This is a genomic window from Pseudarthrobacter sp. PS3-L1, from assembly GCF_030063285.1.
In the GTDB taxonomy this organism is placed as follows: domain Bacteria; phylum Actinomycetota; class Actinomycetes; order Actinomycetales; family Micrococcaceae; genus Arthrobacter.
The window spans coordinates 1-51,850 of the sequence record NZ_JASISU010000008.1 but is presented as its reverse complement, the minus strand read 5'-3'; the positions used below and the strand labels follow the sequence as shown (position 1 = coordinate 51,850).

Below are 51,850 nucleotides of genomic sequence, written 5' to 3'. Positions count from 1 at the left end.
ACCCACAGCGCCGATGGTACTGCACCCGGGAGGGTGTGGGAGAGTAGGACACCGCCGGACAACACTTCAGAAAAAAGGTCGAGGGGCCCCACCACTGGTGGGGCCCCTCACCCGTTAACACCACAACACCACAACCAACCACACAACCCCGCCAACCCCGGCACCCGCTAGCAAGAACGCAGCCAGGGCCCCGTGCAGCTTCTGCTGAGGGCGCAATGCTTGCCGAAAATACGCTGTAGAGCGTGATTTTTGTCAAAAAATGCCTGAAACACGCGGAATTTGCAGGCTGTGGACGCCCAAGCTGATAGGTTTTCGAACAGTGGCTTGCACACAGACCGTTGCAGGCTCCCGCATCATGACAGTCCAGGAGGACATCAATGGCTAAGAACCGTAGTGAACTTGTTGCAGAGGTAGCTGGCAAGGCCGGCACCAGCCAGGCAGCCGTCAACTCAGTCCTCGACGCACTGTTCGAGGTATTCGAAACTTCTGTCGCCGCTGGCGAGAAGATCACCATCCCGGGCTGGCTTGCAGTCGAGCGCACCGACCGTGCGGCACGTACCGGCCGTAACCCGCAGACGGGCGAAACAATCCAGATCGCGGCAGGCCACAGCGTCAAGCTGACTGCAGGCTCCAAGCTGAAAGCTGCAGTGGCCAAGAAGAAGTAACTTCTTCCCCACGCTTTGACAGGAGCGGCAACCTTCGGGTTGCCGCTCCTGTCGTTTAACATGGATTCGTCCGGTAGGCATGCGTAGCGGACAATGGAAGGGTGCCAACCGCAGCGAAAACCCGTGCCACATCTCCAGAGCCCCTGCCGGCCAAGGGCCCTCCGATCACGCCTGTGCTCGGTATTGCGGGACGTTGGCAGGTAGCAGCAGCGGTTGTTGCCTTCCTGGCCCTTGTAGTGGCCCTTCTGTACTCTGGCGCGGCTGCGTCACGATCCGTCTCCGATCCCGGTGCCCTTGTGCGCTGGGGCCTTCCTGTCAGCAAGGTGGTCCACAATATTGCTGTGTCGACAGTGATCGGTGGACTGATCTTTGCTGTTGCAATTCTTCCGCGAAAGATCGGTGGACGCGGTAAGGACAGCGGGGACGAGCATCCGCTGTTTGCACGCGCCGTCATGGTCACGGCCATCGCTGGAGCGTTCTGGACGCTTAGCGCTGTTGCCGTCCTGGTGCTGACCTATGCAGATGTTGCAGGCCAGGGAATTTCAAGTGATACCGAGTTCACGCAGGCGCTTGTGTACTTTGTGACAGGAATTGAAACCGGCCAGGCCTGGCTGGCTGTTGTCATCATTGCCGCACTGGTGACAACTGTACTTTTTGGCGTGCGTTCGCTGATGGGGTTGGCTCTGACCTTGATCCTGGCCATGGGTGGCCTCATTCCCCCGGCTTTGATTGGGCACTCCTCGAGTTCTTCAGACCATGAGGGTGCCATCAACTCGTTGGCTCTGCACCTCTTGGGTGTGAGCGTGTGGGTGGGTGGCATCGTGATGCTGGCGCTGCTGTCCGGGATCCTGGCAGGGCGGCACGGAAAAGTGGCTGACAGCAAGGCCGGCCGTCCGGGCGATGCCACGGAACGTACGCTTCGTCGGTTCTCCATGCTGGCCGGGTTCGCGTTTTTTACGGTTCTTGCCTCCGGCGTCATCAACGCAAGCATCCGGGTGACGTCGTGGGCAGATCTGTTGGGGTCTCCCTATGGTCAGTTGATCGTCATCAAGACAGCGGCAACCCTGGTTCTTGGTGCTATTGGATTCATGCATCGCCAATGGGTGATCCCCCAGCTCAGCCGTAAAGGATCCCTTCTGTCCGCCAGGCGCGTCCTGTGGCAGTTGATTCTGGTGGAACTCATCGTCATGGGAGCTACCTCCGGTATTGCCGTCGCGTTGGGCAGATCTGCGCCACCACAGGTAACCACCTACGCTCCGGATGTAACACCAGCCTTTATCCTGAGCGGCTACGATCTTCCGCCAGAACTGACTCCGGAACGCTGGCTTACGGAGTGGCGCCTCGACTGGCTCGGTATTGCCGTGGCGCTGGTTGGACTGGTGGCCTACATCCTTGGTGTGGTCAAGCTCCGCCGCCGTGGGGATAAATGGCAGTGGTTCCGCACCGTGAACTGGGTTGTCGGACTCATTGTTCTGACCTTCATCACGTCCGGACCGCCAGCAGTGTACGGCCGGATCCTCTTCTCTGCGCACATGGTGGACCATATGGCGCTGACAATGGTCGCGCCGATCTTCCTGGTGTTGGGAGCGCCCATGACGCTGGCCCTGCGCGCACTGACTCCCAGGGGTGACGGTTCGCGAGGCCTGCGCGAGTGGATCCTGATTTTCATTCAGTCAAAGTTCTCCCAACTGGTGACCCACCCGCTGTTCGCGGCGGCCAACTTCGCCGGCTCGATCATCATCTTCTACTACTCAGACATCTTCGGTTTTGCCATGCGGGAGCATGTGGGGCATGTCCTGATGAATGTCCACTTCACCCTCACGGGATATATTTTCATCCTCACCATGATCGGAACGGATCCACTGCCCCGGCGTGCACCGTACCCCATGCGACTTCTGCTCCTGCTGGCCACCATGGGGTTCCATGCCTTCTTTGGTGTGGCCATCATGGGCGGGACGGGCCTTCTTGCCGCTGACTACTTCGGCAACCTGGGCAGGGATTGGGGGCAGTCTGCCCTCATGGACCAGCAGGTTGGTGGGGCCGTGGCCTGGGGTGTGGGTGAAGTTCCGACCCTTCTGGTGGCCATTGGCGTGGCAATCATGTGGTCGCGCTCTGATGAGAAGGAGAAGCGGCGCGTTGATCGGGCAGCTGACAGGAATAACGACGCCGACCTGACCGCTTACAACAATATGTTTGCCAAGCTGGCGGAGCGCGACGCCCGCCAGCCCGGCCGTGAATAGAACCTTGGAAGGACGCTGATGAGCGAAACTGTACGCACCCAACACCGGGTACGCGCTTCTGAACTGACGGGCCGCAACTGGCTCAACACCGGTGGGAAGTCGCTGGACCTTGAGGCACTGCGCGGAAAAATTGTACTCCTCGATTTCTGGACATTCTGCTGCATCAACTGCCTGCACGTCCTTGACGAGCTGCGTCCCCTTGAGGAACAGTACTCGGATGTCCTGGTGACCGTTGGCGTGCATTCGCCCAAGTTCGAACACGAGGCTGATCCCGTAGCCCTGGCGGCTGCCGTGGAGCGTTACGACATCCAGCACCCTGTGTTGGATGATCCGGAACTGGAAACCTGGAAGGCCTATACGGCCCGGGCGTGGCCGACGCTTGTGGTGGTTGATCCTGAGGGATACATCGTTGCGCACCTCTCTGGTGAAGGTCACGCTGATGGTCTGGCTGTCCTGATCCCTGAGCTGATCGCCGAGCACGAGGCCAAGGGGACACTGCATCGCGGAGATGGCCCCTACGTGGCACCTCCAGCAACTTCGGGCACGCTCCGTTTCCCGGGCAAGGCCCTCTACCTGCCAGCCGGGCGCGGAAGCGCCGGAGCAACAGCAGGAACGGACGACGCCGGGTCCTGGCTGGTCACAGACACCGGGCATCACCGGGTCGTGGAGCTGGGGACAGATTTCGAATCGGTGCTGGCCACTTTCGGTACCGGGACCAAGGGATTCAGCGACGGGAGTGCGGTGGGGGACACCGCCGTCGCGCAGTTCAACGAACCGCAGGGCCTGGTGCTGCTCCCTGGTGAGGTGGCCGCTACCGTGGGGTACGACGTCGTGATTGCCGACTCCGTCAACCACCGCCTTCGTGGGTTGTCACTAAGCACCGGTACAGTAACCACGTTGGCTGGCAACGGCGTGCAGCGGTTGCTCGAAACCGGCCCTGCCCGCGTGGATGACGACGGAGCAGGCCTTGTTGGCGCCCTGGGCGCGGACCCGTTGGCCGTCTCCTTGAGCTCGCCGTGGGACGTTGTCTGGTCCAGCACGCTCGACGCCGTAGTTGTGGCTATGGCCGGGGTCCACCAGATTTTCAGCTTCAGCCCCACCACCGGTGCTGTCCAGATCATTGCCGGCAACGGACTGGAAGGACTCCTGGACGGGCCTGCCCACGAATCGTGGTTCGCCCAGTCCTCAGGGCTTGCTGAAGGCACGGACGGCAGCATCTGGGTTGCTGACTCTGAGACGTCGTCCCTTCGCAAGCTTGTTTTTGACGCTGAGGGTGTCATCTCAGTGGAGACGGCCGTAGGCCAGGGACTATTCGACTTCGGCTTCCGGGACGGTCCGGCAGCGGAAGCGCGCCTGCAGCACCCTTTGGGTGTCACTGTATTGCCGGACGGCTCCGTTGCGATTGCCGACACCTACAACGGTGCTGTCCGCCGCTATGACCCTGCAACGCAGAGCGTCTCCACGTTGGCGCGTGGATTGGCTGAGCCCTCTGACGTCATCGTGGACCACACGCACGTGGCGGGTGCGGAGCCGTTGCTGGTGGTGGTGGAAGCCAACCGTCACCAACTGACGTACGTCCCGATCCCCAAGGAAGCCCAGCAGGTGGATGAAGGAGCGTCCCAGACGCAACGGCCCAAGAGTCCCATGGCTGCTGGTCCGCTGGAGCTTACGGTGCGCTTCAGCGCACCTACGGGGCAGAAGCTGGACAACCGCTGGGGTGACCCAACGCAGCTGAAGATCTCCTCCACTCCGCCCGAGCTGCTGGTTTCCGGCGGCGGCACATCGGTGGGCCTGCAGCGAACCCTCGAGCTCTCCGGCGATGTCCCGGAAGGAATCCTGCACATTACCGCGCGTGCTGCGGCCTGCGATGGGCCAGAGACCGAGGACGGCGAGATCCCCGATCACGCGGCCTGCCATCTGTACCAACAGGATTGGGGCATCCCGGTGTCGATTCAGGCAGACGGAGAATCCGAGCTGGTCCTGGATCTTCGCGGGATGGACTGACCTCTCAGAAGTTAACGATGGGGGTGACGGTGATGGTATTTCCCGCAACATCGAGGCGCGTGGTGAAGCTGAAAGGCACTGCTTCGTCGAGCGGGAACTCGACGCCCGTGAAGAGGTCGACTTGCCGGCCCGTCACCGTTGCCTTTCCATCCAGGGGTGCCACCACCCATCGTCCGTCGAAGGGGTCAACACTGATCTCCGGGTAGGTGGTGACGGCCCACTTGATGCTTCCCGGGATAACGCTGTTGTTGTTGACCTGATAGAAGGGGCAATTGGGCTGCAGCCGCTGGTCCTCGGTGGCCTTGGCTGCGCAGTCGTCGAGGAAGCCATTGACCTTGCCGCTGACTTCTTTGCGTAGGGCCTCCGTGGCTGTCGTAAGGAGGTTCAGGGCCGCCGCTGGTGCCGCCCTGTCAGTGACTGCGGCTTTGCTGGGGGTGGCAGAGAAGTATTTCCCCTTGAGCGCAGCCTCGTACTCGCCAGGGTAAAAAACTGCGAAGGTGTTTTTTCCCTGGGGCATGTTGACTGGGACGCCGTTGACTGTGGCTTCCACCGCGTTGACGACGCTCACGTCCACTGTGGGAAGCGCGGCTGGAACAAAGGCCCACGTATTAAAGAAGAGCCACTCTGTCCCCGTCTTCTCCAGGAGGAACTCAGTTCTGAGCTGGGTGCCGTTAATGGTGTAGTCGACCGGGACCATCACCTGGTTTTCGGGGCGGTCCTCGGCGTCGCCCACAGTGACGTCTGACACCCTGTTGGCGGCGGTCTGCAGCGCGGTTCCGTCCAGCATGGAGGCGTCGGACTCCGGCACTGACGCGCGGAGGATGCCCAGCGCCTTGCCGCCCTCACCGTTCTGCAGTGCCGCGAGGTATTCGCGCACAGGCTGCTGTGGACTGGCCATAGATCCGTTGACCACGTTCACCGCCACGACGGCTGCTGCCACGGCAAGCATCAGCCCGAGGAGCCATCCGGCCGCGATTTTGACCAATACCTGACTTTTCTGCACGTCCCTTACGTTACCTGCAAGCATGCTTATTACCGCTGTTGAGTCGTTCTGATGGTCAGCGTCGGCGTCGGGACGAGGTGCCGAAGACTCCGCGGAGGAGTTCGCGTCCCAACTGTGTTCCCATGGAGCGGACCATGGATTTCAGGCCACCACCCAGGGCTCCACCGAGGGCGTCGGCGATGTCCCCTGCTACGCCGCCGCCCTGCTGAGGACGCGCCTGGGTTGGGGGCTGCGCTGGTGTGCGCTTGGCTGGAGGCTGGGGACTGCCCGCAGGGTTTCCAGATTCCACTTGCTGCTCCGGCAGGGGAGCGGGCAGGGGGCGGCTGCTGGGACGGCCCAGAATCTCTTCCTCGATCCGACGGGCTTCGGCGTCGATGGTGTTACCGGGCGTTTGTGCCTGGCCGGTGGGAACCGTCGGCGCTCCCGGCGCGGGAGCGCCAGTGGTTGGCGCGCCCTTGCCGGTAAGTTTCTCGTAGGCGGAAATGTTGTCCACTGCCGTGCCGTACTTTGCCAGGAGTTCCGAGGCTGCAATGGTTTTTTCCATGGTTGTCTGTTCGCTGGGCCCCATGACTGACTGCGGTGCGCGGAGCCGGGTCAAGGCAACAGGCGTTGGAGCGCCCTTTTCATTCATGACAGTGATGACGGCCTCGCCAATGCCTGCGGAGGTGAGTGTTTCCTCAAGGTCGTAGTCGCTGACCGGAAACGTGGACACTGTTGCTTTGAGCGCTTTGGCATCTTCAGGGGTAAAGGCGCGTAGCGCGTGTTGAATCCTGTTGGCCAGCTGGCCCAGCACGTCGGCTGGAACATCTTTGGGGGTCTGCGTGACGAAGAAGATGCCGACGCCCTTGGACCGGATGAGCCGGACTGTGGTGGTGATGGCGGACAGGAATGCCTTGGATGCTCCGTTGAACAGCAGGTGCGCCTCGTCCAGGAAAAATACCAGCTTGGGTTTCTCAAGGTCACCGGCTTCCGGGAGGTCCTCAAAGAGGTCTGCCAGGAGCCACATCAAAAAGGTGGAAAACAGCATCGGTTTGGTCTGCAGGGTGGGTAGCTCCAGGCACGAAATGACGCCCCGGCCGTCCGGTGCGGTACGGAGCAGTTCCGCTGTGTCGAACTCGGGTTCACCAAAGAACTTCTCCAATCCCTGGGCTTCCAGGTTGACCAGTTCGCGCAGGATTACGCCCGCGGTGGCCTTGGAGAGCCCGCCGAGTTCCGCAAGCGCTTCTTTTCCCTCAGCGGAGGTGAGAAAGGAGATAACTGCCCGAAGGTCCTTGAGGTCGATCAGTTCAAGGTTGTTTTTGTCGGCAAAGTGGAACACCAGCTGCAGGCTGGACTCTTGGGTGTCGTTGAGTTCCATCACACGGGAGAGCAGGATGGGCCCAAAGGACGTCACGGTGGCACGCACGGGGATGCCGTTGCCGTCGCCACCGAGGGCCAGGAATTCTACGGGGAAGGCCGACGACGACCAGTTCTGGCCCAGTGCCTCGGTGCGGGCTGTCAGTTTCTCGCTGCCGGCAGCTGCCGTAGCCAACCCGGAAAGGTCGCCTTTAATATCAGCAAGGAAGACCGGAACGCCGGCTGTTGACAGTTGTTCGGCCATCATGTGCAGTGTCACTGTCTTGCCGGTACCAGTGGCCCCGGCAACCAATCCATGCCTGTTCATCATGGCCAGCGGAAGCCGGACCTGGGCTTCCTTATGGATTTGTCCGTCGATGATGGCGGCACCCAGCTCAATCGTGGCACCCTCGAGGGTGTACCCGTCTTTGATGGTGGCGAGCTTCTCTGCAGGGGTTTTCTTGACCATGCACGCCAGCTTAGTGCTGAACGCCACGATTTTTGGAGAGCCCTGGGTGTTTAGGGATTGGACGCCTGCCGCTGCCCTGCCCTGCCGGGGATCTTGTGGGCAGGGACGGCTTCAGAGTAGAGGAAGCCCTGGAGGTAGTCGCAGCCCATGTCGTAGAGATATTGAGCCTGCAGCTCCGTTTCTACCCCCTCTGCTGTCACAGTGAGACCGAGATTGTGGGCCATGACGATCATGGATTCCAGGACGGGTGACCTGTCTGAGGCCTGTTGGATGACGCTGATGAACGATTTGTCCAGCTTTACCGTGTCAACCGGCAGGGTCTGCAGCCTGGCGAAGGAAGAGTAGCCGATCCCAAAATCGTCAAGGGAAATCCGGACGCCCTCGGACCGGAGGGATTGTAGTTGATGGATGACCTCCGCACTTTCGTCAAGGAAGAGGCTTTCCGTGACCTCCAGGACAAGCTGCCGCGGGGAAACGCCGTTGAGTTTCACGGCCGACAGGACGCGTTCCGCAAACAAGCGTTCCCGGATCTGGATGCCGGAAACGTTGACAGCGATACTTCGGGCCGGATCATCCTGCAGCCAGGGTGCCATCTCCCGGCACGCCCGATCCAGGATATGGGCCCCGAGGTCAATGATGAACCCACTGGCTTCAGCTTCTGCAATGAAGATATCGGGCGGGCAGTATGCGTCCCCTTTTTTCCACCGGGCAAGCGCCTCGTACTGGCGGACAGGTCCATCGCGGTGGTGGACTGACTGGAAGTAGGGTGAGATTTCCCGGTTGCGGACCGCTGAGCGGAGCGTCTCCTGGAGTTCTGTCCGGGCCACGAGTTTTTCCATCATGGCGGCCTGGAACCTGATGAATTGGTTCTTGCCCGCCATTTTTGCCGCATACATGGCGATGTCGGCGCGGCGCAACAGGTCTGAGGCCGCGTTCTGGGGGTACGAGTCACACTGGGCATCCGCTAGTCCCATGCTGAGGCTCGGCAGGATCACTGTGCCGTCGATGTCAACCGGCTGATGGACTGTCTGCAGAAGGTTCTGCGCAACGGACGTTGAATCGATGCCGGGGGGGAGGAGAATCACAAACTCATCTCCGCCCAAGCGGGCGATGGTCCCCGTTTCAGGAATGCAGCCGCTCAGTTTGTGCGCAATGTCGATCAGGAGGCGATCACCGGCCTGGTGACCGTGGATATCATTGACCTCTTTGAAATCGTCAAGGTCCAAGAGCATGACAGTTGTTCCGGCCCCTTCGCCGTCTGAGTGGGCAGCCGTCAATACCTCGTTAAAAAGAGCCCTGTTACCCAGCCCCGTCAACGGGTCCGTGTAGGCGAGTTGTTTGAGGTCCTCGGCCCTCCTGCGCAGTTTCCGGAGCGCAGATTTGGCTTTCTTTTCGGCCCTGCGCTGTGAGGTGATGTCACGGAAACTCCAGACGCGTCCTACCACGCGATCCGCCACGAGCTGGGGCCTCGAGAATCTTTCGAAGACGCGGCCGTCGTGGAATTTGAGCACATCCAAGCTCTCTGCCAGGGGCTGGGAATAGAGCTCTGTGACTTTTTCCAGGAAGGCGTCGGGACTGATGAGCTGTTCCAGTACCAGGGCCATGACTGCCTGGTCGTCGTGTGCTGCCAGGACGGTCGACGGGATCCCCCACAGGGTGGCGAAGCGTGAGTTGACCCCCGTTATCACGCCGTTGGAAGAGACGACCAGAAGTCCATCAGCTGTCGACTCCAGCGTTGCATTCAGGAGGGAGACCAACTCCTGAAGCTGCGGGCTCCCGGCCTGTGCTGGTGCAGGCGAGGTGTCGTCCGTGAGGAGGCGGACGGTAACCACTCGTTCCGGTGTTTCATCTGGGTCTGAGAGGTGGACTTCCGCGGCGAAGCTATGGCCGCTCAGTTGCTGGCAGCGCGAAAGGAAGGGCGAGGACCCGGCGACGGCGTGGGGATCCCACCCTGCGATGAGCATGCGGATCGATCTGTTGACCAATCCACCGGGTTCGTAGCCGAAAAGCACATCCGCAGCACTGTTGGAAGCCAGGATCCGGTCCGACTCGGTGTGCAACAGCAGGAGCGCGAACGCGCTTTCCTTGGCCATCCGCTCAGCCGCCCCGCGGACCGTAGGGTCGCTCTCAGTGAAGGTGTGCAACGTTTCCCCTAGATCTGGCGCTGCGTCGTTCTTGTCCGGCAGCAATCCCCATAAGATACAGTGCTGCGGCCGTCCCGGGCTCGCGGGAGCGGATCCAGCCAGCTGGTGTGGCGCCGAATCCGCGGGAGCGCTCCAGTGAACGTGGACCGCTCCCGCGGAATGGGCGTGTGGGGCTGCTAGGCCAGAGCCTTGATGACTTCCTTGGCCACGTCCTCGCTTGACTGCGGGTTCTGGCCGGTGATGAGGTTACCGTCGCGGACGACGTTGGAGGTCCAGGCTGCACCATTTTCGATGACTGCGCCCTTCTCCTCAAGCGCGTCCTGGACCATCCACGGGGTGTTCTCGCCGGTTCCGCCGTTGAGCTCTTCCTCATTGGTGAAGACGGTGAGCTTGCGTCCAGCGAACGTGTTGGAACCGTCAGCTTCAACTGCGCTCAGCAGCCCGGCAGGTCCGTGGCAGAACGGGGCAATAACCTTGGACTCTGCATTGGCAGCAACCAGAAGTCGGCCCAGGTCTGCGTCCTGGAAAAGGTCAGCCATGGGGCCGTGGCCGCCGGGCATGACAATGGCGTCGTAGGAAGAGCCGTCGACGTCGGCCAGGACCAGTGGGCTAGTCAGCTTGTCACCGAGGGCTGCAATGTAGTCGCGGAAGCCATCTGCCCGCTCCTGTCCGCCTGCAGCTTCGGGAGCAAGGCTGACCTGGTCCACAGTGGGTGCGGCGCCGCCGGGGGTGGCGATATGGACTGTGTGGCCAGCGTCCAGGAGCGTCTTGTGTGACACCACCAGTTCTTCGGCCCAGTAGCCGGTGGGGTGCTCACTACCGTCCTTCATGGTGAGGGAATCGGCGGCTGATACGACCATGAGAATGTTTGACATGGGGTTTCTCCTGTTCTACCGGGATCATCCGGCGGTGTGGTGGGTGAAATTTTTGGAACGAACGCTATTTGGCGGCGGCTTCGAGTTCTTGGTAGGTGGCGTCGTCGAGAACGAGGTCGGCAGCTGCCAGGTTTTCCTCAAGGTGCTTGATGGACCCGGTACCCGGAATGGGCATCATCACGGGAGAGCTGCGCAGGAGCCAGGCCAGTGCCACCTGGGACGTTGTGGCGCCAAGCCGCTTGGCTGCAGCGTCGAGTGGACCGCCTGGCTGGGCGAGCTCACCGGCAGAAATCGGGGCCCACGGGATGAACGCAATACCGTTTTCCGTGGCGTAGTCAAGGACATCTGCTGAGCTGCGGTCCGTGAGGTTGTACCTGTTCTGGACGGTGGCAACAGTGAAGTGCTTACTGGCTGCAATAAGTTCATCCACGCTCACCTGTGAGAGTCCAAGGGCTTTGACCTTGCCTTCGTCCTGGAGTTCGCGGAGCACGCCGAACTGTTCCTCGGCGTCCACCTTGGGGTCAATGCGGTGCAGCTGCAGCAGGTCCAGGCTGTCCACCTTGAGCTTGCGCAGGCTTAGTTCGGTCTGCTGGCGCAGGTACTCAGGGCGCCCCACGGGGATCCAGGTGTCCGGGCCGGTCCTGGTCAGTCCTGCCTTTGTCGCAATCTTCAGGCCGTCCTTGTAGGGGTGCAGGGCCTCGGCAATGATTTCCTCACTGATATTTGGACCGTAGGAGTCGGCCGTATCAATGAAGTCCACACCTAGCTCTACGGCGCGGCGGACCACAGCGATGGCAGCGGCCCTGTCAGCTGGTTCACCCCAGATTCCGTCGCCCACAATGCGCATCGCACCAAAGCCGAGTCGCTGGACAGTGCCCAGGTCCTTGACGTTCAAGGTGGGGGAGAGGTCGTGGGGGCTCTGGGAATCTTTGCTCATGTAGGCGGCAACATCCTCAGTGTGCTGAGTATTCCGCAGGTGGTCTATCTTTTCCTGCTGGCCTGCTGGCCTGCTGGCCTGCTGGCCTGCTGCTGGGGATGTCTGCAGTGGCAGGCTCCAGCTGCTGCAGACGTCCCAACCGCAGACGTGACGTGCAGAACGTCAGTGGCAGAAATATCCTGTGGCCCGGAACCGTTACGTGTAGTGGATGCCATGCAGCCCTGCGGGTGGTGCGTGGCATGTACCAATTCCTCCGATGAAATCCGATGAAAGGCCCTCCGCCGTGACTGTTCCCCTGTCCATCCTTGACCTAGCAACCATTGGCAAGGACCAGACCGCCGCAGAAAGCTTTGCTGGCAGCGTTGCCATGGCGCAGCAGGCGGAAAAGACCGGCTACCGTCGCGTCTGGTACGCGGAGCACCACAACATGTTCTCCATTGCATCCTCGGCCACCAGCGTCCTGATCGCTCACGTTGCCGCGCACACGGAGACCATCCGTCTGGGATCGGGCGGCGTCATGCTGCCCAACCATTCCCCGCTGACCATTGCCGAGCAGTTCGGCACCCTGGAAACCCTTCACCCTGGCCGAATCGATCTTGGTCTGGGCCGGGCACCCGGAAGCGACCAGAACACCATGCGGGCCCTGCGGCGCGATCCGATGTCCGCTGAGAACTTCCCCCAGGACGTGCTGGAGCTGCAGGGCTACCTCACCGGCCCAACCCGCGTCCAGGGTGTTGAAGCGACTCCTGGCAAGGGCACCAACGTGCCGCTGTACATCCTGGGTTCTTCCTTGTTTGGCGCCAAGCTGGCCGCGCAGCTGGGTCTGCCCTACGCGTTTGCCTCACACTTTTCGCCCGCAGCACTCCAGGACGCCGTCGCCATCTACCGTCGCGAATTCCGTCCGTCGGCCCAGCTGGATGCACCGCATGTGATTGCGGCAGTCAACGTGGTGGCGGCAGACACTGCCGCTGAGGCCCAGGAAACGCTGAGGGCGTCCATGCGGGCGCGGGTCTCGCTCTTCTTCGGTGGCGGGCGCACGTTCACTGATGACGAGGCTGACATGATCCTGGATTCTCCGCAGGGCCAGCACGTGAGCCAGATGATGACCTACTCTGCAGTCGGTACCCCCGATGTGGTGTTGGATTACCTGGACGGCTTTGCCAAGCATGCCGATGCCGATGAACTGATTGTCGCGCACCAGAGCAACACGACAGCTGGGCGGTTGCGTTCGCTGGAGCTGCTCGCCGAGGTTGCGGGCCTGGTCCGCGTCTGAGGGCCAGCGGGGCGCTCGCCAGGAGGTGGGGCGCTCCGCAGAAGTAACGCCATGGCAACAGGTGGGATATCCCACCGAAACGCCAGCCCCACAGACTGAAGGAGTCCCCGGGGCGGCTTGCTTGCCGGACCAGGGATCCCATTGGCTGCAGGCGCATCGAATCTCCCTCGAGGCATTCCGCGCAGCCTGAGCCCTGGAGTCTGCCGTGGCAACACCTTTGAATCAGGCAGTGGCCGAATCGGCACTGCTCACCGGATCCCTGCCCCTTGGCCTGCTGTACACCTTCATGCAGAATGGCGCGCCTGACGACGGCGTCAGCCCACAGTTGCTGGAGGAGCTGAAAGTCCTGGCCCGTGTTCCTGGACTCCTGGTGGCCTGCAATTATGGCGGCACCCTCTGTGCTGCCGAGGGAATTTCGACCGAAACGCTTCCCCTGGGCAGCGCGGCCATTGCGCTGCGTGCCCTGGCCGCCCTTCCCAACACCCATGCCGCTGTTATCTCTGGCCGGTCCCTGCGTGACCTGGCAGCTGTCTCCCGGCTCCCTGCCGAAGTTCACCTGGTGGGCTCCCACGGTGCGGAATCGGATATGGGCTATGCGCACGGATTGTCCCTGGCTACCGAGTCGGTACTGCAGATTGTTACCTCCGAACTAACCACTGCCGTGGCGTTTCAGCCTGGAATCTGGCTCGAACGCAAGCCAGTTGCCGTCTCAGTCCATACGCTGTCGGCGACCGCAGAGGTTGCTGCGACAGTGACCGAAACGGCCCGAGAGATTGCCAGCTCCTATGGGTTGTTTTTCGTCATTGATGGTTCCGTTCTGGACCTTTCGGTGGTGGAACCAGCCAAAGCGGAGGCACTGGAGGGCCTGCGCACGCGGCTCGGGGTGAGCGCCGCGCTCTATGCCGGCGACGCGTACAGTGACGAACTTGCCATGGCAACGCTGCGCGGCCCGGATATGGGGTTGCGTGTCGGTTCAGGGGAATCCTCGGCAGCGCACCGGCTGCGTGACCCGGAATCCTTTGCCCGTGTCCTGGCGATCCTGTTCGAACTTCGGCGTGCGTGGCTCTTTGGAGAGGACGCCGTCGGGCTTGAACGGCATTCCATGATCGGCAACGGATCCTCCACCGCACTGGTGACCCCTGACGCAAAAATCTGTTGGATGAGCCATCCACTCCCGGATTCAGGGTCACTGTTTGCGCATATCCTCGGTGGCGATGCAGCGGGCCATTTTTCGGTGGAGCCAGTCAAGGAATCCCAGGTCCTTGGCCAGCGGTACGTGGACAGCACCATGATTGTGGAAACGCGCTGGGCTGACGTGACAGTCACGGATTACCTGGAACCTGCGCCGGAAGGCATCACCAGCCTGGTGCGGGTACTGTCGGGAACCGGTGCCGCCAGGATAGTTTTCGCCCCACGGCCCGGTTACGCCAATGCACCGTTCAGCATGGAGTCCCGGGGTGCCGAACTCCATGTGATGGGGACTTCGGACCCCATCATCCTGACGGCTCCAGGCGTGGCGTTTACCATCACCACCGATGGCCGCCACGCGACTGCCACGGCCCTGGTCAATCTTCAGGATGGGCCCGTGGTCCTCAACATGCGTTGCGGCGACACCGAACCGGAGACCGCCGACCCGGCCAATGAAGCAGAGCGGCGTGCTGCCGTTGTCCGGCATTCCCGGGAATGGGTGCAGGGCCTGGAGGTGCCCGATGTCAAACCCTCGCTGGTCAGGCGGTCCGCGCTGGTGCTGCGGGCGCTGGTCCACGAGCCGACAGGAGCAGTCCTGGCGGCACCCACCACATCGCTACCGGAGGGCATTGGCGGAACCCGGAACTGGGACTACCGCTACTGCTGGCTGCGCGATGGCTCCATGACTGTGGATGCGCTGGTTGACCTGGGTTCCACCAGGGAGGCGGAAGGTTTCCTGTCCTGGTTGGGCCGAATTCTTGAGAGCGCTCCAGGACCGGAATGGTTGCATCCGCTGTATTCGGTCACGGGCGCGCCGCTGTCGACGGAAGCGATCATCGAGAGCCTGCCCGGGTATGCGGGGTCGCGCCCGGTACGCATTGGCAATGCCGCGGACCACCAGGTGCAGTTGGACGTTTTTGGGCCAGTTGCTGGCTTGATCCATAACCTCAGCACGGCGAAGGGGTACGTCAGCGATGCCCATTGGGATTTGTTGGTCCAGATGGCGTCTGCCGTGCTGACGCGTTGGCATGAACCGGATCACGGAATCTGGGAGGCCCGCCGTGCTCCGCGCCATCATGTCTATACGAAGGTCATGTGCTGGGTCACCCTGGACCGGGCCCTGCAAACGGCCGCGGCCCAGGGGCGTGTTCCCGACCCCGAATGGGAAGTCACTGCAGCCACCATCCGGGACGAGGTTCTCCGGGAGGGTTGGGATGAGGCGGCGTCTTCCTACACGGTTGCCTATGACAGCCCTGACCTAGATGCTGCGGTGCTTCACATTGGCCTGTCCGGCCTGCTGGAACCAACGGACCCACGTTTCCTTGACACGGTGACTGCCGTGGAGCGGGAATTGCGGGTGGGGCCCACTGTCTTCCGTTACAGGTACGACGACGGCCTGCCGGGGTTGGAAGGCGGATTCCACATCTGCACCACCTGGCTTATTGAGGCCTATGTCATGGTGGGTCGCATCGAGGAAGCCTGGGACCTTTTTGATCAGCTGGTAACCCTGTTTGGTCCCACTGGACTGCTGCCTGAGGAGTACGATCCCAGCACAGAAACCCACCTGGGGAACCACCCACAGGCGTATTCGCACCTGGGTTTCATTCGGTGCGCAAGGCTGTTGGACGCACACCGCAAATTCACGGCTGCCGGATAGGCCACTGTTACTGTCCGGTCTCCTCAGCGTCCCGCCGCGAAGATCGACGGCGCGGGGCGGTTCCCAGTGGCTAGATCCGCAAGGATCCGACCCACCGCGGGCGTGAACTTGAATCCATGCCCTGCGAATCCTGCGCCAATCACCACCGGCCCCACGCGGTCCAGGATGAAGTCCTCATCCACGGCGCTGGTGTAGGTGCAGCTGATTTCAGTGAAGGATTCGGCATCAACCCCAGGAAGCCACGCCCTGGCGTAGTCCTGCAGGGCTGCCAGCTGCGACGGCTCTGACCGGTAGGAACGTTGGTCAGGATCCGTTTCAGGGCCAGCCCCGTGCCACCCAGCCTTGACGCCCTCGCCAGGGGTGAACATGCCATACACGGGCGAATGCCAGCCAGCGTAAGCGGCGGATGTGCCGCGGAAGTGGTTGAACCCCGGCCACACAGCTGCGGGGTCCGCAACAGCAAAGTGCGCTGGCTGTTCCTGCGTGACCCTCAGGTGGGGAAGGCGGACGACGCCGCCCAGCAGTTTGGTGCTCCAACCGCCGGCTGTGACGATCGCTTGAGCCGCAGTGAGGACTTCCGTGCCGCCAGGGGATTGCACGGTGAGCCGGACGCCGTCGTCCAAGATTGCCAGATCAACCACTGTGACGTAGTGGCGAATGGTGGCGCCGCGGGCCGCAGCGAGCCGCTGCATGATGGGAAGCGCGCGTTCAGGGTTGAGCTGGCCGCCGTCGGGCATGTGCAGGACCTGCTGGTCAAAGCGGATGCCCTGCCACCGTTCTTGGGCCTCTGCCGGATCCAGGAATTCGGCGCGCAGGCCAGCGGCCTGAAGGGCCTCGGCGATTGCTGGCAGCCGCGGGTCCGGACCGTGATTGACAACCCCCGTCCGGGTCAGGAGCTGCTCTCCAGACTCCTGCTCCAGGTCCTCCCACAGTGCCAGGCTTTCGGCCAGCATCGCGACGTACTCGGGCCTTTCGTAGCCCGGGTTGAAGTTGCGGGTGGTCCCATGCGAGGCGCCCGCCTTGTGCCCTGGCCCAAACTGTTCCAGCAGCGTCACGTGCCGCCCCCGGCGAGCCAATGCCCAGGCGGCAGCCGAGCCCATGGCGCCGCCGCCAATAACAACTGTGTCAAGCATTGTTCCCATGAGAGCCTCCAGTGAGGGTGGTACTAGGTGAGCAGGAGCGCGACGCCGATCATCGCGGGGACAGCAACCACTGTGGTGATCAGGACAGTGTCCTTGGCCACGGCAATTCCGGTGTTGTAGCGGCTGGCCGCAACAAAAACATTCTGCGCCGTGGGAAGCGCTGAGGTCACCACAACCGCGAACAGGGCCTGGTCCTCGAATCCGAGGACAAAATGGGCGAACAAGTAGGCTATCGCCGGCTGAATGCCGAGCTTGAAGGTGCTGGCCAGGAGCGTATCCACGCGCCGGCCCTCGGTTTTTTGCAGCGGGCGGCTGCCGCTCAGGCTCATCTTAAACGCGATCAGCATGGCGGGAATGGCTGCGCCGCCAATCAGGTGAATGGGTTCCATCACCAGTTCTGGGATGGTGATGCCAGTGCCAGCAACCACCAGGCCCAACGCGCTGCCTACAATCATGGGATTCTTCAGGATCATCAGCACGAAACGCAGGGGAGTGGTGCGGTGCGCGCTGGTGCTGGCATCCAGGATCATCAGGAACAGGGGCGTGAAGAAGGCCAGTTGAAAAATCAACAGGGGTGCCACGTAGCTTGCGTCGCCCAGGACATAAACGGCGATGGGGATGCCCAGGTTGGCCGAGTTAGCAAGGGAGGCCCCCATGGTAGAGACAAGGCTCTCGGGAAGGGCTCGGCGAAGCCAGAACTTGACGATTCCGAAAAACAAGAGCGCCGAGGCAAGGGCTGCGACGGCTGTTACCAGCAGAGGAGCGGCGAAGACCTGCTCGAGTTCAGCGTTGCTCAGGGTTTCGAAGAGCAGGGCCGGGCTTGCCACGAAGAATGTCAGGGAACTCAGGACCTGCCGGGCGTTGTCGCCCAGGATCCTTCGGTGCCCCACAAACCAGCCCACGAGGATGATGGTCCAGACAACAAAAAATCCCGCCAGTACCCCTAGCACGGCGTATTTGCCTGATCGGCAAGACGCGGCAGGGGATTCACGTGTACCAGCTAATCAGATTTACTCGCTGGAGGCGCGGTGTTGGGCCCGGACGCCCGGCATGCGGACTATTGCCCCCGGCTAAGCTCAGGCAGGAAGCGCGGAGTTATCCAGTGCATGCGGGGGCCGGAGCAGGCCGGGGGTGATGCCTTCGGCGGGGTCGGTGCCCAGCTGGATGATCCTGTTGTCTGCATCCACATGGACAACGCGGGGAGTGTAGGAGCGTGCTTCCTGCGTGGTCATCTGTGAATAGGTGATGAGGATGACAACATCGTGTTCCTGGACCAGATGTGCTGCGGGACCGTTGATGCCCAGGACACCAGAGCCGCGCTCGCCGGCAATGGTGTAGGTCTCCAGCCGGGCGCCATTGGTGACGTCAACGATAGAGACCAGTTCGCCGGGCAGGATGTCCGCGGCGTCCAGGAGGTCCAGGTCCACGGTGACGGATCCGACGTAGTGCAAATCGGCGTGGGTGACGGTGGCGCGGTGGATTTTGGACTTGAACATTGTGCGATTCATAACGCTCCAAGTCTACGCGGTGACCCGCCGCGGCGCAGTGACGGAGGCGACAGCGCGGCTCGCAGGGCTGTGGTCAAGAGCGTCGACTTCCGCTCTATTGCCCCCGTGATTGCAGGGTTCGCCCTGGGTTTCTGGAATTGATCTCAGCTGGCAGGGCAGACCTGGTGGCCGGAGAGGAACTCCCAGTGCCTCATCAATTCTGGATTGATGGGTGCGCGCAACAGGGCATTTGTTGTGGCTGCGACAGAAATCAAATCTGCCGCAGCGGCGTAGAAATCCAGATCAACTGGACCTGAGAGCGCCTCCCTGTACGCGTCCATGAGGATATTGAACCTGTCCAGGGGCGCGAAAGTATCAGCCTGCAGGACAATGCCGTCCACATGCGGTTCGCCGTGGCGGACGGCCAGCGCCAAGGTGCAGGGGCACCATCGCCGTTCGCCCGTGCTGGTCAGTCCGGACAGCTGCAGTGGCGTGCAGCGTAGCGGAGGCTCGGGCGGCCCGGGTTCCTTCGCCGCGTGGTGTGGACGGTGGGGGTTTTCTGCAGGGTCGACGTCGAGACCCACAATCCGCATGTCAGGCCTGATCAGGAACGTCTCAGGCGGTTCCTGTCGAGGCGGTCCCCCAGGGACGCTCTGCGGTCCTGGGGATAGTTCGGAGTGGTTACGGGGGGCATGTTCAGTGGCCATGATCGACCTTTGTCAGCAGCGAGGGGCCGGTGTGCTCCAGCAAAGACGGGGTGAAGGACCCGCCCATTCCTTCTCCTGAATATTGCACGTTCCGCGCGCAGAGTACAGGGCCCTTAGTCACATCCGGGTCTGTGCAGTGAGGAATGTAACACCGGGGTTAACTTTGTGTGTCAGCGCCCTGCATCTGCCCGGAAAAGCCATGAATGCAGCCTGGCGGGAGCTCTCCAGGACCATGTGCCGGGCGGAGGGAGGGCTACCTTGTCCCTTTGAAAATCAGTGATTACGTCGATAGACTGTGTCACCTGGCTGGACCTGTGTGTCCGGCGTGGCTGTGCCCCGAATCTACGTGGGTGCGGTCCGAGGTAGCAAGCCTCCGGCGAAGTCAAAGCCCGGAGGCTGACAGTGAATCAAAAACCCCAAACACATCGATGGCTGGCCCTTGCGGTCCTGTCCCTGACCCAACTTGTTGTGGTCCTCGATGGCACCATCATCAACGTTGCCTTGCCCCAGGCCCAACAGGACCTGGGTCTCTCCGACTCGCAGCGCCAGTGGGTCGTGACGGCATATGTGCTGGCCTTTGGTGCCTTGCTCCTGCTGGGTGGGAGGGTCGCTGATTATTGGGGACGCAAGCGTACCTATCTGGTCGGAATGGTGGGCTTTGGCCTTGCCTCCGTCCTTGGTGGAATCGCAGAATCCGCTGAATTGCTGATTGCTGCCCGTGCCTTGCAGGGAGCCTTTGCGGCATTGCTTGCCCCAGCCGCACTGGCACTGCTGACCGTCACGTTCCCCTCAGGCAAGGAACGCACCACGGCATTTGCAGTATTTGGAACCATCGCTGGCGCCGGATCCGCTGTTGGCCTGGTGATGGGCGGCGTCCTCACGGAATTTGCCAGCTGGCGCTGGTGCCTCTTGGTCAATGTCTTTTTTGTCCTGGTGGCCTTTATCGGTGGAATCCGTATTCTTGCCGAGAGCAAATCCGAGGGCGAAAATCGCTACGACCTCTTCGGCGCGCTCACCGTCACGCTGGGACTGGGTTCGCTGGTTTATGGCTTCAGCCTGGCCGAAGAAGGCTGGTCCTCGGCACGAACACTCATATTCTTGGGCGTGGGAATTGCACTTATGGTGGCCTTCGTGCTGATTGAAAGGCGCGTCAGCCAGCCTCTCCTGCCCCTGCGGATTGTGGTGGACCGGGTTCGCGGAGGTGCCTTTATCATGCAGGCGGTTGTCGGAGTGGTCATGATTGGCGCCTCCCTCTACATTGCGCTTCACCTCCAGATCATCCTGCACTTCGGGCCGCTTCAGGCGGGCCTGGCAACCCTGCCGTTGACGGCATCCATCATGGTCTGCGCACCGCTGGCTGCCAAGCTGCTTCCCGCCGTCGGCCCCCGTCCCCTTCTTGTGGGTGGGCCCCTGATTGTGGCGGTAGGGCTATTCCTCCTGAGCGGGGTCACCCCGGGCGGCACATACGCAGCTGAACTCCTGCCCGGGATGATCGTCATGGGAGTTGGAATGGCAATGATTTTTGTTCCCGTTCAGAACCTGGCCCTCAGCGGCGTTGCTCCCTCGGATGCTGGAGCCGCTTCGGCGACGGCCAATGCCACCATGCAGATCGGCGGTTCAATCGGTCTCTCGGTCTTCACTGCCCTGTACGCCAGCGGGATGGAATCCTCGCTGAAGGATGGTCTCGATCCATTTGCCGCAATGGTCGACGGATACGGCCAGGTGTTCCTTGCCTCGGCCATTGCGATGCTTTTTGCCGCAGTGGTTTCGGCGGTCATGATCCGGGGCAAGAAGGAAGACCTCATGCCCCAGGCCGGCGCAGACAACGTTCTGGTCAGCCACTGATCCAGCCGCCGCGCTCCCTAGCTGGGGGAGGGGGCGTGGTGGCTGACGGGTCCGGTTTCTGGAGCGCCGCCCTGCACTGCAATCTTGGCCACTGCCTCGGCTGTGGCGCTCAGTGCTTCCCGTGCCGCCAGGATGGCAGGCCGGGTGGCACTGGAATGACGCACGGAGGTGAAAACCGTGCGGCGGGGGTTGCCCGGCAATGCCAGGAGTCGTGCGGTGGTTCCGCGTCCGGTCCACACCAGATCCGGCATCAGGGCTACTGCGTTGCCGGATTCGATCAAGCGGATCTGCGCCTGTAGGTCCGCGGTTTCAAAGCGAACATCGGGTTCAAATCCTGCGCTCCGGCAGGCCTGTTCGGCCCAGTGCCGGGACGCTGCACCGCGTGGTTCCATAACCCATGGCAAGTCGGCGGTATCTGCTATTCCGCCGATTCCACTGCCGATTCCGGCTGCCGGGGGCACGGCCAGTTGGATCGCATCCGTGGTGAGCCGGACCCGGTCCAGTTCCGGGTAGCGTGGCGCTGCGTGTCCTGGATACTGCTCGGCAATGACCAGGTCGAAGTCCCGAGCCCACGTTTCGTGGAGGGCCGTCTCTGGTTCCCGCTGCACCATTTCAAGGCGGACTTCGGGGAAGTCCGCCTTCATTCGCGTCAGGGTCTCGGGCATGAGGGCCAGCGCTGCGGACTGGAAGACAGCAATCCGTACGGTTCCGGTGACGGTGGTCAGGGACGCTGCGAGGTCCGATTCCGCCAACTCAAGTGTCTCCAGCAAGTGTGCTGTATGGGCTACCAGGACTTCGGCCTGGGGCGTCAGCTGCACACGGCGTCCCGTTTTGCGAAGAAGTTCCACGCCGGCCTCTTTTTCCAGGAGGGCCAGTTGCTGAGAGACGGATGATGGACTGTATTGCAGCGCCTCCGCGACCTCGGCCAACGTTCCACGGATCTTTAATTCCCGCAACAGGCGAAGCCTGCGTACATCGAGCATGGCGACCTCCCGGGGCGAAATGGCCAGCCGCCGGAAAATCCCGCCCGATAATTTGGCCAATCTAACGAGTACTGATTAGAAGTAGTCACTTTATCTAACGCAAAGCTGATTGCATACTAGTCAAACTCAGTGTTGCGCGTCATAGGTGGGATGGCGTCGAGCACGTCGCACTTTCACGTAGGAGGCCCCCATGGGCACAGAACGATCCAACCAGTCTGTCTTCAGGCGATTGCCGATTGAAAACATGGACGAAGAGAGCAAGCACGGGGGGCTCTCCAAATCCCTCGGCCTCTACCAGCTCACGGCCATTGGCGTAGGCGGCATTATTGGGGTTGGCATCTTTTCGCTGGCCGGACTCGTGGCAGCAGGCAGTGAGGGCAACCCCGGCGTTGGCCCCGCGGTGTTGATTTCATTCCTTATTGCAGGGCTTGCATCCGCCGCTGCCGCCCTGTCCTACGCCGAATTTGCCGGCATGATTCCCAGGGCGGGTTCTGCCTATACCTACGGCTACGTTGCCCTCGGTGAGGTCATTGGCTGGTTTATCGGCTGGGATCTTCTCCTGGAGTACATCGCCATCGTGGCTGTGGTGGCGATCGGTATCTCCGGTTACCTGGAGGCGTTCTTCGCCGGCATTGGGATTGACCTTCCTACGTCCCTGACCTCTACCTTTGATGAGGGCAAGGGAGGGATCGTCAATCTTCCGGCCATCCTTGTCTGCCTGCTGGTGACGTGGATCCTTTCCCGCGGTACCAAGGCGTTTGGCCGTTTTGAACTGGTAGCGGTGGCCATCAAGGTAATCCTGATTCTCTTCATCATTGGCCTGGGCGTCTTCTACATCGACACCAACAATTACAACCCCTTCATGCCCAGTGGGTTCGGCCCGGTCCTGGCCGGATCGGCCACCGTCTTCTTCGCGGTCTTCGGCTACGACGCCATGAGCACTGCCGCTGAGGAAGCCAAGGATGGCAAGAAGCACATGCCCAAGGCCATCATCCTGTCGCTGATTGTCGCGATGCTCCTCTATGTTGCCGCAACGCTGGTGCTGACCGGAATGCAGAACTACAAGGACATTGACCCCAAGGCAGGCTTTGCTTCGGCGTTCAACAGCGTAGGCCTGCCGGTCATCGCCACCATCATCTCTGTCTTCGCCGTGCTGTCCATCCTCACCGTGATGCTGACGTTCCTGCTTGGCGTCACGCGTGTCTGGTTCTCCATGAGCCGCGATGGATTGCTGCCGGGCTGGTTCGCCAAGACAGACCGCAATGGCACCCCCCAGAGGGTGACCTGGATTGCCGGTATAGCGTCGGCATTCCTGGCTGGCGTCTTTCCCATCAAGGAAGTCGCGGACCTGACCAACATTGGCATCCTTGCGGCCTTTGTGGTGGTCTGCCTCTCTGTGATCATCTTCCGCTACACCAAGCCAGAGGCGCCCCGGACGTTCCGCCTGCCCCTGATGCCGGTAGTGCCAGCGTTTGGCGTCCTGGCGTCCGCGTTCCTGATGCTGCAGCTGCATTGGGAAACCTGGGTACGGTTTGGCGTGTGGCTGGTCATTGGGCTGGTCATCTACTTCTTCTACGGGAAGAAGAATTCCCTGATGAACCCGGAGAGCCCGCGGCACCAAGAGAATCTGGCGGCCCCGCGCCACTGAACTGGCTCGTGACGTCCGACGGCGGGACCCGCGCGGGTGCCGCCGTCGTGCGTTGAGGGGGAGTGTTGGAGGGCGCGCTAGAAGGGTCCCGCCAGAACGTCCGGTCAGGAAAAATAATGCATCAGTTTTTCTGATCGGTATTACTTAGAAAGCGTCACTTTATCTCGTCTTATTCCGGGTTCATACTGAGAGGGAACCCCTTCCCCACCCACGGAAAGCACGAGTCTCAGCCATGACCAACACAGCAATGGAACCCAGCGCAATCTCCGCACCGGCACCCGTGACGGACGCCGATGTCCGCCAGGCCAAAGCCCTGGCGCAGGAGAGTGTTGCCCTGGTCCGCCATTGGCTGGGCGAAGCTGCAAAGGTCCCCGTTGATTCGTCAGCAACCCAGCTTGCCGGAGTCCTGAAAGACCCCAGCGGCCTGGACTTCACTGTTGGATTTGTGGACGGTGTGATCCGTCCCGAAGACCTCTCCGTTGCGGCACGGAACCTTGCCTCGCTGGCCCCGCAGGTTCCTTCATTTCTTCCCTGGTATATGCGCGGAGCGGTACGCGTGGGCGGCACCGTGGCCCCGATCCTGCCGCAGGTGGTCATTCCCATTGCCAGAAGGGTCCTCCGGGAAATGGTGGGACACCTTATTGTTGACGCCACCGACGCCAAGCTGGGACCGGCCATTGCGAAGATCCGCAAGGACGATGTCCGCCTGAACATCAACCTCCTGGGCGAGGCGGTCCTGGGTGAACACGAGGCGGCCCGGCGGCTTGAGGGCACACACAAGCTGCTGGCGCGCCCCGACGTGGATTATGTCTCCATCAAGGTTTCCTCCACGGTGGCTCCACACTCACCCTGGGCCTTCGAAACGGCCGTGGAGCACGTGGTGGATAAGCTCACACCGCTCTTTGCCCGGGCTGCAGGTTTCGCCGCCAACGGCAAGAAGGCCAAGTTCATCAACCTCGACATGGAGGAATACAAGGACCTGGACATGACCATTGCGGTGTTCACCAGGATCCTGGACAAGCCTGAATTCAAGAACCTGGAAGCGGGAATTGTGCTCCAGGCCTACCTGCCGGATGCGCTGTCCGCCATGATCCGGCTGCAGGACTGGTCAGCTGGCCGGAGGGCTCGCGGTGGAGCTGCCGTCAAGGTCCGTGTGGTCAAGGGCGCGAACTTGCCCATGGAACAGGTGGAAGCGTCAGTTCACGACTGGCCGCTGGCCACCTGGGGGACCAAGCAGGACTCCGACACCAGCTACAAGCGCGTGATCAACTACGCCCTGCACCCGGAGCGGATCCAGAACGTACGGGTGGGTGTTGCCGGCCATAACCTTTTCGACATTGCGTTCGCCTGGCTGCTGGCCAAGCAGCGCGGCGTCGAGTCCGGTATCGATTTCGAAATGCTCCTGGGCATGGCACAGGGCCAGGCTGAGGCTGTCAAGAAGGACGTCGGTTCACTCCTGCTCTACACACCAGTGGTGCACCCGGCCGAGTTCGACGTCGCCATCGCCTACCTGATCCGACGCCTTGAAGAAGGCGCCAGCCAGGACAACTTCATGTCTGCCGTCTTTGAGCTCAGCGAAAACGAGCAGCTTTTCACCCGCGAGGAACAGCGTTTCCTGGCATCCCTGGCTGACCTGGATGCAAGCGTTCCGGCAGCAAACCGGCAGCAGAACCGGGCCCTTCCTGCGGAGCAGATGCCCTTGGACAGCTTTGTCAATACTCCCGACACTGATCCGGCACTGCCAGCCAACCGCGCTTGGGGAATGGACATCCTTGACCGGGTCCAGTCCTCCACGCTGGGTAATGACGCCGTTGCTGCCGCGACGATCACCGACGAGGCTGGCCTGCGCGATGCGATTGCCACCGCCGTGGAAGAAGGCAAGGCCTGGAGTGCCCTGACCGGGGCCCAGCGGGCAGAGATCCTGCACCGGGCCGGCGACATCCTTGAAACGCACCGTGCCGAACTCCTCGAAGTCATGGCCAGCGAGACGGGGAAGACCCTTGACCAGGGGGATCCTGAAGTCAGTGAAGCCGTGGACTTTGCGCACTACTACGCCGAGTCCGCCCGCCGGCTCGATGCCATGGACGGCGCAATATTTGTGCCGGCGAAGCTGACCGTTGTCACGCCGCCGTGGAACTTCCCCGTGGCCATCCCTGCCGGCTCCACCCTCGCGGCCCTCGCCGCGGGCTCCGCCGTTGTGATCAAGCCCGCGCGTCAGGCATGTCGCAGTGGCGCCGTCATGGTTGAGGCCCTGTGGGAAGCGGGCGTTCCGCGCGGTGTGCTGACCATGGTGCAGCTGGGGGAGCGGGAGCTGGGCCAGCAGCTGATCTCGCACCCCGACGTGGACCGCGTGATCCTCACCGGAGGATATGAGACCGCCGAACTGTTCAGGTCCTTCCGCAAGGACCTCCCGCTGCTGGCCGAAACCAGTGGCAAAAACGCCATCATCGTCACCCCCAGTGCCGACCTGGATCTTGCTGCCAAGGACGTGGCCTATTCGGCCTTCGGGCACGCCGGCCAGAAGTGTTCGGCAGCGTCGTTGGTGATCCTGGTGGGTTCCGTGGCTACGTCCAAGCGTTTCCATAACCAGTTGATTGACGCCGTATCCTCCCTGAAGGTGGGATATCCGCAGGATCCTGCGAGCCAGATGGGGCCCATCATTGAACCTGCCAGTGGCAAGCTCCTTGATGCGCTGACCACCCTGGGCGCCGGCGAATCATGGGCAGTGGAGCCGCGTAGGCTTGATTCCTCAGGAAAGCTGTGGAGCCCTGGCGTCCGCGCCGGTGTGCGCCGCGGCTCCTACTTCCACCTGACGGAATTCTTTGGTCCTGTCCTGGGCGTCATGACTGCTGCCACGCTGGAGGACGCCCTGGAAATCCAGAATCAGATTGAGTACGGCCTCACCTCCGGCCTGCATTCCCTGGATGCGGCAGAGATGGAACTCTGGCTTGATAACGTCCAGGCCGGCAACCTGTATGTCAACCGTGGCATCACCGGCGCCATTGTGCAGCGGCAGCCGTTTGGGGGTTGGAAAAAGTCAGCTGTGGGAGCTGGTACCAAGGCCGGTGGACCCAACTACCTGGTGGGCCTGGGAACGTGGGAATCTGCCACGTCCACTGCCACTGACCGTCCCGTCCATGCAGGCGTGCGCCGGTTGGCTGAAGCCGCGTCGTCATTGCTGACAGTTGATGAGATTGGGGTGCTGGAACGTTCCCTGGCCTCTGATGCCAAGGCCTGGGCTGAGGAATTTGGTGTTGCCAGGGACGTATCCAACCTGAGCGCAGAGCGGAACATCTTCCGGTACCGGAACCTGTCTGTGGGGATTCGCCTCTCCGAAGGTGCGCCGCTTGCTGACCTGATCCGGACCGTGGCGGCTGGTGTCCTGGCGGGGTCGGCGCTCAAGGTTTCCTCCGCCGTCGATCTTCCGCCGGTGGTGCGTTCGGTGCTCTCCGGACTGGATATTGCCTTTACCGTGGCGGACGACGCCGACTGGCTGGCCACCGCGGGCCGGCTCGCCTCGGCGGACATGCTCTCCGGAGCCCGGGTGAGGTTGCTCGGTGGTGATGCCAGCGCGCTGGCAGAAGCAACGGGTGGACGTCCCGACATCGCAATCTACGCCAACCCGGTGACCGAGGCTGGCCACGTGGACCTCCTGCCGTTCCTGCATGAGCAGGCCATCAGCATTACGGCCCACCGGTTCGGTACGCCAAACCACCTTTCGGATGAACTGATCTAGACCCGTTCTTCACTGCCCCCTGCGAAGTCCGCCTGGCCGAAAGGTCAGGTGGACTTTTTCAGGTTCCGGCCCATAATGGCCTGCGTGAGGGCGTCGATCACCTCGGCGTTGGCGAGCGGGTTGCGGATCAGCGTGAAATCCACGTCACCTACAGGCGGCAGTTCGAAGCGTCGGGTGATGATCTTCAGGTCCTCAGGGACCAGCGACGACGGCATGACAGCCACGCCTATTCCAGCCCGGACGGCAGCAAGGACTCCACTGATCTGGCGGGTGGTGCAGGTGATGCGCCAGGTCCGGCCGTGGGATTCGAGGGCGTCAATGGCGAGTTTCCGGCTCAGGCTGGGCGCGGGGTAGGCGATGAGGGGTACTGGTTGGCCAGGGTCCAGCGATGTTTGCTCCAGGCCCACCCAAGAGAAAGAATCGTGCTGGACTACCGTGCCATCCTTGGCCCCGGCCACCCACTTCACAAACACCAGATCGAGCTGCCCGGCGTTGAGCCGGCGGTACAGATGATCGCTCTGCCCCACGGTGAGCTCAAGCTGGATCTGTGGGTAGATCTGACGGAACTCGCGCAGAATGCGGGGCAGGCCGGTGATCGCGAGGTCATCTGCCGTGCCAAATCGCAGCTTTCCGCGCATTGCCGAGCCGGAGAAATAGCGCGCTGCTGAGTCGTGGGCGGCCAGAATTGTCCGGGCGAACCCAGCCATGGCGTCGCCGTTGTCGGTGAGGCGGACGTCCCGGGTGTCCCGCGCCACCAGGACGCGCTTGGCGGCGGCTTCGAGCTTGCGCACGTGCTGGCTGACGGTGGGCTGGGCGAGACCAAGGCGCTCGGCCGCCTTGGTGAAACTCAATGTTTCCGCGACAGCCACAAAGGACCTCAGCTGGGCTGGTTCAAACATGGGACTCCCGGGTCTGTGGCTGGTAGTTGGGCGCGGACGGTATTGGTGCTCCCTGGCAACCCCTTGGAAGTATTGCATTTCATTATGCGAGTTATATCTCCGATAGGTTCCCATAATCCATTGGCTCAGCCTAGCGTTGAAGGCAACCAAGCCAAACCCCTTCCCAAGGAATTACTGTGGCACCCCCTTCGCCGTCAGCGGCACACGTCAGCCAGCCCGTCATCGATTCGGCCGCCGCGGCAACGCAGCTTCCTGGCCAGACACTCCCCGCACCCACTACACCTGCCGGACCCAGCGCGCCACACCCCGACAGCGTGACGCAACCGATCGCCGTCGTCCATGAAAAACTCCCCTGGCGGCACACATTCATCTCGCTGAGTGTGCCGAATTTCCGGATCTTCGCCATTGGCCACTTCATCGCCGTCATTGCCCTGTGGATGCAGCGCATTGCCCAGGACTGGCTGGTCCTGGAACTCTCCGGCTCGGTGACTGCGGTGGGGATTACCGTGGCGCTGCAATTTTTGCCGTCTCTGCTGCTGGGGCCGTGGGGCGGCATGATTGCCGATCGATTCCCCAAGCGGAAAATTCTGATGCTGTGCCAATCCGTGGCTGCCGGCCTGGCTGCAACACTGGCTGTCCTGTCCCTCACGGGAGCCATTGAAGTGTGGTACGTATATGGGATCGCGTTGATCCTGGGCCTCGTGACAGTGCTGGACCAGCCGGCACGGCAGGTTTTTGTCAACGAACTGGTGGGTCCCAAGTATCTGCGAAATGCCATCAGCGTCAACTCCACCACATTCCAGCTGGGCGGCCTGATTGGACCGGCACTGGCGGGGATCCTGTTGACTGCCGTGGGCGCAGGGTGGGCCTTCGCTGCAAATGCGGCGGCGTGCTGCTCCACCGTTGCCATGCTCCTGATCCTCCGTAAAGACAGATTGATCATCAGTGCCCCCACGCCCAAGAGCAAAGGAATGCTGAAAGCCGGGCTCCACTATGCATTGAGCAAGCCGACAATCTACTGGCCGTGGTTGATGGCCGGGTTCATCGCGGTGTTTGCCATGAGCTTGCCGGTATTGCTCGCGGCTTTTGCTGACCACGTCTACGACATTGGCGCGGGAGGCTACGGATTCCTCAACTCCATGGTGGCGGTGGGCGCACTGGTAGGCGCCGTTGCTTCGACCCGACGCCGGCAACTCCGGCTTCGTTCGGTCATTGTCCCCGCCGGCATGTATGGCGTGTTGCTGTGCCTGTCTGCCTTTGCCCCATCCATTGTCTGGTTCAGTATTGCGATGGTGTTCTCCGGCTTCTGGTGCCTGATGTTCCTGACGGCCTCCAACCAGATGGTGCAGACCAGTTCAAACATGAGCATCAGGGGCCGGGTCATGAGCCTCTACCTGGTGGTCCTCATCGGCGGCCAGGCGATCGGCGGGCCGATGATGGGGTGGATCGCAGAGCATCTGAGTCCGCAGACTGCACTGCTGGTGGCTGGTGCCGTCCCCGCTGCTGCTGCTCTGACAGTAGGTATCATCCTGGCGAGGAAGGGTTCGTTGCTGCTTCGCGTGGATCTGAGCGACAGGCGGCGGCCCGTGCGGATTGTCAGCAGTCCTTCGGCGGCATAGCGGAATAGGGCTTCGCGCTGCGGTGTTCTTCAGATAGAACCCACAACGGAAAGAAGGACCAGAATCATGCGCGCTATTCGTCAGCACAGCTTCGGCGAACCCTGGGATGTCCTGCAGGTTGATGACATTGCCACCCCGGAGCCCGGCGTCGGTCAAGTGCGGGTCCGCACCCTCATGTCGCCGATCCACAACCATGACCTCTGGACGGTCAGGGGAACCTACGGCTTTAAGCCCGAGCTTCCCGCTCTGGCCGGGACCGAGGCGGTTGGCGTCATTGACGCACTGGGTGAAGGCGTTGAGCACCTGACTCTGGGCCAGCGCGTGGCAACGGGTGGCACTTTCGGCGTTTGGGCAGAGTACTTTATTGCCCAGGCAGCAGGCCTGATCCCGGTTGACGAGAGCGCCACTGACGAAGTTTCCTCGCAGCTCGTCTCCATGCCTTTTTCGGCGCTTGCCCTTCTTGACTGGCTTGGCCTCAAACAGGGCGACTGGATCATTCAGAATGCCGCCAACGGGGCCGTGGGCCGGCTCCTGGCTCAGCTCGCTCCGACCCGCGGAGTGAACGTCATTGGATTGGTCCGGCGTGATGCTGGGGTGGCCGAGCTCGCCGCACAGGGAATCGAGCGCATTGTTTCCACCGAGAACGAAGGGTGGCAGGATCGGGTAGCCGAACTCACCGGTGGAGCGACTATTGTCGCTGGCGTTGACTCGGTGGGCGCAGAGTCCAGTAACGACGTCCTTTCACAGATTGGTGAGAACGGCACCCTGGTGGTGTTTGGCGCCATGGGCGCCACCACCATGACCCTGAGTTCTGGATCGATTATCTTCAAGAATCTCTCCGTCAAGGGCTTCTGGGGCAGCAGCGTCATGGGTGCCATGTCGGCAGAACGTCGTGGTGAACTCTTTGGCGAACTGCTTGCGCGGGTCAACGATGGAACCATCTCCTTCCCAACGGAGGCGGTTTACCCCTTCGCTGAGGTTCAGGATGCCGCGCGGGCCAACTTTGTTGCGGGCCGCAAGGGCAAGGTCATGCTCCGCCCGTAGCTCTCAGGCGAGCTGCCCTTGAGGTCAGCGGACTGTCGGCTGAACCGACTCTGCTGCGGTGGTTCCCACCCACTCAAGGGCAGCTACCACCAGCGCCGAGATGCCGGCGTCGAGCGTTGGACGAATCACCGGCGCGAACAGTGGCGAGTGATTGGACGGTATGGTTGCTGCGACAGAGCCGTTCTGGACTGCTGTTGCGTAGGTTTGTGGGTCTGTCCCGCCCAGGAGCCAGTAAACCAAAGGCGCCCCGGCGGCGGTGGCGAAAGTTCCCACGTCTTCGCTGCCGGTTACTGCTCCGGGGTCGACGGCGCCGCCCAAGTGTGAGGTGAAAGCTGCCCGCACGCGGGCTGTCGCGTCAGTGTCGTTGACGACAACGGGAAAGTATTCTTCTGCGTTGATCTGTGGCGGTGTGGGTGCACCGGAGGCTTCCGCCTCAGCGTTGATGACGCGTGTCATGCCGGCGATCAGGCGTTTCCGGACGGCCGGATCAGCCGTGCGCATGCTGATCCCCAATGTCGCGTCCGCCGCAATGATGTTGTTCTTGGTGCCCGAGTGCACCTGGCCCACTGTGAGGACTCCTGTTTCGTTGCCGCCAATTTCCCGGGACACCAGCGTCTGGAGCCGGAGGATGGTGGCGGCGGCGAGGACCACTGGGTCCACAGTGGTTTCCGGGCGGGAGCCATGCCCGCTCCGGCCGTACAGGGTGACGGCAAAACTGTCGGAGCCCGCAAAGGCTGGGCCCGCGTGGACACCCAGCGCTCCAGCGGGGAAGGGTGCAACATGTTGGCCCAGGACGACGTCGGGGCGTGGCACACGGTCAAAAAGTCCATCCGCCACCATGTCCCGGGCGCCAGCGCCGGTCTCCTCGGCAGGCTGGAAGACGAGCACCACTGTTCCGGACCAGGCTGAACGATGCGTGGCGAAAAGCCGCGCGGCACCCAGCAGGCAGGTGACGTGCATGTCGTGGCCGCAGGCGTGCATGACGGGAACATCGGCTCCGGAGGGGCTGGTTCCATGGGCCGTGCTTGCGTAGTCCAGTCCCGTTGCTTCCAGGACAGGAAGGCCGTCCATGTCAGCCCGCAGCATCACGGTGGCCCCGCTGCCATTTCGAAGAATGCCAACGACGCCGGTCCCACCAATTCCTGACTCAACCGCCCAGCCCATGGTGGTGAGGAGTTCTGCAATGATCCGGGCGGTGCGAACTTCTGCTCCGGAGAGCTCCGGGTTCTGGTGGAGATCACGGTAGACATCGCTGAGCTCCTCTGCCACCTCTGCGACGTCCTTTAATACGTTGGTCATGACAGTCCTCTCTTCGTTTCCCTGCTTTTCGACACTACGCCCGGCGCCGCAGCAATCGTGATTCATACTGATGTATGAGACGTGGGTCACACTACCCATCCACGGCGGTATCACTGCCGAACTGCTGAAGTACTTTAGTGTTCAACAAACGAAAATACTGGGAGCTCCGTTGACGGACAGTGCGCCGACAGATGACATGGGGGCGGTTCACGAGCCGCCCAGAAAAGCGACAGGTGCTGCGTCCGGTGCAGCGATCCCGTCGCATCGGTTGCACCTTTGGCCGCCGCACGTTTCCGGAACGCAGCCCGGGGCGGACTCCGATGTTCCCTAGGTCCTGCCGCCAGCAAGGCCCCAAGCGCGGTGGTGCGGGCCTTGACGGCAGGTCGCTGGAATCAGCCATGGTGGGCTGCCTGGGTTTTGTGGATGCGTTTGGCTAGAACGTGTTGCGCCATGTTGTGATTGTGCTGGCGACGTGATCCAGGTCGGATTCAAGGAGGAAATGTCCGCCGTCGACCAGTTCGATCTGGGCGTGTGGGGCATCGCGGCTGAAGGCCTCAGCGCCGGGGGAGGCGAAGATCTCATCATTTCGGCCCCAGATTGCCAATACCGGCACCTTGGATGACCGCAGCCACTCGTGGACTGCGGGGTAGAGCAGGCGATTGGTTGCGTAGTCGCGAAAGAGCGAAAGCTGCACGAGGTCCTGTCCGGGGCGGGCCAGGAGGGAGAGGTCATGCTCCCACGCGTCCGGGTCGATGGTGCTGGGGTCCGGGACGCCATGGAGGTATTGCCACTGGACTGCATCGCGTCCGAGCGCTGGACGGAGGGCGTCTCGTCGTTCCGCAGTCCGTTCATCAGCGTCCGCCCAGATTGGGTCCCAGAAGGTTGGGACAAAACCCTCTTCGTAAGCGTTTCCATTCTGCGAAATTAGGCCCTCCACGGCTGCGGGATCAGCGAGGGCCAGGCGCCAGCCAATCGGGGCGCCATAGTCCTGCACATACATCGTGTACTTCCCAACGCCAATGGCTTCCAGGAAGCGTTGTGTCATGCCGGTGAGTGCGTCAAAGGTGTAGTCAAAGTTGTCGACAGATGGTGCTGATGAGCGCCCAAACCCGATGAGGTCGGGAGCTATGACCCTGTAGCGTTCGGCTAGCTTTGGGATCAGGTGGCGGAACATATGCGAACTTGTCGGGTAGCCGTGCAGCAGGAGAATCACCGGGGCTGTGGCTGGACCAGCTTCGCGCCAGAAGACAGAGAGCCCCTCAACCGAGACTGTGTTGTGATGGACAGTGACCATGAATAACCCCTTTGGATTGTTTTAGTGGTTATTCAGAATGTAGCATGGAAGTCCGCAGTGAGCAGGATGGACAATGGGGGAGTGATCTTGACCGACGAAGAGCTGTTATTGGCAGTACTGAACAGTGCGCCAGTTATCGATGGGGCGGTCACGGACGAGCTCAGCGGTGGTGGCGGTAGTACTTTCGCACTTCGCTTGGGAGGTTCAGGTTCCGCCACTGAGGTTAATCAGCTTCGCCGAACTCGCGCGGCGCTCCAGGCAGCCATCCGGAATCCTGCCGAGACCAACGTTGCAGGCCTGGCATCTGTGCTTGCTCACGCCGTCCGCACGCCCGAGGTCACGCCTGCGGGGGTGAGTTGGCACGTACGAGCAGCGGTGGATGACCTCCTTGCGGTCCGTCTGGTCATGGCATGGTCGGATGTTCTTGAGCAATATCCTGGGCGCTTGCGGGCCTGCGCCAATGCAGACTGCAACCTTTTCCTGGTGGACCATAGCCGTCCCGGAACGGCCAAATGGTGCTCGATGGCCACGTGCGGGAACCGAATGAAAGCGCGTGCTTACGCAGTCCGCGCGCGCGGCTGACCTGAGCGCGCGGGGGTCAAGGCCTGCCGCTGAGCCGCCCGCGGAGCTATCGTTTTGCCTGAAAGATGATGCTGTTCGAATTCTAGGATCTGGGCCCATGTCCTGAGTGCCGTCGCCCTCCTGCGCGGTTTCGGGTCAGGGCCTCATGGTGGTTTGTTCATCGATGGCGTGGTTGATCGCGTTGGCCAGCCGGGTGCGTTCCTTGCGAATCCAGCTTCCACCGGCGTAGTTCTCGAGGAACGTTTCCGCGAAATCTGCTGGGTTGTCTCCGACCAGGGAACGGATGGGGACGTCGTCGGCAGCGCTCTGTTCAAGCAGATCGGCCAAATCGGAGAACATGGCCGTCAGCGCCTTGCTGTCGTCGCTGGGGCCCATGTACATCAGATAGCGCTCAAGGGCTTTGGCTGTTTCCCGGTATCCCGACGGGAGTTTCTTCACCCTGGTCTTGTATTCGAGGTATTTCTTCTTGCCGCTGAGATCTCTAACAAGCTCGTCGATCCACATGGTCATTTCCTTTCCTGTCGGAGCAGTTCTAGTCGTTCTGTGAGGAAGCTCCAGGTCCTCCAGAAGTCATCGAGGTACTCGATGCCTGATGTGTTGAGTGAATAGACCTTGCGGGGTGGGCCCTTCTCTGAGGGCACTTTTGACACATCTACGAGGCCGCGTTGTTCAATCCGGACGAGGAGGGCGTAGACGGTGCCTTCGGCGATGTCGGTGAAGCCCTGATCGCGTAGTCGCGCCGTGATGTCGTAGCCGTAGGCTGGCTGGCTGGCCAGAATTGCCAGAACAATACCTTCCAGAGTGCCTTTGAGCATCTCTGTCATTTGTTTTGCCATGACGTCCCCTTCAACTACTCGGTGTTGCTGACTACCACTAGATAGTATCACCGAATAGCGCGTGGGAAGCAGGAAGAATCGTTGATTGTCTTCAGTCGCGGCAGTAAAAGACGGTGTAGTCCTCGACGTGGGTCTGGGCGAGGAGAGAACTGTCTTGTATCAGCGCGTCTTCGGCGATCGCCAGGTCACGTCCCCGTGGGACAGGGGCAGTGGCGGCAGCAGTGTCAGCCACATCTGGATCAGCGCGGCACTTGCCAATACGCTCACTGTCATTCCTGGCGTCACTGTCTTTCACCGTCTACCTGATTGACCCCAACGGCTCCTATTGGTCCAAGCTGTCCCTGGGGTGGACGCAGCAGCAGAACGGGCGGTACGGCATCGGCCCGAAAGCACACTTCAGCTACAACCATGAAGGCCTCGCCGACGGGGCCCGGCGCTTCAGGACCCTCCCCGGGATCCGGCAGGTGATTCCAATACTGGGCTTGAATGTCACCCGCTACCAGGCGTTGATTCCAGCCGCAATCCGCCGATCACCCCCTAAGTCCGGTGGTCTCCCCAGGGCGTGGGACTATTCACGATCAACGAGATGACGGACTTCATCAGCTCCAGCATCACCGCTGCTTTGCCAGCCTGGCAGGATAATCCCCAGCTCCGGACCGCCATGATTGACCTGCAGGAACGGACTCTCTTCACGTTCACCTGATTATCACCGGCTGGCCCGCAAGAGGCACGGTTGCTTTAAGAGCGTCGTGAAATTGCTTTTTCTGTTTTTGGGCAGGCTTAGGTGAACGTGCCGAAGGGTCCGGCATGGTCGGAGGGGATCTGCTCTCCTCGGGTTGTCAGTGAGATGGCCAGAAATACGATTCCGGCCAGCAGCACAAACCCGCCTGCTAATCCTGCGAGTGGGGGTCTGGTTCTCATCGGGTCGAAGGTGTTGTTCTTCGATAACGGCAAGACTCTTACTGGTGTGGTTGCTTTTTGGCTGCGCGCCAACGCTTGGGTAGCGAGTGAAGGGACCGGTATGCAAGAACGCTCGCGAGAGATAGGAAAATGACGCCAGAAACGTAGTCAGCTGTCCACCATTTCAGCGGCAGGGCGGCCTTGTTGGCCGCAGCCAGGTTTCCGACGGCCCGTTCAAGCCCGGACAGATCGTCGCAGGGCTCAAAGCAGTCAGCGTCTCACAGCTCCACCGATGCCGTGTCCAGCGAGTCCCGCTGACGTCGCATATGGTGCAGTTCCACGTTTCCGGACGTAGCGGACGAAGATCAAAAATTGACTTTGCACAATGATTCCATGAAGTCCGGCTAGCGGATTCTCATACGGGACGGCCCGGCCGACTTTACTCCAGAAAAGGCCTTTGCCGGCCACGACGCCGCCGCGGATGTTGCGGTCGCTGAACGGTCCCCCGCCCAGATGCGTGGCCTCCCGGCTGGGATCAGCGTTTTGCGGGAGATTGGGTTGCACCTGCCGTAGCGTCATGTGCTCTGCTTGAAGCACGTCCCGTCCCCGCGCAGAGAGGTCCGCCATGCACCCGTTCCCGACCCCGCCCCGTCAGGTCCCGATCGGCGACGCCGCGGCGTTCGTCGGCATCACTCCCCGGGCGATTCGCCATTACCACCAGGTCGGCGTGCTCCCCGAGGGCGAGCGGGGCAGCGACGGTCGCCGCCGATACGGCTATGCGGAAATCATCCGGCTGCTCTGGATCCGCCGCATGGCCGACGCCGGAATCGCTCTCGACGACATCCGTGACGGCTTCGACGGTGCCGCACCAGGCAGCGCCGACGGAGAGGACGAGGTCGACGGCGTTCTCGCGCGGCTGGAGGACACCCTCGCCGCGCAGGTAGCCGAGCTGCACCGGAAGCAGGCTTCGGTGCAGCGCATGCGGACCCTTGGCAGTCGGTTGGGTTTGCTCGACGATCTCGTCTCCGGCCGCCTTGAGGGCGCGCCCGAAGGTTCGCTGCGGCAGGGCGACCTGGACGTCCTGCTGGTGACCGAGCGGATCTTCGGTCCGCTCGGTGCTGCAGTCCAGGCCGGCCGCTTCCTCGCCCTGGCAACCGATCCGGCACTGCGGGCGGAGTCTGACCGCGTTGACGCGGCCGAGGAGGCACTGGACCACACGGTCGCCGTCGACGATCCCCGGGTAGCGCAGGTGGCGGCCGAGCGGCACGCTTTCGAAATCGCACTGATGCGCGTCATCGAGGAGTCTGGTCAGTTGGAGGAGGACGATGCTCTCTTCGACGCCTGGGACGAGGTGCACCCGCCTGAGGAGGCCGACGCGGCGCCCAGCCCCAACCCGGCAGAGGGCACTCGCGCCAGGAGTGCGGGGGAGATCATCGGGAGAATGCCCTACGACTTTTCACCGGCCCGCCTGCGGTGCATGGAGTTGACGGTGCGACTTGGCGCGACGGCGGTGCCAGCGCCCTAAGTGAGGCATCCAGCCTCGGCAAAGTCCGCGCCAGACGTGCCGCGGGCTCGGAGAAGCCAGTCGCATCACTTGATGGCGTGCTTTTCCAGGAAGTTCATGCCCTCGGGCTGGGCCGGGGTGCGGCGTCATGATGTGTATGTGGACTAGGGGGTCTCGGGTACACGGGTGTCGAGGTCTACGTTCGACTGGGCGCTGAAGGCGTTGGTTCAGGGGGACACTCCACACAGAACATGCTTGCTTTTGCTAATGAGTTGCATGGGCACGAGCTTGGGCTTGGTGCTGGGTTGCGGGTTTTTGAATCTTGGGGAGGGGACATGGAGTCAACAACCCCGATGGGCTCGATGGTGTTCACGATCAGGGCGGCCCTGGCTCAGACGGAACATGAGATCAAAAGCGAACTCGTCACCGATTCCATCAGCAAACGCAGAGCGGCAGGGAAGAATCTGGGCGGCCGGCCGGCCGGCATGGGTAACGGATAGCCAGAATCGTAACGCGATGCATCTGGTGGATAGCGGGGAACATGGCGCTCATGCCGTGGGCCAACGTTTATAGACGCTCACGAGGGCCTGTCCGTCTGATCAGCACATCACGATGACAGGGGGTGACGTACTTTCGGTGACTGAGTATTTTGGCTTGGAGCTAGAGACAACCAGTGCTGCGCCGGACAATGCGATGGTCAATGAGGCTGCGAGAAGCCATCCCAGGAGATCAGGGCCAGCCGACACAAGGATCACATTGGTCAGACCGCGCAGCCGGGATGCTACGGCTAGTGCAGTTCCCGCAGCGAAAAGCCCTGACAAGACGAAAAACGGACGATCAGCCCTTGTTCCTTGAAGATTGTTGCTCTTTGCCGAAACGAAGCTGAACACAGCTGTCAGCAACGAGAGTGCAATGGAGATTGCCATAGCAGCGATGTACAACCAAGGAACCTGGATTATCAAGATCCCAAATGCCCGACGTTACCCGACGGTGTGGCGTCACCGACAATTAGAAGGAGCGGTGCGCGTCCTCCGGGTCCTTGGGTGAGACATCGCGCCGTTTCTTCACGAGCTTGCTGGCGCTCACCAGCCGTAGTGCGGTCACCAGTAAGATCCCGCCAAGGACATTAAAGACCACTGCGTACGAAAACCAGCCGAGCCATTCGATGTAACTGATGTCAGCGCCCGTGTGGATGGCACCGAAGATCAGGAGCGAGTCCAGGATCGAGTGGAAGAGTTGCAGCCCGTAGAGCAGGAAAGCGCCAATGATGGCGGCTACTATTTTTCCGGTGACGCTGTCTGTGCCGTGCTGCATACGGGTCATCAACGTGATGGTAGTGCCCGCTAATACGGCCAGACACACAGATTTCCAGTTAAACCCGGCGTCGATGTAGTGAGTGGCTTCTTTGGTGATGGTCTCGCTCCATTGCGGGAACGCTGTCATGATCAATGCCATGAACAACCAGCCGCCAGCCAGGTTGGCAATGAGCGTTCCTCCCCAGAGCTTCCCGAGCTGCGCGTAGCTTGCCTCCCGTGCGACGACGGCGGCAATCGGCACTAGAAAGCCTTCTGTGAACAACTCGCTCTTGGCCAGTAGGAGGGCGATGAGGCCTGCGCTGAACGCTAGTCCCGCGAGAAGGTGGTTTCCTGTTTCATAGAGAACGCCCAGATAAGCCATGATGCCAATGCCGATTTCAAACCCGCCGAACAGGCCGGTGATGAGCACGTCTCGAAGGGAGCGGTTTAGCCGCTGTGCGCCCTCCTCGACCGTGCGATCGAAGAATTCCTCCACCTCCTCCTCGACCGGCCCTGAATTATTGCCGAGTTCTCGCCTTCGTGCATCGCCGTCGGTGTCGCTCATTTGTGTCGCCTATCCGCCTGAAAATATGTGGCTACTATACGCTGACGCTGCTGCTGGTCGGCGTCCTCGGTGTCTCCCATCGGCGCGCCTGTCAGCTCGTACGATGCCCGCGTCCCTCGCCGATAGAACGTACGACTGTATGAGTCGCGACGTACCGCACTCCGGTCCCTCAGATTCGATTGACTTCGCTGTACTTGTTGCTCATTTCGTGGCCGCAGCGCTGCCCGCCTATCGGTTCCCTGGGGATTCCTTTGAGATGACGACCGGCGAGGAATGCCTGAACGCGCGGTGTCCTTGGATGCCTCACTGGCGCTCATTCGGGAACGGATCGAAGACCGTTCACGGATTGAGTGGAATTTGCCTCAGTGGTCCAACGCTGTTGGTACCAAGGTATTAGTGGCACAGGAGTGTGCCGGTTAAAATGCTGGTTCGGTATCGAACGTCGTCAAAAGGTGCGGGGGACCGATATTGAACGCCTAGTTGGGGTGTACCCCAACCTGATGTCAGGGCTGACTTATGGTCCCGTGTCAGAGTAGGGCCGGATATCGTTTTTGGTGACAGCTGTTTCTCTGGGTCTTGGATTTCAATCGGACACAAGGGGGAGGGGTGCGGTTATGGCATGCTGTGAGCGTTGGCCGCTATCCAACAACACAGTAGAAAGGGAGCGTTCTGGTCCGTACCAGGGCGCTCCCTTTGCTATCTACGATGGGTTTTCCTTTGGGGGCCGTGTTCATATTTGTTGTTGACGTGGACTTCGGGGAGGCACCTTTTCCGTGCTCGGAGAGTGCAAGTGCGCGTATGGATTCAGTGTTGGTCCGATGGTGAGGATTCGCCGTTGCCTGGGATCATCCCGCATGTGGGTTGTTTTAGTTGGCGTCCGGATGCAGTGCGAGGATGGCATCGATTTCACGGTGGACTCGGTCGTGGTCGAAGGGCTGATAACTGAGGGCGTCGGTGATGCGGGTGCTGAGGGCAGCGAATAGAGCGATGGAGGCGCGCAGGGCCTTGGTTGAGTCCGTTGCGTTGAAATGTCCCCAGCATTGTTCGAGGGCTTGTTGGATGTCGGGGTCCATCCATTGCCGCATGTGGGAGCCCAGGAAACGCACGTCGTAATCAAGTCCGTGACGCACCTGATGATCCCACTCAATAATCGTCAGCAGCGCGGCTTTCAGGTCTAGGTCGCGGATCTTGGTTGACCAGGGCTCGTCTCGGACGATTGCTTTTGCGCACATCAGCGCGGCCGCGTACCCCCAGTTGACTTGCTCTTCGACTGTGGCTTCCGCGGGTAGCGACGCGACCGCCGTGAGGTGCCGTGATTCCACAAGGCCGTCTTTGTCCACAAGAACAGTGAAAGGCCGCTCGTAGCGGATGATTGGCAGCGTGTCAGCCCTGATCACAGTCAGGTCCAGTTTGCCTCCGATGTAGTACACCAAACGTGCTGGATGCCAGTTAGGGGTTTCCAAGCGTTCGACAACGAGTACATCCCCGAGCTGATCCCACCAAGAATCATCTGCAAGGAGCGGTGCCGGGTCGGTAGCATAGATTTCGATATCGCGATCCGAGAGGGGGTGTGTCTCGTGGGCGGCGGCGGACCCGGTCAGCACCAGGGCGCGTACATTGTCGTTGTTCTGCGCCCATTTGGTCAGGACGTCGATTACCTTCTCGTAGTCCACCCATCAAGCTTTCCATAGAAGCAGCATGCGCAAGCCGTTGCACCACGGAAGCGTGCGCATTCAGCCCGGTTCCCCAGGCAACACATTCCCTCATACCCCTTGTGGTTTCACGTGCAATGCCGGCCGTGTGCGATGCAACTCCGTGTAGTTGTGTTTTATCGCATGTGTTTCGAGGCACTTGGGTTATGCGACACCAAATGTTTGCGGAGAGATGGTTCATCTGCCCGGTTGGGGACCCTGATCGCCACGAGACCCACTTTTTCACGTGCTTAGGGGCTGGGAATTGTGGGCTGAGCAAGCCGCCGCAAGGCCGTGACATGAATTGGCGAAGTGGGGCCACCAAATAAGAGCGCGTGCGATACGCTCTCACGATGATCGATTACAGCACCCTGCCCTTGTGCGAATTCGCTTTCCCCGGTCCTGTCCGGGACCAGCTGGTGGCAGCCGTTCTGGATGGCTCCAAGACCTCCACGACCTCCATGCTCATTGAGTACGAGATTGAACAGCAGGATTTGCCCTTGGCTGGCTTGCAGGAAGTTGTCATCGATTCCGCCGGAACGCCCATTGCCGTTATTGAGATGACGGAAATACGCCAGGCCCGGCTGAGCGAGGTGGATTTGCAGCATGCTATCGACGAGGGTGAGGGCTTCACTACCGTCGCCCAGTGGAGAGCTGGTCACGAGGAGTTCTGGCATTCGCAGGACATGCGCGATGAAATGAACGACCCCCACTTCTCGGTCGACGACGACACCGTGCTGGTGCTCCAGCGGTTCAAAGTCGTTGCGCGCCTGCCCTAGTGCCTCGACATTCAATCGGAGTGTTCTACAACCTGTGGCAGCCACACACCAACAACGGCAGTCACTCACCAGCCACAGCAATGGCAGATTTTAGATCAAATAACAGCCACGACCTGAGGCCGAAAACCTAACCAGCTATCTCCTATCCTTAAACCCTCACAAACCGGCTGCAGCTGTGTTGTATCGCATGGATTTCGAGGCGCTTCGGTTATGCGGCACCATGCTTCTGTGGTGGGAGTGTTCGTGTACCCCATGGGGAGCCTAGCTGGGCGGTGGGGGTTGTCACTGACACGTCAGGGCTGAGACTCTGATCTACATGCGTCATTATCTGATCGTCATCTTGAGTGTCCTTGCCGTACTCGCAGCCAATGTTGTCTTGGACGTTTATACAGACGTCCCGATGCTCATTCGGTGGGCTTTTTCGATTGGGATTGGGCTGCTCATCACCGCGGTGTTGAGTCGGATTTCCCAACATCGCCAGGCGCGAAACAGGCCCAATGAAGCGGGTGGCCTGTAGGATTTTTCTTCACCGGTCGAGTGAACTGCTGTGGTAAACACAGGCAGCAAAAAATCACCCCGCGCGTCTAGTGAGGGAACTTTCGACGTCGTTTTGAGGCTGGTTTCTATCGATAAGGAGTTCACCGGTGATTCTCCCGGAGATCCGCGATCCTCGTTTTATTACACTCCGTCGGGGAGGGACCCTGACTGATTCTGATCACCGTCTCCTTACTCTTTGGGCATCCTTATGCGCAGAGCATGTTCTTGATCTCTTCGAGTCCGCACGGCCAGGGGATCTCCGTCCGCGTCAGGCAGTGGAGGGTTCCCGCGCCTGGGTGCGTGGCGAGGTGAAAATGATGGAGACCCGGGCCCTGGGCGGGCATGCGATGGGCGCGGCCAGAGACCTAGGTGGGGCCGCACGCTACGCCGCGTATGCGTGCGGTCAGGCGGGGGTCGTCCCGCATGTAGCTGCTCATGAGCTTGGGGCGGCCGCGTACGCGATCAAGGCCGTGCGAGCTGCAGCCCCGAAAGGCCAGGATGTCGCTGCCGGGCAACGGGAGTGTCAATGGCAGCGTGATCAGCTCCCGGAGGGTATTCGAGAGCTTGTCCTTGATGACCAGCGGTTACGCAATGACATTTGCTGGTCCGTTTTCGATCCACGTTAGCTTGCCGGAAAAACCTTCGAATATCCCTGTTCAAGACGTGTGTGCATGGTTGCGCGAAACTCTCTATCACCGGGCAAAGAGAGAGCCGCCGAACCAGAAAATCCCGATCACGATATAGAAGAACCCCATGGCTTTAATCGAGCCGACGTCAGCGAATGTGAAATGTTCTGGGGAGATTCCGCGGCTTTCCTTGTAGAGGCGAGACCAGGTCGTAGCTGCCCCGTTGACGTCCCTGTAGACACAGAAGCCGAGAAGAACGAGAGCTACTCCCGCCATTGCAACGCAAATTCGAATAGTCCACGGTTCACCTGTAAGGGCGACTAGCAGGAACCCCAGAAGAAACATCGACGAAGCCACCCACGAGAGTCCTCGCGCGGGCTGCGGCATTTCCCGTCCAAATCTCTTGATCAGGCGAATCGTTTTGATAAATCCTCCAAAAACAACGGTTTGCAGTAATTTCGCGATCTTTCCGATAAGTGCTCGCGTCAACTCTAGACGGGTCAGCACCGAACTCACGTTGCTCCTGTCTGCCGTTTTTGGACTGATTTAAACGTTGGTAGCAGAGCCAGTTGATGACAGCAGTACTGCCTGGCATGAGTTGATCGCGCCGGCCGTCAGCTGGTCTGCCACCGGCCGCGGTCCCTCCCTTTGCGATTCCGGGCCCGTGTAGGTGTTGGGATGCCCGGTTACCCCGCTCAGCAGAAATGTCCCTTTCGTTGCAGCGCAAGGTATGGCATACATTCCTGAGGAGGCGAGGCTGCGTATCGACTGCGTGCACTACGACCAGCAGTCGGTGTGTTGCATCGTATGGGTTACGAGGCACTAAGGTTACGAGACACCATTTGTTTGCGGAGAGACGGTTTATCTGCCCGGTTGGGAACCTCCAGTGAAACGGAGGGAGGGGTAGTCTCACCGTCATCTGTGCCAAGACGAAGATAAGAGCTATTTTTTCTCATATTTGCGATAAATCCAGAACGCAGTGCCGATCGCGATGAGAAAAGTTACACCAATAGGAATGAAAAATATCGGATCCATAATTTCAGTATATTAAATTTTTCATTCGAAGGTACATCCGCGTTGCCGCACAGGTCGTTAATACCGGAGTGCTCTACCTGATGAGTAGGTCGTTATCCCGTAAGTGAGACGGTGGACAGTTCACTTCGAGAGTTGAAGTATTCATCGTGCAGCGGACGTCGATGCGTGTCACAGGGGAACCTCTACCGGGCTGCATGGCGGATACGGACCGGTGAGTGTGGGTGAAAGCCTGAGAGGGTGGAACTCTAGTGCGCCGGTCAGAGTATTGCGGTCAGTACTCCGCCGTCAGCGCGCACGGCAGTTCCGTTTGTCGCGGAGGAAAGGGGACTTGAGAGATACACGGCGAGGTTCGCGATTTCGGCGGGCTCAATGAAGCGCTCAAGGAGAGATGTCTGGTTGCCACCAATGATCATTGCTTTCATCTCATCCGCTGACATTTGCTGCGCCTCAGCGATGTCATGGATGGTACCGGCAACACCGTCAGAGTAGGTCGGGCCGCCGAGGATCGTGTTGACCGTCACGCCGGTCCCGCGGGTGAGCTTGGCGAGGCCGTTGCTCAAGGCGAGCATCCCTGATTTCGTCACGCCGTAGTGCATCATGTCAGCGGGTACGTTTACACCTGATTCGCTGCCTACGAAAATGATCCGACCCCAGCCAGCATCGATCATCCCGGGTAGTAGCTCTCTGGAGAGCCGGACTCCGCTCATCACGTTTACCGCGAAATAACGAGACCATTCATCGTCAGATATTTCAGTGAAGGGCTTTAGCCCGAAGAGACCGACGTTATTGACAAGGATGTCGACGGCCCCGAGCGAGCTGAGCAGGCTCTGCACCGCCGAGGCGTCTGTGAAGTCCGCCGCAATGCCGGCAACGACCCCGCCGGGCACTTCGGCTTGAAGGTTCTTCACCGATTGCTGGAGGTGGCTGGCATCGCGGCCGTTGATTACCACCTCGGCCCCCTCTTGGAGGAGCGCCTTCGCGATCGAGTACCCAATCCCTTGCGTTGACCCGCTTATGAAGGCGCGTTTGGTTGACAGCTGCATGTCCATGGTTGTTTTAGCCTCTCATTATTGCTTGCTCAGTCAAGTAAAGATATTCAAAACTGTTTGCCCAGTCAAGTAAACAGGTAACCTGTATGCATGACTGATTCCAGCGTCCCAAACCTCCTCAAGGGAGATAACCTCACGTCGTGGGCAGCTCTTGCGACGGTATTGGAATGGCTGCCTGCCGCACTCGATGCGCCTTTGGTTCGTAATTTCGACCTCACGCACTTCGAGTACGGCATCCTCTTTGCCTTGGCTGACGCGCCGAACCAGACGCTGGGGATGACTGTCCTGGCCGGCTATGCCAATAGCTCGCTTTCTAGGCTCTCTCGAGCAGTATCGCGGATTGAGGGTCGCGGTTGGGTACGGCGCAGTCGTGACCCTTTGGATGCGCGGTCGACCTTGGCCTCCCTGACCGAAGCCGGGCTTGCGATGGTCGAAAAGTCCACTCCCGTGCATTCTCGGACCGTCACGAAATTAGTCCTGGAGCCTCTCACGACCGCCCAACGGGGTCAGCTGCGCGATATCAGTCTTCGGATCCAACACGCGATTCGGGAGCAGGAGAGTTGGCGGGCAACAAGTACCCACTCTTCCGACACTGACTAACCTCGATATTTCATTGGCACGGGCAAGGGTCGCTGGATATCGAAAATAGAAGTAAGTTCCGCCGGAACGCCAATGCATTACGGCTTGATGCTGGTGCCCCACAGCCGTCCCGTATTACGGTCGGCCACCGGGCGCCTCACCTCCGATCATGATGCAGTGCCCTGTCGATACTTGGATTCCCGTTACCCCGCCCGGTGAAGTTGACCGCACGGGTGCCCTATCTGCAACACGACTTGGCGTCTTGTATCCCATGGGTTTAGAGGCATGTAGGTTATGCGACACCGTCCTTCCACGGTGAGAAAGTTCATCTGCCCGGTTGGGAACGTTCAGTGGGCCTGCTTTTGGCCGGTGGAATAGTATCGCTGGATAAGTCGTCGAGTATGAAATGCCGCGAGCAGCCCGGAGACTGTGGCGAAGCTGGCTCCGAATCCTGCCAGCGCCAACCCGGTTTCTCCCAGGGCATGGAAAGCGACGACGGTGTAAACGGCCGTCACCGCGGCTGCTCCCAATCCAGCGGTAAGCGCGCCTGGCAGCACAACTGATAAGGAGGTACTGGCGTCAATCCACAGCGCCGCTACCGAACCGGCACCCGTTGCCAGCCCGGCACCGGCTCCGAGAACGAGCCCAAGGACGGCCATGAAGAATATCTGGCCACCATTCATGCCCCAGAGCCCAAACTGCTCCGGATACAGGGCTGCCTGAACGATCGAAAATGCTGAGATGCCCGCGCTGATACACGCGCCCAGCAGGGCACCAGTGGAAACAGCCCGGACCAGGAGAGGCAACGCTACTGTCTTCACATTTCGTATCGCTGCCGGACCCATATTCGACACCTTAGCGGACGGCGTAGAAGAGGTAGCGCCACCTGCACTGTTGAGGGCGGTTATTGGAATCAGTCAAAAACGACCGGTATTGAAATTCGCGTGCGGCATAGCTGGGAGCCGATGAGTTTTGACGTGTTGGGTCCGGTTCGGCCCGCTGACGGATCCTTGTCCGCTGACTTAGCTGTAGTCAGCGGTGACTGTCTTGGTGGCACCGTCGAGGCGGATCAGGCCACCGTGCGGAAGAACCCACTGGGGTCGGGTGTGGCCGAAGGGCACTCCGACACAGACGACAGCGTCCGGGTTGTAGGTACTTACCTGCTCGGTGATTGCCTCGCTTTGTTCCGCGCGTAGCCGGGCCCGGACGTCGGCTGCCGGAACAGGGGCGCCCAAACGACTGACTGGCGGCCTGGCAACCAATATGCCAGTGGCGGCTTCGAGGATTCCTCTTTCACCCAGGGCCCGCACCCACCCTTTCACTTCGTCCGCGGGCGGCAGTTCCTCGCTGGTCTCAAATAGCAGGACTGCCCCTTGGAGGTCTTCCACCGCAGGCATCCGATCTGCCATTGCGATCTGGTCGATTACCTCGAGGCAACCGCCCCACGATCGTCCTTCCACGATCGTCCTCGGACCAGTCCAGGCCCACGGTTCTGTCGGCTCTCGGAAACCAAACTCGGTCAGGGCGCGAGGCTCGGTCCAGGTGATTCCGTAGTCCTCTGACTCTCCAGGATCGGTTAGTTCGATTGTTCCGCCGTCAATCAGTGCGGCGCGAAGCGAGAGGAGGTGCGACGTGTCAATGCGTGGACCTGCTCCCAGGTGTACCTGTGTGGAACCACCGTAGTAGCTGGGGATTCCGAGGCCCCACAGGAAGTTATGCAGGTTTGTGTTGTCGCTGTAGCCGAGGAAGGGCTTCGGATTGCCGGCTACGACGTCGGCATCAATATGTCTAATCACCGTGATTTGGTCGTTGCCTCCGATTGTCGCAAGCACACCTCGGATACTGGGGTCGGCGAATGCGGCATTAATGTCAGCTGCCCGAGCACGGGCGCTTGCGCCCAGTTGTCTTGTCGTGGGGTACTCAACTGGAACTAAACCCGTAGATTCTGCCAGACGCCTCATAGCCTGCTCGTGAACGTCTTCCGATACAGCAGGAGCGGCAAATGCTGGAGAAAGGACCGCAATCCGATCACCAGCGTGAGCCTTGGCCATGGCAGCAAATTGTTTTGACGTCATCTCATCATTAGATCAGTCATGGAATTAATTCCACGGTTTCCACACCGGCCCGTCCGCCGCGGCTTAGGGAAAGACAATGACCTCTAGCGGTCCCTCTTCAGCTGTTGGGACTTCGAAATGGTCAAAATACTCGGCAGCCAGTTCCAGCACGGTGCTTCCCTTTGCATCTGGCCATCGTCTCCGCGCAGTCTTTTATCAGTTCCAGCATGCCTATATGAGGTGTACTCCAGACTGACGTCAGCTGCTAGCTATAGCCGCATGTGGGATGCTCAGCGCAAATGGCAACTACTGTCCATGTTGTCCACGAAGTTCACCCCACCCGAAGCGGCTTTCGGCGATGAAGTCTTGAAGGTCACTGTGCACGAAAGAAATGAGGGCGTTCGATCCGCCGTCGAGCCGGAGGCTGCCGGATCCGCCGGCCTCGCCAAGCACCTCCCACCTGACCCAGGCTTCATTCGGTGCGATGAGTGCATCATCGGGAAGCTCAACTTCGTTGGAGTAATCAGAAACCCTCTCGATTCGCCACACCAAGGTGCCGAGCTCCGTGGAACTTAGCATCGCCTCAAACATGGGTTCGAGGAGCAGCTTCACTTCTCGGACACACATGAGTTCGGTCATACGCTCATAGTAGAGACGTCCGAAGCCGCAACGCGTGATTCACTGCCCGTTGGGATTGGCTTCTGGGCAGCGGCTCACGTTGTCGCGTATGTCGGTATGGTAGCGGCATGACGATCGACCTGCGCACCATGTCCGCCGACGACTGGCGATCTTGGCGGTCGGTGAGGCTTGCTGCGTTGACCGACGCGCCGGGTGCTTTCGGCTCAAGCCTTCATGAGTGGGCAGAAGCGCCGGAGGAACGCTGGCGTGCGCGACTGTCTATTCCTGGAGCGATCGATTTGATGGCCTTCGATGCCGACGAGAACGCTCCAGTAGGCATGGCTACTGGCACCCTCGGGGATGACAACGACAGCCGCGCCCAGCTGACCTCTATGTGGGTTGACCCTACCGTTCGCGGTCGTGGCGTCGCCACCGTGCTCATCACTGCGATCGCTCGCTGGGCGGTGAGCATTGGCGCAGCGACGCTCGCCTTGACCGTAATGCCGGACAATCTCACAGCCCGACGCGCCTACGAAAGGAACGGCTTTGTCGTGTCTGGTGAACCGGGCGCTCTGCTACCTGGTGGCCAGCGCGAGTTAGTCATGCTCCGCGACCTCGGTCTTCAGGGCCCCGTCTGTGACTAGCGGTAGGCCGGAAGAAGAAACCGCGCCAGCTACCAATCACTAGAATCTGGCTCTGATTCGCCAAGATCTCGGCGACGGTCGCGCAGCTCATGTTTGTCCTGATCGGCCACTAAGCGCTGCGGAAAACACGCCAAGTATCGTTCAGACCCACACAATGATGCAGTTCAGCGCTTTGTGCGACCGGTTGAGGAACGGCGGATTGCAATGACCGCTGGAATCCGCCGATCCTCTAACGGTCACTCCGCGGCCGTGGTGGGGTGGTGACTGCGCCTAGGAACCAAGGGAGGCTAATCATGAAGCCGATGAGTCCCGCCCCGAATGGGACCCATAGGAAAGGCGTGAAGCTTGTCGTCAAGTTATTCTCGTCCGCAACTATCCCGGCATGCCAGGGCGCGATTCCGCCGCTTACCAGGAGGGTAAGGCTCACCGCCAGCGCGAGCATCGACATCGCTACCGATTTTCTGATCATGCTGGCCCCCAGGTCCCTGTAGATACAAGCGCAAGTTTTCATGCTAGTCGTCCGGATGCTCGTTTAGACGTGTGTAAGCCGGTCCTTGACCGGACGAATTATGCGCAACGAGGTCTCGTTTCATGAGAGTGCGGGCAGGTGCCATAGGTTCATGGGCATCGCTAGGTTTCCGAGTTGTGAATGATCTGTTCAAGGCATGCCACGTGGGAGAGGAAGGCTTTTCGGCCCGTCTCCGTGAGCGAGGCCCAGCCGTGCGGGCGGGTGTTGACCGTACGAGAGGAGAGTCGTATGTAGCCGGCGTCCTCTAGCCGCTTGAGGTGTTTGCTGAGAACTGAGGGGCTGACGTCCAGGCTGTCCCGCAGGAGTTGGTATTCCGTATCGCCGAGCCGGTGCAGGAGGCTGCAGATGCGCAGGCGGTATGGGCTGTGAATTACGTCGTCCGAGGCTGGCAGCGGCGATTCTTGTGTAGGCATTATCGGTTCTCGCGGATCGAATTGGCGAGTGCATTCTCCATCCGGGCGCTTGACCAAAGGCATGCGGCGCCTGCGAGAACGGATCCGAGCCAAAGTACCCATTCCTCGTTTGTAACGGTAAAGAGGAAAATACCGGCTGCCCCGAATGCTAATACGGCCCCCGTTTGCAGCAGCCCCCATCGAAGGGCAGGGCCGTCGGCCCAGGGATCGGCCTGGGTTTTGGTGACCCAAGGGCGGACAAGGCCCAGTCCTACCGCAGCTGCGGCGCTGATGGAGATGACCAGGATGAATGCGCTACCTTCCAAACCGAAAGCCCGGATAAATGCAACCACCGCCAGTGCGAACGCGAAGCGGTACCAGAATGGAGCACGAACTCTCGGGGCGATCCTCGATGTGTCCTCCCGGAGCGTTCTAAGGGCTTTGCGAGCTGCGGTTGCTTCAGTTTTCCCGTTGTCATTTTCCATATTAGAAAACTATCTATTTCCGATACGGAAAGTCACGAGCCAATGTATTGGGTTGAGTCGATTCCAGCGCCCGTAAGCCGGTCGGCCAACGGGCGCCTCACCTCTGATCATGATGCAGTGCCCTGTCGATACTGGGATGTCCGTTTACCCCGCCCGGTGAAATTGACCGCAAGGGTGCCCTATCTGCGACACGGCTTGGCGTCTTGTATCTCTAGGGTTACGAGGCGTCTCACGGGTCCAGAAATCGGAAGCGGGGGAGTGGCTCGTTTCCCCCGGGTTTCTGCGGTATTGTCGATCCTCAAAAATTCTCGTATCTATGTGTTGTAAGTGTCTGGTTGAATTGATGCACACACTGTTAGTTATGAGACATGTTGGAGGTTGTTGTGGGGAAGTTGATTGGTTACGCAAGAGTATCGACGCGGCAGCAGTCCACGGATCGGCAGGAGCAAGATCTTCTGGCCGCTGGTGTGCGCCGTGATGATCTGTATGTCGATCACGGGGTTTCCGGTGCCCGGGCCTCGAGGCCGGAGTTCGACCGGGCCCTGGAAGCATTGGTGGAGGGGGACACCTTGGTGATTACGACACTGGATCGTCTGGGACGCTCTACCCAGAACATGTTGGCGTTTGCTAATGAGTTACGTGACCGGGGTGCTGGGTTGCGGGTGTTGAACCTTGGGGGAGGGGATGTGGATACAACGACCCCTATGGGCTCGATGTTGTTCACGATCATGGCTGCCCTGGCTCAAATGGAGCACGAGATCAAAAGCGAACGCGTCACCGACTCCATCAGCAAACGCAGGGCAGCAGGGAAGAACCTGGGCGGCCGGCCAGTACGGGTAACGGATAGTCAGATCAGAACGGCCGTGCGCCTGGTGGATGGTGGGGAACCCGCCGCCCAGGTCGCGCGGGATCTTGGCATGTCGAGAGCGACGTTCTACAGACGCTCGCGAGGACTTGATGCCTAGGTCAAGGAGTCAAGAAGGCCCGGGGGAAATCCCTCAGAATCTATTTTTGATCCGGTCTTGTTAGGTATTTCACCCAAGGCAACACGATGAAACCCACTGCGATTGCCATAGGAGTAAAAACAAATACGCTGCCGGGTTCAGTGAGGAAACGAGAAAGGATAAATGTTGCTCCGAGACCACCCAGAAAGAGACATACCGTCATAAGCCATAATTTGCGACGCGATGAATTAGTTTTCATTTGCCGTTTGTTCTCCCGATACTTCACTCAAAGTTAGTTTCTTGCTGACTGTTTTTTCTCTTATCAGATAGCGCTCTGAAGTAGCGGAGCAAAACCTCCGGTCAAACCAGCACCACAGCTAGCACCAATGTCACCTAAGGATGTTTTTGCTTGATCAAACGCATTTGCTGACCCAACACCTACTGCTCCTGCAACGCAACCACCCACTGCTACTCCTATGACCGCAGCACCCACAGGCGATACGAACGGTGCCACAGCTACGCCTACAACCACTCCAGCTGCCGCTCCAATTAGTCCACCCACAATTCCGCCGAACAGTAATCCTCCTGGGGACTATCTCATTAACGGTGTATCCGGCAGTTTTCTTTAGTAGTTTTCAGCTGCCGGGAATCGGTCGCTGAAGGTGATGGCGAAGGCGTTCAAAGCGGGTTTCCAACGCACGGCCCACCGGGTT

General features: G+C 60.6%; 45 protein-coding genes. 20 read left to right on the top strand and 25 right to left on the bottom strand.

Going from position 1 to position 51,850, the window contains the following annotated elements; all coding sequences use genetic code 11:
- Nucleotides 1–377 precede the first annotated feature (377 nt).
- From QMG79_RS16095 to QMG79_RS16085, 3 genes are all read left to right on the top strand, one after another.
- Entirely contained in the window at nt 378–665 is a 288-nt protein-coding gene (locus tag QMG79_RS16095) for an HU family DNA-binding protein (RefSeq protein WP_011776355.1), read from the top strand.
- 101 nt (nt 666–766) lie between these two features.
- The gene (locus tag QMG79_RS16090; protein ID WP_283539640.1) at nt 767–2,905 is read left to right on the top strand and encodes a bifunctional copper resistance protein CopD/cytochrome c oxidase assembly protein; all 2,139 of its coding nucleotides are present in this window, start codon (nt 767–769) and stop codon (nt 2,903–2,905) included.
- 18 nt (nt 2,906–2,923) lie between these two features.
- Nucleotides 2,924–4,909: an NHL domain-containing thioredoxin family protein gene (locus QMG79_RS16085; RefSeq protein WP_283539639.1), complete on the top strand. Its 1,986-nt coding sequence runs from the start codon at nt 2,924–2,926 to the stop codon at nt 4,907–4,909.
- A 4-nt stretch (nt 4,910–4,913) separates the two neighbouring features.
- Here the strand turns inward: QMG79_RS16085 and QMG79_RS16080 are convergent, their stop codons facing one another.
- The 5 genes from QMG79_RS16080 to QMG79_RS16060 all read right to left on the bottom strand — a co-directional run bounded on the left by QMG79_RS16080 (nt 4,914) and on the right by QMG79_RS16060 (nt 11,672).
- The gene (locus QMG79_RS16080) at nt 4,914–5,936 is read right to left on the bottom strand and encodes a hypothetical protein (RefSeq protein ID WP_283539638.1); all 1,023 of its coding nucleotides are present in this window, start codon (nt 5,934–5,936) and stop codon (nt 4,914–4,916) included.
- A 31-nt stretch (nt 5,937–5,967) separates the two neighbouring features.
- Complete coding sequence (locus QMG79_RS16075; protein ID WP_283539637.1) at nt 5,968–7,716, bottom strand: helicase HerA-like domain-containing protein; 1,749 nt, start codon at nt 7,714–7,716, stop codon at nt 5,968–5,970.
- Nucleotides 7,717–7,766: 50 nt separating this feature from the next.
- Nucleotides 7,767–9,860: a putative bifunctional diguanylate cyclase/phosphodiesterase gene (locus QMG79_RS16070; protein ID WP_283539636.1), complete on the bottom strand. Its 2,094-nt coding sequence runs from the start codon at nt 9,858–9,860 to the stop codon at nt 7,767–7,769.
- 176 nt (nt 9,861–10,036) lie between these two features.
- Complete coding sequence (locus tag QMG79_RS16065) at nt 10,037–10,735, bottom strand: type 1 glutamine amidotransferase domain-containing protein (protein WP_283539635.1); 699 nt, start codon at nt 10,733–10,735, stop codon at nt 10,037–10,039.
- Between the two features lie 64 nt (nt 10,736–10,799).
- Nucleotides 10,800–11,672, bottom strand: coding sequence for an aldo/keto reductase (locus tag QMG79_RS16060; RefSeq protein ID WP_283539634.1), 873 nt, complete (start codon nt 11,670–11,672; stop codon nt 10,800–10,802).
- A 283-nt stretch (nt 11,673–11,955) separates the two neighbouring features.
- On the opposite strand from QMG79_RS16060, the gene QMG79_RS16055 reads away from it, so the two are divergent.
- Together QMG79_RS16055 and QMG79_RS16050 are read left to right on the top strand one after the other, a co-directional pair.
- Nucleotides 11,956–12,945 (top strand): LLM class flavin-dependent oxidoreductase, encoded by a 990-nt coding sequence (locus QMG79_RS16055; RefSeq protein ID WP_283539642.1) that lies wholly within the window; start codon nt 11,956–11,958, stop codon nt 12,943–12,945.
- Nucleotides 12,946–13,150: 205 nt separating this feature from the next.
- Entirely contained in the window at nt 13,151–15,790 is a 2,640-nt protein-coding gene (locus QMG79_RS16050) for a trehalase-like domain-containing protein (protein ID WP_283539633.1), read from the top strand.
- 23 nt (nt 15,791–15,813) lie between these two features.
- Here QMG79_RS16050 and QMG79_RS16045 read toward each other — a convergent pair whose 3' ends face one another.
- From QMG79_RS16045 to QMG79_RS16030, 4 genes are all read right to left on the bottom strand, one after another.
- Nucleotides 15,814–16,932 (bottom strand): FAD-dependent oxidoreductase, encoded by a 1,119-nt coding sequence (locus tag QMG79_RS16045; protein WP_283539632.1) that lies wholly within the window; start codon nt 16,930–16,932, stop codon nt 15,814–15,816.
- Nucleotides 16,933–16,955: 23 nt separating this feature from the next.
- Nucleotides 16,956–17,882 carry an AEC family transporter gene (locus tag QMG79_RS16040; protein ID WP_283539631.1) on the bottom strand — a complete coding sequence of 309 codons (927 nt, stop codon included), beginning with the start codon at nt 17,880–17,882 and terminating at the stop codon, nt 16,956–16,958.
- A 126-nt stretch (nt 17,883–18,008) separates the two neighbouring features.
- A complete protein-coding gene (gene panD / locus QMG79_RS16035) occupies nt 18,009–18,440 on the bottom strand; it encodes an aspartate 1-decarboxylase (RefSeq protein ID WP_283539630.1) in 432 nt (143 codons plus the stop codon).
- Nucleotides 18,441–18,583: 143 nt separating this feature from the next.
- The gene (locus QMG79_RS16030; RefSeq protein ID WP_283539629.1) at nt 18,584–19,126 is read right to left on the bottom strand and encodes a hypothetical protein; all 543 of its coding nucleotides are present in this window, start codon (nt 19,124–19,126) and stop codon (nt 18,584–18,586) included.
- Nucleotides 19,127–19,528: 402 nt separating this feature from the next.
- On the opposite strand from QMG79_RS16030, the gene QMG79_RS16025 reads away from it, so the two are divergent.
- Nucleotides 19,529–20,971 carry an MFS transporter gene (locus QMG79_RS16025; RefSeq protein ID WP_283539628.1) on the top strand — a complete coding sequence of 481 codons (1,443 nt, stop codon included), beginning with the start codon at nt 19,529–19,531 and terminating at the stop codon, nt 20,969–20,971.
- A 17-nt stretch (nt 20,972–20,988) separates the two neighbouring features.
- On the opposite strand, the gene QMG79_RS16020 is transcribed toward QMG79_RS16025, so the two are convergent.
- Entirely contained in the window at nt 20,989–21,954 is a 966-nt protein-coding gene (locus QMG79_RS16020) for a LysR substrate-binding domain-containing protein (RefSeq protein ID WP_283539627.1), read from the bottom strand.
- Nucleotides 21,955–22,144: 190 nt separating this feature from the next.
- On the opposite strand from QMG79_RS16020, the gene QMG79_RS16015 reads away from it, so the two are divergent.
- A complete protein-coding gene (locus tag QMG79_RS16015; protein ID WP_283539626.1) occupies nt 22,145–23,602 on the top strand; it encodes an amino acid permease in 1,458 nt (485 codons plus the stop codon).
- A gap of 232 nt (nt 23,603–23,834) precedes the next feature.
- Nucleotides 23,835–27,338 carry a bifunctional proline dehydrogenase/L-glutamate gamma-semialdehyde dehydrogenase gene (locus tag QMG79_RS16010; protein ID WP_283539625.1) on the top strand — a complete coding sequence of 1,168 codons (3,504 nt, stop codon included), beginning with the start codon at nt 23,835–23,837 and terminating at the stop codon, nt 27,336–27,338.
- Nucleotides 27,339–27,382: 44 nt separating this feature from the next.
- Here the strand turns inward: QMG79_RS16010 and QMG79_RS16005 are convergent, their stop codons facing one another.
- A complete protein-coding gene (locus tag QMG79_RS16005) occupies nt 27,383–28,237 on the bottom strand; it encodes a LysR substrate-binding domain-containing protein (RefSeq protein ID WP_283539624.1) in 855 nt (284 codons plus the stop codon).
- Nucleotides 28,238–28,413: 176 nt separating this feature from the next.
- Between QMG79_RS16005 and QMG79_RS16000 the strand changes: the two genes are divergently transcribed.
- Together QMG79_RS16000 and QMG79_RS15995 are read left to right on the top strand one after the other, a co-directional pair.
- Nucleotides 28,414–29,856, top strand: a complete 1,443-nt coding sequence (locus QMG79_RS16000) for an MFS transporter (protein ID WP_283539623.1) — start codon at nt 28,414–28,416, stop codon at nt 29,854–29,856.
- 66 nt (nt 29,857–29,922) lie between these two features.
- A complete protein-coding gene (locus tag QMG79_RS15995; RefSeq protein WP_283539622.1) occupies nt 29,923–30,900 on the top strand; it encodes a zinc-binding dehydrogenase in 978 nt (325 codons plus the stop codon).
- Between the two features lie 24 nt (nt 30,901–30,924).
- On the opposite strand, the gene QMG79_RS15990 is transcribed toward QMG79_RS15995, so the two are convergent.
- The gene (locus QMG79_RS15990) at nt 30,925–32,199 is read right to left on the bottom strand and encodes an amidohydrolase (RefSeq protein WP_283539621.1); all 1,275 of its coding nucleotides are present in this window, start codon (nt 32,197–32,199) and stop codon (nt 30,925–30,927) included.
- 433 nt (nt 32,200–32,632) lie between these two features.
- Complete coding sequence (locus tag QMG79_RS15985; RefSeq protein ID WP_283539620.1) at nt 32,633–33,493, bottom strand: alpha/beta fold hydrolase; 861 nt, start codon at nt 33,491–33,493, stop codon at nt 32,633–32,635.
- A gap of 81 nt (nt 33,494–33,574) precedes the next feature.
- Here QMG79_RS15985 and QMG79_RS15980 point away from each other — a divergent pair, with 81 nt between their 5' ends.
- Complete coding sequence (locus QMG79_RS15980; RefSeq protein ID WP_283539619.1) at nt 33,575–34,075, top strand: CGNR zinc finger domain-containing protein; 501 nt, start codon at nt 33,575–33,577, stop codon at nt 34,073–34,075.
- Nucleotides 34,076–34,210: 135 nt separating this feature from the next.
- Here the strand turns inward: QMG79_RS15980 and QMG79_RS15975 are convergent, their stop codons facing one another.
- Together QMG79_RS15975 and QMG79_RS15970 are read right to left on the bottom strand one after the other, a co-directional pair.
- Nucleotides 34,211–34,585, bottom strand: coding sequence for a DUF1048 domain-containing protein (locus QMG79_RS15975; protein WP_283539618.1), 375 nt, complete (start codon nt 34,583–34,585; stop codon nt 34,211–34,213).
- Nucleotides 34,582–34,911: a PadR family transcriptional regulator gene (locus QMG79_RS15970; protein ID WP_283539617.1), complete on the bottom strand. Its 330-nt coding sequence runs from the start codon at nt 34,909–34,911 to the stop codon at nt 34,582–34,584. Before QMG79_RS15970 ends, QMG79_RS15975 begins: the two co-directional genes overlap by 4 nt.
- Before the next feature lie 85 nt (nt 34,912–34,996).
- Between QMG79_RS15970 and QMG79_RS15965 the strand changes: the two genes are divergently transcribed.
- The 3 genes from QMG79_RS15965 (at nt 34,997) to QMG79_RS16595 (ending at nt 37,815) form a co-directional block, all read left to right on the top strand.
- Nucleotides 34,997–35,221 (top strand): hypothetical protein, encoded by a 225-nt coding sequence (locus tag QMG79_RS15965; protein WP_283539616.1) that lies wholly within the window; start codon nt 34,997–34,999, stop codon nt 35,219–35,221.
- Between the two features lie 1,215 nt (nt 35,222–36,436).
- Nucleotides 36,437–37,336, top strand: a complete 900-nt coding sequence (locus QMG79_RS15960; RefSeq protein WP_283539615.1) for a helix-turn-helix domain-containing protein — start codon at nt 36,437–36,439, stop codon at nt 37,334–37,336.
- A gap of 314 nt (nt 37,337–37,650) precedes the next feature.
- Nucleotides 37,651–37,815: a hypothetical protein gene (locus QMG79_RS16595; RefSeq protein WP_349357269.1), complete on the top strand. Its 165-nt coding sequence runs from the start codon at nt 37,651–37,653 to the stop codon at nt 37,813–37,815.
- 99 nt (nt 37,816–37,914) lie between these two features.
- Here the strand turns inward: QMG79_RS16595 and QMG79_RS15950 are convergent, their stop codons facing one another.
- From QMG79_RS15950 to QMG79_RS15940, 3 genes are all read right to left on the bottom strand, one after another.
- Nucleotides 37,915–38,241 carry a hypothetical protein gene (locus QMG79_RS15950; protein WP_283539614.1) on the bottom strand — a complete coding sequence of 109 codons (327 nt, stop codon included), beginning with the start codon at nt 38,239–38,241 and terminating at the stop codon, nt 37,915–37,917.
- Between the two features lie 82 nt (nt 38,242–38,323).
- On the bottom strand, nt 38,324–39,175 hold the full coding sequence (locus QMG79_RS15945; protein WP_283539613.1) for a formate/nitrite transporter family protein: 852 nt from the start codon (nt 39,173–39,175) through the stop codon (nt 38,324–38,326).
- Nucleotides 39,176–40,041: 866 nt separating this feature from the next.
- Entirely contained in the window at nt 40,042–40,848 is an 807-nt protein-coding gene (locus QMG79_RS15940) for an aminoglycoside 6-adenylyltransferase (protein ID WP_283539612.1), read from the bottom strand.
- Between the two features lie 371 nt (nt 40,849–41,219).
- On the opposite strand from QMG79_RS15940, the gene QMG79_RS15935 reads away from it, so the two are divergent.
- The 3 genes from QMG79_RS15935 to QMG79_RS15925 all read left to right on the top strand — a co-directional run bounded on the left by QMG79_RS15935 (nt 41,220) and on the right by QMG79_RS15925 (nt 42,808).
- Nucleotides 41,220–41,645, top strand: a complete 426-nt coding sequence (locus QMG79_RS15935; protein WP_283539611.1) for an ASCH domain-containing protein — start codon at nt 41,220–41,222, stop codon at nt 41,643–41,645.
- A gap of 316 nt (nt 41,646–41,961) precedes the next feature.
- Complete coding sequence (locus QMG79_RS15930; protein WP_283539610.1) at nt 41,962–42,162, top strand: hypothetical protein; 201 nt, start codon at nt 41,962–41,964, stop codon at nt 42,160–42,162.
- 127 nt (nt 42,163–42,289) lie between these two features.
- Nucleotides 42,290–42,808 carry a putative immunity protein gene (locus QMG79_RS15925; RefSeq protein WP_283539609.1) on the top strand — a complete coding sequence of 173 codons (519 nt, stop codon included), beginning with the start codon at nt 42,290–42,292 and terminating at the stop codon, nt 42,806–42,808.
- A gap of 66 nt (nt 42,809–42,874) precedes the next feature.
- Here the strand turns inward: QMG79_RS15925 and QMG79_RS15920 are convergent, their stop codons facing one another.
- Together QMG79_RS15920 and QMG79_RS15915 are read right to left on the bottom strand one after the other, a co-directional pair.
- Nucleotides 42,875–43,324 (bottom strand): hypothetical protein, encoded by a 450-nt coding sequence (locus tag QMG79_RS15920; RefSeq protein ID WP_283539608.1) that lies wholly within the window; start codon nt 43,322–43,324, stop codon nt 42,875–42,877.
- A gap of 776 nt (nt 43,325–44,100) precedes the next feature.
- On the bottom strand, nt 44,101–44,892 hold the full coding sequence (locus tag QMG79_RS15915) for an SDR family NAD(P)-dependent oxidoreductase (protein WP_283539607.1): 792 nt from the start codon (nt 44,890–44,892) through the stop codon (nt 44,101–44,103).
- A gap of 90 nt (nt 44,893–44,982) precedes the next feature.
- Between QMG79_RS15915 and QMG79_RS15910 the strand changes: the two genes are divergently transcribed.
- A complete protein-coding gene (locus tag QMG79_RS15910; protein WP_283539606.1) occupies nt 44,983–45,492 on the top strand; it encodes a MarR family winged helix-turn-helix transcriptional regulator in 510 nt (169 codons plus the stop codon).
- A gap of 326 nt (nt 45,493–45,818) precedes the next feature.
- On the opposite strand, the gene QMG79_RS15905 is transcribed toward QMG79_RS15910, so the two are convergent.
- The 3 genes from QMG79_RS15905 to QMG79_RS15895 all read right to left on the bottom strand — a co-directional run bounded on the left by QMG79_RS15905 (nt 45,819) and on the right by QMG79_RS15895 (nt 48,164).
- Nucleotides 45,819–46,316 (bottom strand): hypothetical protein, encoded by a 498-nt coding sequence (locus QMG79_RS15905; RefSeq protein ID WP_283539605.1) that lies wholly within the window; start codon nt 46,314–46,316, stop codon nt 45,819–45,821.
- Nucleotides 46,317–46,493: 177 nt separating this feature from the next.
- Nucleotides 46,494–47,546, bottom strand: a complete 1,053-nt coding sequence (locus QMG79_RS15900; RefSeq protein ID WP_283539604.1) for a S66 family peptidase — start codon at nt 47,544–47,546, stop codon at nt 46,494–46,496.
- A gap of 285 nt (nt 47,547–47,831) precedes the next feature.
- Nucleotides 47,832–48,164: a hypothetical protein gene (locus QMG79_RS15895; RefSeq protein ID WP_283539603.1), complete on the bottom strand. Its 333-nt coding sequence runs from the start codon at nt 48,162–48,164 to the stop codon at nt 47,832–47,834.
- 107 nt (nt 48,165–48,271) lie between these two features.
- Here QMG79_RS15895 and QMG79_RS15890 point away from each other — a divergent pair, with 107 nt between their 5' ends.
- Nucleotides 48,272–48,787, top strand: a complete 516-nt coding sequence (locus tag QMG79_RS15890; protein WP_283539602.1) for a GNAT family N-acetyltransferase — start codon at nt 48,272–48,274, stop codon at nt 48,785–48,787.
- Between the two features lie 630 nt (nt 48,788–49,417).
- On the opposite strand, the gene QMG79_RS15885 is transcribed toward QMG79_RS15890, so the two are convergent.
- Together QMG79_RS15885 and QMG79_RS15880 are read right to left on the bottom strand one after the other, a co-directional pair.
- A complete protein-coding gene (locus QMG79_RS15885) occupies nt 49,418–49,729 on the bottom strand; it encodes a transcriptional regulator (RefSeq protein WP_283539601.1) in 312 nt (103 codons plus the stop codon).
- Entirely contained in the window at nt 49,729–50,193 is a 465-nt protein-coding gene (locus QMG79_RS15880) for a hypothetical protein (RefSeq protein ID WP_283539600.1), read from the bottom strand. The genes QMG79_RS15885 and QMG79_RS15880 overlap by 1 nt, the downstream gene beginning before the upstream one ends.
- Nucleotides 50,194–50,576: 383 nt before the next feature.
- On the opposite strand from QMG79_RS15880, the gene QMG79_RS15875 reads away from it, so the two are divergent.
- Nucleotides 50,577–51,158, top strand: a complete 582-nt coding sequence (locus QMG79_RS15875; RefSeq protein ID WP_283539641.1) for a recombinase family protein — start codon at nt 50,577–50,579, stop codon at nt 51,156–51,158.
- The last annotated feature ends 692 nt before the right edge of the window (nt 51,159–51,850 follow it).

What these genes read in the sequence shown, in the direction of transcription:
- QMG79_RS16065 (WP_283539635.1), bottom strand. Translation starts at nt 10,735, where the DNA reads ATGTCAAACATTCTCATGGTCGTATCAGCCGCCGATTCCCTCACCATG.
- QMG79_RS15880 (WP_283539600.1), bottom strand. Translation starts at nt 50,193, where the DNA reads ATGGAAAATGACAACGGGAAAACTGAAGCAACCGCAGCTCGCAAAGCC.
- QMG79_RS16595 (WP_349357269.1), top strand. Translation starts at nt 37,651, where the DNA reads ATGGAGTCAACAACCCCGATGGGCTCGATGGTGTTCACGATCAGGGCG.
- QMG79_RS16045 (WP_283539632.1), bottom strand. Translation starts at nt 16,932, where the DNA reads ATGGGAACAATGCTTGACACAGTTGTTATTGGCGGCGGCGCCATGGGC.
- QMG79_RS16060 (WP_283539634.1), bottom strand. Translation starts at nt 11,672, where the DNA reads ATGAGCAAAGATTCCCAGAGCCCCCACGACCTCTCCCCCACCTTGAAC.
- QMG79_RS15950 (WP_283539614.1), bottom strand. Translation starts at nt 38,241, where the DNA reads ATGGCAATCTCCATTGCACTCTCGTTGCTGACAGCTGTGTTCAGCTTC.
- QMG79_RS15900 (WP_283539604.1), bottom strand. Translation starts at nt 47,546, where the DNA reads ATGACGTCAAAACAATTTGCTGCCATGGCCAAGGCTCACGCTGGTGAT.
- QMG79_RS16010 (WP_283539625.1), top strand. Translation starts at nt 23,835, where the DNA reads ATGACCAACACAGCAATGGAACCCAGCGCAATCTCCGCACCGGCACCC.
- QMG79_RS15985 (WP_283539620.1), bottom strand. Translation starts at nt 33,493, where the DNA reads ATGGTCACTGTCCATCACAACACAGTCTCGGTTGAGGGGCTCTCTGTC.
- QMG79_RS15995 (WP_283539622.1), top strand. Translation starts at nt 29,923, where the DNA reads ATGCGCGCTATTCGTCAGCACAGCTTCGGCGAACCCTGGGATGTCCTG.
- QMG79_RS15960 (WP_283539615.1), top strand. Translation starts at nt 36,437, where the DNA reads ATGCACCCGTTCCCGACCCCGCCCCGTCAGGTCCCGATCGGCGACGCC.
- QMG79_RS15890 (WP_283539602.1), top strand. Translation starts at nt 48,272, where the DNA reads ATGACGATCGACCTGCGCACCATGTCCGCCGACGACTGGCGATCTTGG.
- QMG79_RS16020 (WP_283539627.1), bottom strand. Translation starts at nt 21,954, where the DNA reads ATGCTCGATGTACGCAGGCTTCGCCTGTTGCGGGAATTAAAGATCCGT.
- QMG79_RS15905 (WP_283539605.1), bottom strand. Translation starts at nt 46,316, where the DNA reads ATGGGTCCGGCAGCGATACGAAATGTGAAGACAGTAGCGTTGCCTCTC.
- QMG79_RS15975 (WP_283539618.1), bottom strand. Translation starts at nt 34,585, where the DNA reads ATGACCATGTGGATCGACGAGCTTGTTAGAGATCTCAGCGGCAAGAAG.
- QMG79_RS15935 (WP_283539611.1), top strand. Translation starts at nt 41,220, where the DNA reads ATGATCGATTACAGCACCCTGCCCTTGTGCGAATTCGCTTTCCCCGGT.
- QMG79_RS16030 (WP_283539629.1), bottom strand. Translation starts at nt 19,126, where the DNA reads ATGGCCACTGAACATGCCCCCCGTAACCACTCCGAACTATCCCCAGGA.
- QMG79_RS15990 (WP_283539621.1), bottom strand. Translation starts at nt 32,199, where the DNA reads ATGACCAACGTATTAAAGGACGTCGCAGAGGTGGCAGAGGAGCTCAGC.
- QMG79_RS15885 (WP_283539601.1), bottom strand. Translation starts at nt 49,729, where the DNA reads ATGCCTACACAAGAATCGCCGCTGCCAGCCTCGGACGACGTAATTCAC.
- QMG79_RS15910 (WP_283539606.1), top strand. Translation starts at nt 44,983, where the DNA reads ATGACTGATTCCAGCGTCCCAAACCTCCTCAAGGGAGATAACCTCACG.
- QMG79_RS16015 (WP_283539626.1), top strand. Translation starts at nt 22,145, where the DNA reads ATGGGCACAGAACGATCCAACCAGTCTGTCTTCAGGCGATTGCCGATT.
- QMG79_RS16095 (WP_011776355.1), top strand. Translation starts at nt 378, where the DNA reads ATGGCTAAGAACCGTAGTGAACTTGTTGCAGAGGTAGCTGGCAAGGCC.
- QMG79_RS15915 (WP_283539607.1), bottom strand. Translation starts at nt 44,892, where the DNA reads ATGGACATGCAGCTGTCAACCAAACGCGCCTTCATAAGCGGGTCAACG.
- QMG79_RS15930 (WP_283539610.1), top strand. Translation starts at nt 41,962, where the DNA reads ATGCGTCATTATCTGATCGTCATCTTGAGTGTCCTTGCCGTACTCGCA.
- QMG79_RS15895 (WP_283539603.1), bottom strand. Translation starts at nt 48,164, where the DNA reads ATGACCGAACTCATGTGTGTCCGAGAAGTGAAGCTGCTCCTCGAACCC.
- QMG79_RS15970 (WP_283539617.1), bottom strand. Translation starts at nt 34,911, where the DNA reads ATGGCAAAACAAATGACAGAGATGCTCAAAGGCACTCTGGAAGGTATT.
- QMG79_RS16075 (WP_283539637.1), bottom strand. Translation starts at nt 7,716, where the DNA reads ATGGTCAAGAAAACCCCTGCAGAGAAGCTCGCCACCATCAAAGACGGG.
- QMG79_RS15945 (WP_283539613.1), bottom strand. Translation starts at nt 39,175, where the DNA reads ATGAGCGACACCGACGGCGATGCACGAAGGCGAGAACTCGGCAATAAT.
- QMG79_RS16085 (WP_283539639.1), top strand. Translation starts at nt 2,924, where the DNA reads ATGAGCGAAACTGTACGCACCCAACACCGGGTACGCGCTTCTGAACTG.
- QMG79_RS16080 (WP_283539638.1), bottom strand. Translation starts at nt 5,936, where the DNA reads ATGCTTGCAGGTAACGTAAGGGACGTGCAGAAAAGTCAGGTATTGGTC.
- panD (WP_283539630.1), bottom strand. Translation starts at nt 18,440, where the DNA reads ATGAATCGCACAATGTTCAAGTCCAAAATCCACCGCGCCACCGTCACC.
- QMG79_RS16005 (WP_283539624.1), bottom strand. Translation starts at nt 28,237, where the DNA reads ATGTTTGAACCAGCCCAGCTGAGGTCCTTTGTGGCTGTCGCGGAAACA.